We start from the raw sequence: 57,671 nt of genomic DNA on the forward strand, positions 1-57,671 counted from the left end.
CGTACGGTGACGTTCCAAGCAACGATTGAAATGAATCAATCAGGAAACACGATTGAAAACGTAGCAACAGTTGAGGCTGGTAATGTGGAGACACCAGGAACTCCAACTGAGTCGATCACGGTGGAAAAAGAACAAACACCTCCACCAAAGGAACCAGAGGATAAGCAACCAGAACCAAAGCCAGAACCAAAACCAGAGCAACAACCCGAACCTGAACCAGAACAAAATCCAGAAGAAAAACCACAAACTGAAAATACAGAAGTAACAGATGAATCAATACGAACTGAAGAGACATTACCAAGTACAGCAACGAACAACTTTAATCTCTTCTTATTAGGATTTGTATTGTTGATAGCTGGTGCTGGTATATGGTTTTGGAGAAGGAAAACGGTAAGAATAGAATAAAACAAAGGTGGCTTTTCCCTAACATGTAGGGGAAAGCCACTTGTTTTTTCTTGTATCAATTTAATATGTTTGATGAGTTTCATGTAAACGATTTTATTTAGTGGACTAATGAAATATAAAATTTACAATAATTAATAATTGCATAAAGGTATAGTTACTGTTACGATAAGGAAGCGAGATTTTAGTTAGGGAGGTAACTAATGAAAAAACGTGATATCAATAACAGTGTTGGTTACCATATTGGCATTGCAGCTCATCTAATTCAAAATCGTTATAATGAAAAATTAGCAAAAGTTGATTTAACGGTGGCTCAATCTAAAGTTTTATTTTTACTAGTAGAGCATGGTCCACAAATACAAGTAGAATTGCAAAACCGACTATATATTAAAGGATCAACAATGAACGGTTTAGTGGAAACGATGGAGAAAAAGGGATTTATAGAAAGACGTGCAAGCACAAGTGATAAGCGATCCAAAGTGATTCATTTAACAGATAAGGGGCGTAAGGCTGATCAAGTTTTTTGGGAGGAGCTAACGTCTCTCGAAAAAGAGTTCTTAGATGGTTTTGTTGAAGAAGAAAAAGCACTCCTTACAGTCTGGTTAAAACGTATAAAAGATAATTTAACAATAGAAGACAAAGTGGAAAGAGAGGATGAGAAGTATGGATCAGAAGATGCAAAGTGAACGACTTGGAACGGAGAGCATACCAACGTTGCTGCGGAATTTATCGATTCCAGCAATGATTGGGATGTTTGTTATGGCCTTTTACAATGTCGTTGATACGATATTTATTTCGTACGGTGTCGGAATTGACGCTGTCGCAGGGGTAACAATTGCTTTTCCGCTTATGATGATTATCATGGCAGTTGCTGGTGCTCTTGGGATTGGTGGAGCATCTGTCATTTCACGGAGATTGGGAGAGAGACGTGAAGGGGAAGCTAATCAAGTATTTGGAACAGTGATTAGTGTTGTATTAATTGTGAGTGTAATCGGAACAGTCGGTGCCTTTACCTTTCTAGAGCCACTTCTTTTATTATTTGGGGCAACACCCGATATTTTACCTTATGCTATGGACTATATGTTCCCGATATTATTAGGTACAATCTTTTTCTCATTCTCTTTTGCGACAAATAATATCGTTCGTTCTGAAGGAAATGCTCATTTTGCGATGATGACAATGATTATTCCAGCGGTATTAAATATTGTTTTAGACCCAATCTTCATTTTTGGATTAAACATGGGAGTAGCGGGTGCGGCGTGGGCAACAGTTATTTCACAAGCGGCTGTGTCATTCGTCTTGTTGCATTATTATTTAACAGGAAAAAGCTCGCTATCATTAACTTTGAATGATTTAATTGTACGTTGGAATATCCTAAAGGAAGTAACGGCTGTTGGAATGCCAGCATTTGTTCAGCAAGCGTCAGGTAGTATTATGATGATCGCGATTAATACGATGCTTATCCAGCACGGGGGAGACCTTTATCTAGGTATTTTTGGATTGGTTCAACGAATCATTATGTTTGCCGCAATGCCGTTAATAGGCGTTATGCAAGGAATGATGCCGATTGTTGGATATAATTATGGTGCTCGTAAGTTTGAGCGTATGCGTGAAACAATTTGGCTTACTTTAAAAGTCGTAACGATTGCTGCATTAGTTATTAGTGCTTTGCTTCTAATTATGCCAGCATTATTTTTGCGAATCTTTTCCAATGATCCAGTTGTTCTTGAAGAAGGTGCTTATGCGATGCGTATTATGTTTATCTTGTTCGCGATTGTTGGGGTTCAAATTGTTAGTGGTGGATTGTATCAAGCACTCGGTAAAGCAAGGCCAGCAATGGTGTTGTCATTATCACGGCAAATTATTTTTCTTATCCCACTCGTTCTCATTTTACCGCAATTCTTCGGTTTAACAGGCGTATGGATCGCCTTCCCTGTTTCTGATTTGTTATCAACGATTTTAGCAGTATATCTGCTGTATCGTGATCGAGATACGATTTTAGTAAAAGGGAAAAATGAGGATTCTGATCAAGGTGGGGAGCCAGACGTAGCTGTTTCCTCTAGTGTTTAATAAGAAATGATCTCTTACATGAGGTGTGTGAAAGGATTATCTCCCTTTTCACACCTTTTTTGATTGATCGAATAGTCTTAAATGATTTAGTATAATAGAAGCAAGATAGAACAGGCGGGGGGAACTAGATGAAACAACAATGGCTAGAAAGATATGAGCGGATTCTTGAATGGGTGAAAAAAGCGGGTGACGAGCAAGTAAAAAGAATGGATCAGCCATTAAAAATTGAGCAAAAATCAGCCAATATTGATTTAGTGACTGAAATGGACGTATGGACGGATGAGTTTTTTCAGGAGAACATTCAACAGCATTTTCCTGATGATGCTATTTTATCTGAGGAAACAGGAGTTTCCAAAGGGAATTCAGGATTTGAATGGGTTGTAGATCCAATTGATGGAACGACAAATTATGCTCATCGGTTTCCACTATTCTCAATTTCGGTTGCTGTGAAATACAAAGGGGAAACGGTAATTGGTGTTGTATATGCTCCAAAGCTAGGTGAATGCTATACGGCGATTAAAGGAGAAGGAGCTTATCTCAATCAAGAAAAAATCGTTGTTTCAAAGCGAACAGAGTTAACGGAATCGGTTATTGCAACAGGCTTTCCGTATGATCGAGCGACAGATTCACTTAATAATGTAGAGCAGTTTAATTCGGTCATCTTACATGTTGGCGGAATCCGGAGAACGGGCAGTGCGGCTTTGGATCTGTGCCAAGTTGCGGCAGGGCGCTTTGAAGGCTACTGGGAGTATAAAATTAATCCGTGGGACTTTGAAGCAGGAGTGCTTATTGTGGAAGAAGCGGGTGGAGCCATTTTGAAAAAACAACTAGAAAAAGGCTTCTTTGTTCTAGCAGGTAATGAAGAGGTACTCAATCAAATTAGAATGTTAATTAAGGAATAGGTTTGTTCCTTAAGTTGGAAGGTAGCAGTCCTTGCTACTTTGTCTAAGTTTGAAGTAAAATGGGAAATATATTCTTAACGAAGTGAAAAGAGGGTTTTAAAATGAGTAAACCGTCAATATATGGGTTAACAATTGAGCAATTAACTGATTGGTTAATTGAGCACGGGCATAAAAAATTCCGTGCACAGCAAGTGTGGGATTGGCTCTATCGAAAGCGAGTCAAGGACTTTTCAGAAATGACTAATGTCAATAACGACTGTTTACAGGTGCTAGAAGAGCACTTTCATATACAAACACTAGAGGAACATGTGAAGCAAGAGTCAAAAGATGGCACGGTTAAATTCCTTTTTCGTCTGCAGGACGGTAATTTAATTGAAACGGTCTTAATGACACATAAATATGGGTATTCCGTTTGTGTCACAACACAAGTTGGCTGTAATATCGGCTGTAGCTTTTGTGCGAGTGGATTGTTAAAGAAGAGCCGTGATTTATCGAGCGGCGAAATTGTTGAGCAGATTATGAATGTTCAGCATCATCTCGATGCAGTTGGTAAGGAAGAACGTGTTAGTCATATCGTTGTAATGGGGATTGGTGAGCCATTTGATAACTTTGACAACTTAATTGATTTCTTAGATGTCGTTAAGGATCATAAAGGTTTAGCCATTGGTGCTAGACATATTACGGTGTCAACGAGTGGGCTTGCTGATAAAATCAAGAAGTTTGCTGATGTCCATTCACAAGTTAATTTGGCAATCTCTTTGCATGCACCGAATAATGAGCTTCGTTCGCAAATCATGAAGCTTAATAAGGCAATCCCAATAGAGAAGCTAATGGATGCAATTGATTATTATTTAGAGAAGACGAATCGTCGTATTACGTTTGAGTACATTTTACTAAAGGATGTTAACGATAAGAAGGAGCATGCACTTGAGTTGGCTGAATTAATCGCTGATAAACGTAAGCTCTCTTATGTGAATTTGATTCCTTATAACCCAGTTGATGAGCATGGGCAGTATCAGCGTAGTACAAATGAAGCGATACGTACCTTCTTTGACACGTTAAAGAAAAAAGGGATTAACTGTGGTGTTCGGCTTGAGCACGGAACAGATATTGATGCAGCTTGTGGACAGCTTAGAAGTAAGCAAATAAAAAAAGCACAGTAAAATGATAGGCAGTGTATTAAAGGATATGCTTATCAAGACCTAAAATAAATGAAAGGACATAACATTATAGACTAATATGTTATGTCCTTTCTAATTCAGCTAACACTACCTTTACCTTAATAAGAAACGTTCCCCATTAAAGTATTTAATACAAGTTAGATACGTAAATTCCTTCTTGTTCATAGATAGAAAAGGGGAATAATTCTAATATTTCAGGATAATTATCTAGTAGTTTATGCTTGTTTGTATAAAAATGTATAAAATTCTTTTGATTTATAATATATACTTCATCTCTATCTGTTCATTTAACATCAATTTTCATCGGCCTCTCCTATAATAAACTAGTTTACAGTTTCCTCAATGGACGAGTAATTCCTTTAATACGCCCTGTCTAATAATACTTTAATCTCTTTAACATAAACTGCAACCCCAGTAATTTGAACATCAAATGATTCACTTTTTTTTGAAATCTGTACTACAACCCGACCGTCTTTTTCAATTTCTTGACCTTGCTCAACTATAAAGTTCAAAGGATCTTTAAAATTGTTATGTATATATTTTGCATAATAAGCACCCATGACCCCTGAAGCAGTACCAGTTACAGCATCTTCAATTGTTCCTGAATAGGGTGAAGAGAAGTGTCGAGCGTGCATATCAGCATTAGAATCATACGTTTCCAGGCAAAAAGGATGAACAGATGATTTTGGCATATCCTTAAAAATATCGGGAAACTGCTTATTATTCGGTACCATACTTTGAAAAGCAGCAAGTTGTTTTATCGGTATTAGCAGTGTCCAAGTGCCCGTACTTCCATAAAGTATCGGTAAATCTGCATGAAGGTCTGATTCTTTTAACCCTATGGAGTTTGCTAAAGCTTCTTTTGAACCAGCAAATTCTTTAAAATGGGGAGAAGCCTGTTTCATTGTTATATATATTTCACTATCTACAGATTCGTTAATTTTAATCGGTAGAATTCCAGCGTTTGTTTCAATTGTTAACTCTTTTTTATCTCCTAGAAGCCCTTTACTTTTTAAAGCATAAACAGTTGCCATTGTTGCATGACCGCATAAATCCATTTCATGACCAGGTGTAAAAAATCGTATTCTGAGGTCTGCTACATCGGATTTAATAGGAAAAGCAGTTTCATTAAAGCCAACTTCAAAAGCAATTTCTTGCATTTCTTCATCAGTTAATTCATCATCATTTAACACTACCCCCGCAGGATTTCCCTTATCAGGTTCTTTACTAAATGCATCATAATGATAAACTGTTATCGATTTCATATCCCATTCCCCCCCTAAGTCCAAATCTGGATTTTAAATTTACCATAAGGATAAATATTCCTATATTTTTATTATGAACAAAGTATACTTTTACAACAACATTGTTTTAATGTTTTTATTTGTAATAAAAAAAGGGATAAACAGTATTACAGTACACTATCATGAGAGTGAATGTTTTGACATTTTCTCATAGAATCACGCGACTTTAGTCGTGTAAAGAAGGGAAATTCGCGTTTTCTGCACAAAAGCTTTTGAATAGATGGTAAAATAGGTTTTATGTGGGTTTTGGTAATTATTTTTATTTTTGGAGGTTGATTCTTAATGAAAGCTGCTTTTTCGAAGCCTAAAAGATTTGGTGAAATATTGGATCTAATATTTACGATAACGAAAACAAAATTTAAAGATCTATTTATGATAATGCTAGTTTTACTAGGTCCATTATTTGCATTCCAAGCGGTGATTCAACTTATTTTCGGAGTAAACTTCTTCCGTGAAATTGAAACTCAAGGTTCGTGGTTAGATCAATTTATAGAAAGTATTGAAGCGGGAGTAGTGTACGATCCAACAGCTAACTACACCATGCTTAATGCTTGGTTAGTACTTATTAGCTTTGTAAGTTTAATTTTCTATGTTGTTGCACAAACAGCTGTCGTTATTCTCATTAAACGAATTCGTGAGCAAAAGGATTATACAGTTGGGGAAGTTATAAAAGAAGCATTTCGAAGATTTTGGCCAGTAGTAGGGGGAACAATTCTCTTTTTCCTTATTGTATTTGGTTTAATAATTGTACCTACTTTTGTTCTATCTATGATCTCTGCGTTTTTAATACTTGCTAACGAAACCATTGGACCTTTTATTGCTTTTATCGTTGTAATGGGGTATATCGTATTTGCTATCTATTTAATCATTCGCTGGAGTTTCTACTTTAGTGCAATTGTAATCGATAAAGAAACACCTGGTTTGACACGCAGTTGGCGATTAACGAAAAAAAGGGTTTGGTCATTATTTGGTTTATATATTGTTCTTTCTCTCATTATCGGAATTCTATCTACGTCAGTTGAATTAGGTGCTGTGTTGCTGTTAGGGAATAGTGTCCTACATTCCATGATTGTCAATTTGTCACTTTTAATATCGACTTTAATCTTTTCAGTAAGCTATGCAGTTATTTATTATGATCTAAAAATTCGAAATGATGCTGACGATTTGAAGGAATTACTTGATGACTATGTAACGAAGGACTAGTATGTATGGAAAGTGAGGTGAGGGTATGGCGCAAGCTAGAGAGCGTCTTGCTGAAATATTAGAGGGCCAAGAGTATACGGTCTATTATGAAGACAATCGCGGGTTTTTGGAGCGAACCATTGAACGTATTTGGATTGAATTTATTAATTTTATTGCAGATATGTTACCTAATCTTTCACCATCAAGTCAGTCAGCTAACTACGTCGTTATCGTGCTCGTCTTACTTGGTGCAGCGGCACTCATTGTAATATTCCTTCTATTGGTACGTTACTATAGTCAAAAGCGCCGTTATCGCAATTTATCACCATTTCAAACTGAAGATGCAATGAAATGGTCGTCAAATATGCACTTTGAGGAGATGAAGGTTCAAGAGAGAAAAGGTGACTACACTAGTGCATTACGTCATTTGTTTTTAGGGCTTCTGCTTTATTTCCATGATATTTCATGGCTTGAGGCGAGGATTTGGAAGACGAATTGGGAATATGTCGAAGAGTTAAAAAAAGTGAATCGAGAAACCGCGGCACTTTTCCATGATGTTGCTCTAATATTTGACCGTGTCACCTACGGAAAGTTGACCGTTGAACAGGAACAATTTGAGAAATATAAAGAAATGGTCATGTCGTGGTTACATTCGTATAACGAAAAACAGAGAGAGGAGGAATGAGGTAGCTTTGGATAAGCAGAAAACGAGTAAAAAAGCATGGGTTTGGCTCCCAATATTACTAATAATCTTTTTTGTGAGTAGTTTCATTGCGATTGGTCAGCCACCTCGTGAATATCCAGCTTTTCTTTCCCATTCTCCCTCTCCGACTGGAGTTAAGGCACTATATACATATTTAGATGAAGAACTTGAGGCAGTAAAACGGTGGACGCATTCTCCAGATATGCTGACAACGGTTGGAGGGGATCAGGTTCTAGTAATGATTGAACCATCCTTTATCCCATCGTCTGCTGAAATGAATGAGTATGAGGAGTTTATGGCAGCTGGTAATACGATTATGCTTTTTAGTGAAAACCCAGCAGGGATGTTCGGATTAAGATATGACCCACTCACGTATCTTCCTGAAGATGAGCCGATTCATAGCAAGAATGAGGAGTTTTATGCTGACTTTAGATCTCCAATCAGATTAGTGGCTTCAGAGGAAGATGAGATTTTACTTGAGGATGATCAAGGCGTGATTGCTTTTAAACGTCAAGTGGGTGATGGCTACTTAATGGTCATTAACGAAGCAGGTTGGCTAGTTAATCAATATATTTTAGATGAAGATCATATTCCTCTTATTTTATTTTTGCTAGATGAGGCAGAGTCTGCCTCAGTATTGTTTGATGATTATGTCCATGGTGCAGAAAATGCAACGAGTATGCTATCTACCTACTGAGTGGTTCCGGATATTGATGTTACAGTTATTGTTATTTACTTTATTGTGGCTCCTCTATAAAGGGAAAAGGTTTGGTCCAGTTCTCGCAGTGAGGGAGGAAACAGTACGCTTTAGTGATGAGGCTCTGTACTCATTAGCAGCTTGGTTTATGCGAACGAAGAGTTATCATCAGGCGTTACGGACACAGGCAGAGTATCTGCGTGTACGCTTGCAGGAAAAGTGGGCAATTTCTTTGTCCAAGGAATGGATTGATATTAAGGATGAGCTGGCTCATAAATTAAAGGGGTTCAGTGATGATGAAGTGCGTAAGTCTATAGATCAATTACACGCCGTATTAAAAAAGGAAAAAATAAGTCAGCAAGAATATTTATATTGGTCGAAAAAACTTAATCAAATTCAGGAAGGTGTGGAGAAACGGTGAGAGCAGAACTTAAAACGTTGTTAGATTCATATGAGCAAACGATACTTGGTCAAAGTCAAAATATTAAGCTATTACTTGCCTCTGTATTAACAGGTGGGCATGTGCTTTTAGAAGGTGTACCGGGAACGGGGAAAACGCAAATGGTTCGTACACTTGCAAAGTTAATCGGTGGTGATTTTCACCGAATTCAATTTACGCCTGACTTACTTCCAAGTGATATTACCGGCAGTACGATATACAATATGAAGGACGGTCAATTTCAAACGTTAAAGGGGCCGATCTTCACGAATATTTTGTTGGCTGATGAAATAAATCGTACACCAGCAAAAACGCAGGCAGCTTTACTAGAAGCGATGGAAGAGAAGCAAGTTACGATTCAAGGTGAAACATACAAATTATCAGACGTTTTCTTCGTTGTTGCCACGCAGAACCCTGTTGAATACGAAGGAACGTATCCATTACCTGAAGCACAGCAGGATCGTTTTCTGTTTAAACTATTAATAGATTTTCCTACAGCTGAAGAAGAAAAACGTGTGTTAAAGCAAGTAATTGAGAAAAAGATGAATGCCTCTGACGTTGATCAAGTATTGTCAATCGAAACCTTTCTAGCAATTCGCCAAGAGATTGAACAAGTCACAATAAGCGATGAGGTGTACGCTTATATGGTGGAGCTTGTTCGTAAAACACGTGAATCCGATGCGTTACGCTTTGGTGCAAGTACTCGTGCCGCTATTTCAATCGGAAAAGCCTCACAAGCTTGGGCATATTTATCTGGTCGCGATTACGTTTCACCAGATGATATTAAAATCGTAGTGAAGCCAGCATTGAGACATCGAATTCAACTATCTCCGCATATAGAATTGGAGGGAGCGACTGTTGATCAAATTATTAACGAGCTTGTTGGGTCGATTCCTGTTCCGCGATAGAGGGATTTTGCCGACAAAACGGCTGCTCTTACTATTTACAGTTATATCAACGGTTCTTTTGATTATGAGTATATTGGGCGTACCGTGGGAATGGTTAATCATTGCAAATGGTTGTCTATTAGGTGCAAGTCTTTTGGACTTATTATACTCACCAAGTCGAAAGGAATTAACGTTTAGTCGTGAGTTACCGAAGGAATTAGAAAGAGGAATTGAATATGAAGGGAAAGTAAAGATAGCCAATCATTCTAGCTATCCAATTTCTCTACAGATTATAGATGATTTACCGCAGTCGTTTGCACGTCCTTTTCCATTGTTCGCAAACGCGAATCCAACTGTAGAAACAACCGTGCATTATCAAACAAAAGCACCTGTTCGCGGTCGATATCATATGAAAAAGCTGTATATTCGCTACCGCAGTCGTCTCGGTTTATGGGATAAACAAACGTCTCAGGATATTGTCGAGGAAGTAAAGGTAATCCCAGATTTAACGGATACGAGACATTATCTTGAAAATGCACAACAGTTTCTCGTACATGAAGGGAAAGACATTCTTAAACGAAAAAGTGATGTCGGTGAGTTTGCACAAATACGTAAATATGTCATCGGTGATGACCCAAGAAAAATCAATTGGCGTCAGACCGCTAAGTTACAAGAATTAATGACAAATGAATTTGAACCTGAGCATGGGAAACATGTTACGATACTAATTGATTGTGGCCGTATGATGGGAGCAGAACTAAAAAAGGGGAACCGTCTGGAACGTTCTCTTGAGTCAGCAATAACGGTGGCAGCTGCTTCTTTGCAAAAAGGTGACCAAGTTTCCGTACTCGTTTTTTCAAATGGCGTAAAAGTATATGTCCCTCCAGCAAAAGGGATGGCACATTTACAAACAATTTTACAGGCAATTTACCATGTGCAGGTTGATCCTGTTGAATCAAATTATGGTGAAGTTTTACGCTATTTAGAAACAGTTCAAAAAAAGCGTAATTTGTTGATGCTATTCAGTGATGTACGGACTTTTCTTCATGAAGAAAGTGCACTTGTCTATTTGAAGCGATTGAGGCAACGGCATTTGTTCTTTATGATCGGTGTAGAAGACGAAACGTTGCAGGCGAGAGTGGCTGATGAGCCAGTGGAATTAAAGACGGCTGTTGTAAAGTCAATGGCAATGCAGCAACTTCTTGTGAAAAGCGTGAAAAAGCGAAGTGGGAAAAGCAGGGCTTACATATGATTGAAGCGAAGGAAGAGCGGTTAGCTGTTGCAGCAGTTTCAACCTACTTTGATGTAATGAATCGAGGTTTGCTATAAATAAGGTTGAAAAAGAAGTAGTCTTTAAACCGCGAAGGTATCGTACTACTTCTTTTCTTTTTAGTTAATGCTAATTAAGAAAGCTTTCGCTCCTTTTTTACTAGTAATGCTTTGCCAATTAAAACGTATAATACTAAGCCAATAACCGTTACAAAGGCAATCGCATATTTTGCTTCAAGTGAAATACTAGATGGCGTTATAAAGCTTCAATAATTCCAGCGATTACAAATAAAGGTATTGTACCTAGTAGAAGTTGAACAGAACGTTTCGCGTTCTCCTTTAACTGATAGCCGCGTGAATAGTCTCCGGGTACAAATAATCTATACCCCATTAAAAGACCAGCACCACCGGCGATAAAGATAGCTGTTAATTCGATCATCCCATGTGGCACGATAAATGCCCAAAATTCGTAGCTGTTGCCATAATGCCAAAAAAGAGCTGCGATTGCACCGATAATAATGCCGTTATAAATTAATATGTAGACCGTCAAAATACCAAATGTGATTCCACCTGCAAAAGCTAAAAAGGCGACTTGGATGTTGTTGACCATAATTTCCGCAGACATGATGGGGGCGTTTACTGCACCTTCTGCAGCCCCAACCTGTGTCGGGTCAAACGCCTTCGCAATTTGGGCAGGCAAAACAGTATATAAGTGAAGTTCATCTTGCAAAACAGCAAAAAAACCACCAATTCCTCCTAATGTAAATAGTATCATTGCAATGATGACACATTTCCATTGATCAAATAGCAATTGCACAAATTTAGTACTGAAAAAGTAGTGTATTTGCTTTAAACTTGAAGTCTGATCACGATATAGTAGGTTATGTGCTTTTGATACAAGTCCATTTAAGTAGGCTGTTACATCTTCATTAGGAAAATACGTTTGGCTATATGAAAGATGCTGAGTCACTTTTTGGTATGTACGATGAAAGTGATGAATCTTATCACCATCTGCTCTATTTTTCTTTCTTTGAATCGTAGAGATAAGCTGCTCCAACTCTTTCCAGTCAGAACGGTGTTGCTTAGCAAATTGTTTTCTATTCATTGGAAACATCACCTTCTTTATTTAAAACTAACATCTACTATATTATAGTAATAATGGTAAAATAGAAACCGCAGAAGCGAAATTTTTTTTAGGATTTATCCCTAAGATGAGGAGGTTATTGTATGAATCAGGAAAATGTCAATGTGAAAACACCTGAATTTGTATCGTTACAATTTCAATCAGCTGGACTTGGTAGTCGAGCTACCGCTTTTATTATTGATCAGATTATCGTAACAATTGTATACATATTATTTTTGGTTGCGACCGTCTTTACAATTGATGCATTTGCCGAAGTATTTGAAGAGGCACCGTGGGTGTTGTTTGCTATATTTATCGTCATGACGCTCGTAATTAATTGGGGCTATTTCTTCTTGTTTGAATACTTTGGAAATGGACGTACGATTGGAAAGAAGATGATTGGGATTCGTGTGATTCAAGAAAATGGCCATAGCATTACGTTGTTATCTAGCTTTATTCGAAATTTATTAAGAATCATCGACCAGCTACCAAGTGCTTATTTGTTAGGATCCTACTTATTTTCTTTCATTCGAAAAATAAACGTTTAGGTGATTTAGCAGCGGGAACCATTGTTGTACATGAACGTCAAGCCCGGAAAAAGAAGAAAAGGGCTGTAGGAATAGAAAGAGAGATTGAAGAAAGAGGGATTACAAAAGATGATTGGAAGTTAGATGAGTGGACGATAAAGAGCTATAGTGAAAAAGATTGGAAGCTCATTAAAGCATATACTGATCGTTATCTACAAATTCCAATACATGAACGTGAACTGTTCACAAGAAAAGTTGCAGGAGTATTAATTGAAAAGACTGGAATACGCGTAGATATAAATAGCTCAACCACCGAGCTTGAGAAAAAACTGTTTGCTCTTTATTTGCATTTAAAAGATGAATGGGAATTTGAGTAAAAAAAGGTTGACATTGATGATTGGATAATACTACAATACAATATACAAATTTTTCAAAGGGAGGGTTACAAAATGAATAACATGTCTCGTCAATACAACGAAAATCGATATCAAAGTAGCCCCCAACCGTTCAAATAAAAGTAATGTATTTAGTTGGTGTGGTTACGTCTATAGCTGCACCCTATCTATATTGTTATAGCTTTTAATAGATACCGTGCATTCGTGTGCGGTATTTTTTGTTTTTTCAATAAACTGACATAAGGAAATGAGGAGGGAAAATCTTATGTTTACGATTTTATATAAACTTGGCTGGTTTTTCAAAAAGTATTGGAAGCGTTATACCGTTGCTATTATGTTATTAATTATCGCTAGTATACTTGATGTTATCCCGCCTAAAATTATTGAATTAGCGATTGATGATATCCAATTTCGCCAGTTAACACCAGAGCGTTTGCGGGAGCTATTATTATTTTATGGTGGCTTGATCATTGCTAGTTATCTCATTACATACGTTTGGATGTATCAGCTATTTGGTGGGGCGTTTGTACTTGAGCGATTGCTGCGATTCCGTTTAATGCGTCATTTTTTAGCAATGACACCTCGTTTTTTTGAAAAAAATCGTACCGGTGATTTAATGGCTCGTGCGACAAATGATTTAAAAGCGGTTTCCGTAACAGCTGGGTTTGGTGTTTTAACCCTTATTGACTCTACTGTATTCATGCTCATTATTATTGGGGTGATGGGTTTTACAATTAGTTGGAAATTAACGCTTGTGGCACTCATTCCTTTACCACTTATGGCATTGGCTATCCGTTACTTTGGGAAAATGATCCATCAACGATTTATGGCTGCCCAAGGGGCTTTTGGAGAATTAAATGATCAAGTATTAGAATCAGTCTCAGGGGTGCGTGTCATTCGGGCTTATGTCCAGGAACGTGCTGATGAAAAGCGATTCCAACAGCAAACTGAAAAGGTGTATTTAAAAAATATCGAGGTTGCTCGTGTTGATTCGCTTTTTGAGCCAACGACGAAAATATTAGTTGGTTTTAGCTACGTTATCGGTATTGGCTATGGAGCATATCTCGTATTTCAGCAAGTCATTACACTTGGACAGCTTGTAAGCTTTAATATTTATTTAGGAATGCTCATCTGGCCGATGTTTGCAATCGGTGAGCTTATTAACATTTTACAGCGTGGAAATGCGTCGTTAGATCGTGTAAATGAAACGCTTAGCTATGAACCAGATGTAAAAGATGGCGAAAATCTTAAAGATGTAAAAGCACCTGATGTTATTCAATTTTCGCATGTTAGCTTTCGTTATCCTTCTGCTAAACGTAACCAATTGAACGATATTACGTTAACGGTTGAAAGAGGTCAGACGATAGGCGTTGTAGGTAAGACAGGGAGCGGGAAATCGACCTTCATTAAACAACTATTGCGTGAATATCCACTTGGTGAAGGGAAAATTGAAGTATCAGGAATTCCGCTCGAGCAGATTCCGTTAGACCGACTTCTTTCGTGGATTAGTTATGTACCACAAGAGCAAATCCTTTTTTCAAGGACGATCCGTGAGAACGTTATGGTTGGAAAAGAGGAAGTAAGTGAGGCAGAAATCAATGAGGCGTTACATTTGGCCGTGTTTGATCAAGTTCATCAGTTGCCAAATGGACTGGAGACGTTAGTAGGTGAAAATGGTGTCTCCCTTTCCGGTGGACAGAAGCAACGCCTGTCGATCGCAAGGGCCCTAATTCAAGATCCTGAAATCCTTCTGCTAGATGATGCGATGTCTGCTGTTGATGGAAAGACAGAAGCAAAAATGATTGAAAATATACGCTCCGTACGGCAGGGCAAGACGACATTTATAACGACGCATCGTTTATCTGCTGTCAGGCATGCTGATTGGATTATCGTTTTAGATGATGGTCAAATTATCGAAGAGGGTACACATGATCAATTATTGGGTCTTAACGGTTGGTATAAAGAGCAATATGATCGTCAACAAACAGATGATTCATATGGGGAGGTAGGATAATGAAGGGACAAAAAGCAGGAAGGCGACTTATCAAGTATGCATTAACCTTTAAAAGGACGATTATGATCGCATTAATCTTGCTAGCTGTAGCTGTAACAGCTGAGCTCATCGGTCCTTTTATTGCAAAAAAGGTCATTGATGATCACATTATGGGAATTGAGGATCAATGGTTTGAAGTGATGGAGGAAACAGGGCAGAGCATTCTCTATGAAGGGAGCTTTTACAAGCGTGGAGCTTATTTAAACAATGAAGACGAGATAGGTGATAATAAACTACAGCTCGTACAAGTGGGACGATCCTTCTATGCTATCAATGATCATCTAGCGTTTGATGGAGAACGAATCGTAGAGGGAAGTCTCGTGACAATACGTAGTGGCGATCAGCAAGTAAGCTACGAAGCAGAGCAGCTTCCTACGTCAACTTTAATTCAATTTTATCAGCCAGAGGTTAGACCAATTGTTGTATTGTTGGGCTTATATGTGGCTTTGCTCATTTTTGCAGCTTTCTTTCAATACGGACAATCACTATTATTGCAAAAGGCAGCAAACCGAATTATCCAAAAAATGCGGACGGATGTATTTGAACATATTGGGCGGTTGCCGATTACGTATTTTGATAATCAGCCTGCAGGTCGTATCGTTTCAAGGGTAACAAACGATACGGAAGCAATCCGTGAGTTATATGTGAAGGTATTAGCTTCATTTTTTACAAGTGGGATTTATATGATCGGAATCTTTATTGCATTGTTTATTTTAGATGTGCATTTAGCTTTAATTACATTAGTGGTTGTACCAATCATAGTGCTATGGGTTATCATCTATCGTCGATTTGCGGCAAAATATAATTATTTAATTCGGACAAAGATTAGTGAAATAAATGGGATGATTAATGAAACAATTCAAGGAATGCCGATTATTCGTGCGTTTCGACGCCAAAAGCAAACGACAGCAGAATTTGAAGAGTTGAACAATGAGCATTTCACATATGAAAAAAAGCTATTAAGCTTAAATTCTCTTACATCACACAACTTAGTGAATGTGCTGCGAAACGGGACGTTAGTTGCACTCATTTGGTATTTTGGCGGGCAGTCGATAACAGCAGAAGGAATCATTTCAATTGGCTTGTTGTATGCTTTTGTTGATTATTTAAATCGATTATTTCAGCCTGTTACCGATATTGTTAATCAGCTTGCCCAGCTTGAGCAAGCCCGTGTTGCATCAACTCGTGTATTTGAGCTATTAGATGAAACAGGAGAATGTGTGTCTGATGTTGAATGTCCTCGTTATCAAGGTCATGTCCGCTTTGAGGATGTTAGCTTTTCGTATGACGGTAAAAAGGATGTTCTAAAAAACATCAGCTTTGAAGCAAAACAGGGTGAAACGGTTGCGTTGGTCGGTCATACAGGCTCGGGGAAAAGCTCAATAATGAATTTACTGTTCCGCTATTATGATATAAAACGTGGGACGATCACAATTGACGGGCGTGATATTCAAACGATGGCGAAGCAGCAGCTACGACAGCATATGGGCATTGTTTTGCAAGATCCCTTTCTATTCTCGGGAACAATCGCATCCAATGTTAGTTTGGATAACCCTGCGATTTCTAGAGAAAGAGTTATACAGGCTTTAAAGGAAGTTGGTGCTGATCGATTTATAGAACAATTACCGGACGGCTATAATGAGCCAGTTTTAGAAAAGGGTAGTACGTTATCAGCTGGACAAAGGCAGCTTATTTCTTTTGCTCGTGCCCTTGCCTATGATCCTGCTATTCTCATTTTAGATGAAGCTACGGCAAATATTGATACAGAAACCGAGGCCCTTATTCAACAAGCATTACAGGTCGTCAAAGAAGGACGAACGACGTTTATAATCGCTCATCGTCTTTCAACGATTCGCCAAGCTGATCAAATCCTTGTTCTCGATCAAGGGGAAATTGTGGAACGAGGGCGTCATGATGAGTTGTTAGAGTTGAAGGGGAAATACTACCAAATGTATCAAATGCAGCATAATACGGAACAAAAGGTTGTTTTATAGTGAGGAGGAAAGAAGAGTGTCGCTGAAAGAGAAGCTACAAGCATATTTGTTAGATCGTCTTTCTTTCTCAACGATGACGTATCGACCGTTTACCGATGATATGCGTACTCATTTTGAGGGTGTATACAATCAGCTATGCAAAGGTGAATACAAGAGGTATAGTGGCCCGTATCCGTTACACCTCTTATTACACTATTTGATTACGGAAAAAGAGCTGCTCGTACACGGTTCGAACCTTTCGGATATTACAACCTTTGAACCAAGGAGGCAAACGTTATTTAACGGCAAACCTGTCACCGCCGTTTTTGCCTCATCTGATGGAATATGGTCCTTGTTCTTTGCCGTCGTCAACCGTTTGGAGTACGAAGGCTCTTTAAAAAATCTTTGTATACTCATTGGAGATAAGCGTTATTATTATTTTTCTCTTAATCGCGATTGGTCAGGTCCTTTATGGAGAGAGGGAACGATTTATTTGCTTCCGCGTTGTTCCTTCACTCAAGGAGGAGCAAAGGCAGAATGGGTATCAACTGTTGAAGTAGAGCCGATTGTAAAGCTGAACGTTTCACCTGAAGATTTTATTTTTCGTAATCAGGTAAAAAGGCACAATGAGCAGGAGCCTCATTGGCGAGCAGTAGTGAAAGGCTTGTTTCTAGCCAGGTCATAAGGTCGTATTATATAATAATTTTGATTGGGGGGTGATATCATATGGCGAAAATGTTTCAGCATCCGCCAGAGTTTGTAACATCTCACGCAAAGCCTATTATTAGTAAGGCGATACTTTGTGTGAGAAGAAGTAGCTTATCGCCAAATTCTCATTTCTGATAATTGGCTTTGCCCCTTATAAAATGAAAAAACTTTTACTTAGATAAGGAGCTGCCAGAAATGACAAATCAAACAGATAAAGATCTAGCTTTTTTAAGAAATGACCAATATAACTTTATTAAATTCCAAATAAAAAACGTTCTTCATGCATATGCGACAACGAAGGATAAAAACGTTCTAAACGCACTCAAGTCTCATTCATTAAATGAAATTATGAGTAAGGTGCCAGAGATTAATCTCGGCCAAAAGGAACGCATAAGTAAAATTCTTGATATTGAAGAAGAGAAACAAGCAGAACGTTTTTGACTGAGCTAAAAAAAGCTGTCATTCCATTTAAACACGTGACAGAAAAGACAATCACTAAATTATTCCCAAAAGCGAAGAAGCTAAAAGCACCATCACTTGAAACGATTGATTTTAAGAATTTATCTTATTTAGGATGGTACGATATTCGCTCTGAAAAGAAATTTCTTATTATAGATGACAATCGGAAGTTAATCGGAGTCGAGGGAACGTTTAATAAGGGCAAAAAGGGAATATGTTCATTATGTAATGGGCATGAAGAGATTGGTTTATTTATGACGACAGTGAAGTCAGGTAAAGAAACGTATACGAATAGAGGAAATTACATCTGTACGGATAGCCAAAGGTGTAATGAAAATATCATGACGCTTGATAAATTAACTCAGTTTGTTGCAAATTTGAAAAAATAATTTCTCAGCCTAAGGCAATATGAGATACATGGACCTGATTAATAACGCACCACATGAAAGAACCGACTTTCATGTGGTGCGAAAAATGCGTGCTGTTTTTCATATTTTAGTCTTCCATTGCCCCTAATGTTAACTTATAATTATATGAGGTTAACATTAGGGGGTTTTTAATATGTTCTGGCAACAGATTTCTGAAAAAATTATAAACGGTTATGTATTAACTAAAGAAGAAGCGTTATCAATTGTCAAAGCACCTGATAAGGAAGTCATATCACTCGTAAATGAGGCGTATCGCATACGTCATTATTATTACGGAAATAAAGTGAAACTGAACATGATTCTAAATGCGAAAAGTGGCCTCTGTCCAGAGGATTGTGGCTATTGTGCACAATCATTTAAAGCAGAAACGAATTGCGATACGTATGCACTTGTTGATGAAGGGACGATTATTGAAGGAGCAAAAACTGCTGCAGCTGGTCAAATTGGGACGTATTGTATCGTGATGAGTGGTAGGCGTCCAACTAATCGCGAAGTTGATCGAATTTCTGGAGCGGTTGAAGAGATTAAAAGAGATCATCCACAATTAAAAATATGTGCCTGTTTAGGTCTAGCTACAGAAGAGCAGACAGTCAAGCTTAAAGAAAGCGGCGTTGATCGTTATAATCATAATCTTAATACGAGTCAACGATACCATAGTGAGGTAGTGACAACACATACATACCAACAGCGAATTGAAACGTTAGATACGATGAAAAAACACGGTATTTCCCCATGCTCTGGAGTGATTTGCGGAATGGGAGAATCAGATGAGGATATTGTTGATATGGCTTTTGCGTTGAGAGAGATTGGTGCTGATAGCATTCCGGTTAACTTCCTTCATGCGATTGAAGGGACGAAATTTGCTAATAAAGATGAACTAACACCAATGAAGTGCTTGAAGATATTAGCACTCTTCCGTTTGGTCAATCCGACGAAGGAAATCCGCATATCAGGGGGACGTGAGGTGAATCTACGTTCTTTACAGTCAATGGGGCTAATGATTGCAAACTCAATCTTTGTTGGAGATTACTTAACAACGAAAGGGCAGCCGAACGAAGCTGATTATGATATGATTCGTGATCTCGGGTTTGAGATTGAGGAGAATGCGTTTGAGCGTGATACGAGTGTGGTGGAGGCAGATGTAACCTGTGGGACATAGAAAATCCTCTACTCCTATACCGCTAACAGAGTTGCTAGCAAACGTAAAGCCCTTGTAGGTCATCGACCTACAAGGGTTATTTGAATTTAAATCATTTTCTCAGGCCGTACATATTCCTCATACTGCTCTGCAGTTAAAAGTCCGCTTTTTACAGCAGCCTCCTTTAAGCTGAGACCTTCTGCATGGGCAAGCTTGGCGATTTCAGCAGCGTTATCGTAGCCGATATGTGTGTTAAGGGCCGTGACAAGCATTAATGATTGCTCTAGTAATTGTCTAATTTTATCTTTATTAGGTTCTAATCCGACTAGGCATTTGTCATGGAATGAGCGGAGACCGTCACTTAATAATTGTATCGACTGTAGCATATTATAAGCAATGACTGGCTTAAAGACATTTAGTTGAAAGTTACCTTGACTTTGTGCAAAGCCAATTGTCGCATCATTCCCCATTACTTGGCAGGCAATCATTGTTAATGCCTCACTTTGAGTTGGATTGACCTTTCCGGGCATGATTGAACTTCCCGGCTCATTTGCCGGAATCGTAAGCTCACCTATTCCAGAACGAGGCCCACTAGCTAACCACCTTATGTCATTGGCGATCTTCATAAGATCTGCTGCCAACGCCTTTAATGCTCCATGTGTAAAAGTAAGCTCATCGTGGCTAGTTAAGGCGTGGAATTTATTCGTTGCTGTTCGGAACGGATACCCTGTTATCGCAGAAATCTGTTCTGTAACTTTATCACCGAACGTTGAATGAGAATTGATTCCAGTTCCAACAGCGGTCCCGCCGATGGCAAGCTCTAACAAGCAATACGCACTAGTTTTAATCATATGCTCCCCTTTTTCAAGCATCCGATGCCAGCCACTAATTTCTTGTCCTAACGTTAATGGAGTGGCATCCTGTAGGTGTGTTCGGCCAATTTTTATAATTGATTCAAAGGATTTGGCTTTTTTGTACAATGTCTTCTTAAACATTTGAATGTGCGGCAATAATTCCTGCTGTATTTTAGTATAGATTGCGATATGCATCGCGGTCGGAAAGGTGTCGTTCGAGCTTTGCGAACAATTAACATCATCGTTCGCGTGGATTGTTTCTTCTATTCCTTGTCGTCTTAATAATTGATTTCCACAAAAAGTGATTACTTCGTTGACGTTCATATTCGTTTGTGTTCCACTGCCTGTTTGCCACACTTTTAATGGGAAATGTCGATCAAGTTTACCTGATCGGATGTTAGCCGTCACTTCACAAATCGCTTCCAGTTTGGCTTTGGATAATAAACCAAGCGAATGATTTGTTCGTGCTGCACTTTCTTTAATGATTGCATAAGCATAAATAAGCTCAATTGGCATCTTTTCAGTGCCAATATGAAAGTTTTGTAAACTTCTTTCTGTCTGGGCTTGCCAATAGTTATCTGCATGTACAGAGATTTCTCCAATGCTATCCTTTTCAATTCGATTATTCATAAGAAAACCTCCTTAAAAAATTGTTATTCGTATATAAGTAAAAGAATAAATAGAAGACCAATCTAAGAATTTTTTTAGTGCCTCTTTCTACGTAGTCATTATGGTATACTATGTATAAGTTGTACGTATAACAAGATGCGAAGTGAGGGATTATTATGATTTGGGAAAATACATTAGCGACTAATTTACAGTGGTCGGCTGAAATTTCTAATTTAGAAGCAAAACAAAAGGTTGCAGAAAAAGTGGCAGAGCGTGTTAAAGATGGAGACGTGATCGGTGTTGGATCTGGTTCGACTGCTTTTTTAGCGTTACAAGCAATTAGTAAAAAAGTGAAAGAAAAGAATTTAAACGTTGTAGGGATTCCGACATCTCAAGAGGTTTCAATGGCATGTTCAACATTAGGCTTGCCGACAACAACACTTTTAAATGCACGTCCCGATTGGTCATTTGATGGTGCTGATGAAGTAGATCCAAAAAGAGCTTAATCAAAGGTCGTGGGGGAGCAATGTTTGCTGAGAAACTTGTCATAAAGTCATGTTCGGAAAATTACATATTAGTTGATCAGTCTAAATTTGTATCAAGGCTCGGAGAAAAATTTCCTGTTCCAGTTGAAGTTGATCCACGCGCACTTCATTTAGTTGAAACAGAGCTAACTTTGTTAAATGCAGAAGATATCCAACTACGAATGGCTGTTGGTAAAGATGGTCCAATTATTACCGAAGCGGGAAATTTAATTCTAGATGTACGCTTTAACGAGATTCCTGAAACATTTGAGCGTGATATTAAAGCAATACCAGGTGTTGTCGAAACAGGTTTATTTATCGGATATCCGATTGAAGTATTAACGACGTAAGGATGAAAAGGTATGAGATCGAAAAAGCTCTCATACCTTTACGTTTATTGAGTCTTGACCTCTTGCAAAGCTGCGACTTCCTGAGCAAGGTCCTCCCTGAGTAGCTCGTAGGCAGCATCATTATCAACATTTGCTGCTTGTTGAACGGAATGCTCCGCTCGTTCTAGTGAGTTTTGAGCTTGTTCAATCAATTCTGGACTAGGGTGTGATTGTGCTTGTCTGATTGCATGATGGGCATGCTCAATCGACTGTTGGGCTTGAGCAATTGGATTTTGTGTTTGTGTACTTGAAATGTTATTTTTCATCAAGATCACTCCTTTTTGTAACAGGTCATTTGTTACTATACGTTATTTCTCAATATCTATACGAACAGAGTGAGAAGCAGGAGGAATGGACAGTGAAAACGTATCAAACATTTATCCTTGATATTGATGGCACGTTAATTAGAGGTGATGAAGTTTTGCCTGGTGCAAAAGAGCTTCTCATTCTTTTACGTCAACAACAGAAACAGATCATTTTAGCGACAAACAATCCAGCGGATTCACACTTACAAATTTTTGAGCGTCTTATGAAAATGGGACTTCTAATTAACAAGCACGAGATCGTAACACCAATTGATGCCATTAATGATTTTTAGAAGCAGAAGAAAAGGTTGAGACAGTATTTACATTAGCTAATCGTCAAATAAAAGATAAAATTGTTTCATTAGGTTGGCAGGCCAAAAGTTTAGATGAATTAAAAAAGGGCGAAGATATTTCTCATGTATTAGTGGCAATGAGTCAGGAAATAACATATGCACATTTTGCGAAAGCTTTACAATCGCTCGATGCTGGAGCCTCCTTAGTTGGCTTGAATGCAGACTTATATTGTCCAATAAAAGAGGGGAGAGCACCAGATACCGGCTCACTGTTAGCAGTACTTGAGCGTCCGACTGGAATGAAAGCGATGACGATGGGGAACCTACTAATTGGATGATTACGGCAATAAAACGTAAGAATCAGCATGCATTAGCCGAGACAGTCATCATTGGTGATTCACCATATACGGATATTCGAATGGGCAATAGAATGGGGATAGATACCATTTTATTACATTCAGGAGTAAGTTCATACGAGAATAACGAAAAGCCTGATGAAGCAACGTTTACATGTCAAAGTTTACTAGATGTACGTAATGTACTTAGATGGGCTTAAAGCCGCAATGTAGAAGGTGTGTCAATAAAGACACGCCTTTTTAACTGTTCTATAAAGTTCACGAGTATGTGCTTTCGGCTCGCAATTGGTTCTGTAATTTCTCTAGTCGGCTAGCTAGTATCCGGAACCTCGCTTTATCACGGTTATCGAGTGCTTCGTTAATTTGATTTTTTAATAATGTTAGTTCTATGAGTGCGTCAACTTCATTAATATCTTGTTTAAATTGTTTGTAGCGTTTAAAGGAATCTCGTCTAGGTGTTTCAACGAGTTGAACGTAACGTTGATTCGACTGTTTACCATAGAAGTGTAGAATTAGGTAAATTTTATGTGAAGGGTTAGCCAACAAATCACCAAGTGCCTTTGAGACATCTTCTGTCTTCTGGTTATGGTAATAATAAATAAAACCAACCTCATCAGAGCTAGTGCTTGAAATGACAATCGTACGTTCACGTGGTTGTATAGATTCAGTGAATGTAACATTTTCCAAAATGTGATGCTTATTAATGATATTCTCTAGTAACATTCGTGCATCCTTATGTTTAAGCTGGTGTTGAGTAAGAAACCATTTTAGGAAGTTTCTTTTTTCCGAAGCTGATATCCAATTCATAGAACCCCACCTTACTTAAAATCTTTAATACTATCATAACATGTTCTAATGGATGTTTGAAAAAGACGTTAACATCTCCTTCTTCGTTTGAATAATGTAAAGCAATGGAGGGAGGCGTTGATCTTGAAGATACGACAAGCAACTGAATATGAACAAGCTAGAATTAAAGAGTTAGCGGCAAAAGTTCAAGAAGAGGCGACAGTCGGTTATTTACCAGCAGATCATCATATGCTAACGAATGGGTTTGGACCGTGCGAGTATTGGGTAATTGATCATAATCAAATTTGTGGCTGGATTGTGTTCGGTGAGACGATTGCCCCTTTTAAGCACGTACGTAGTGGAATGATTTTTGAGCTATTTGTATTACCTACTAGTCGTAACAAAGGCTACGGGTCGTTGTTAATGAGCTTTGCAATAGAAGAGCTCCGCCAACGTGGATATGAAACCGTACATTTGAATGTGTTTGCAAACAATCAAGCAAAGAATTTATATAATAGAATGGGATTTAAAGAAGTATCGACCATTATGGAGATGGAATTATCGTAGTAAGGTCGTGTAGTCTAAGTTGTGACGTTAACAGTTATTGTAACATTTCCTTTCTTACGCCCTGTATCAACATATTCATGAGCTTTGGCCATTTGATCAAAAGAATAATTTCTGTCGATAATCGGTTTTATTTTTTTTGTCTCAATCAGGCTTTTAAGGAATGATAAATCGTCTTCTTTTATTTTGGGGAGACGATTATTGTTTAGAAATACACCATTTTTTAATAAAATACGTTTGCATTGCAAGTAGTTAGATTTCATAACGGCATCATAGACGATATCGTATGTATATTCACTTTTGGTAAAGTCCTCTTTCGTATAATCAATGACTCTGTCGGCACCAATTGATTTTACGAGTTCGAAGTTTTGTTTGCTACATACCGCTGTGACTTCAGCTCCGTAGTATTTCGCAAGTTGAATAGCAAACGTCCCTAGACTACCAGACGCACCATTAATTAATATTTTTTGTCCTTTATGGACCTTGGCTTTTTGGAGGTTTTTTAAAGCAGTAAGTCCACCAGAAGGGACTGCTGCAGCTTCTTCATAAGATAAGTTGTTAGGAATAATGGCGATAAGCCTTTGCTTTCTCGACTTCCATCCTTCACTCTTTCAGGTAGACATATATATTCGGCATATCCTCCGAATTTAAATCCAGTTAATGCAAATATACTGTCTCCTTTTTTAAATGATGTGACATTTTTTCCTACAGCTTCAACCATACCAGAGATTTCGATCCCTAGCATTAAATCTTTCTTAGGTTTGAATAAACCGAACATAATCCTTACTAAAAACGGATCGGCCTTTCTAATTCGAGTATCACCAACGTGGGCAGTGGTTGCAAATACTTTTATTAAAACCTCATTGTCTTTCGGTTTCGGTTTTTCTACTTCTTTTATTTGGAGCACTTCTGGTGAACCGTATTTTGTACAAATGACTGCTTTCATAATGAATCCTCCTATTTTCAGAAAAAGTTAAGCCGTGCTTTTGCTCGTTATTTTTATGAAAGCAGCATGTGTTATGTTCGAGCAAATTGTTTTTAAGGAAAGATGCTTACGTATGATTATTAATCTTATTCATTTTATTATACTTTTAGCTTTTTAGAGTGTCGATAATATTTACGATTTTTTTAGGATTGGCGGATTATTAGTAAACATGCTCTTTTAAGGTGATGTTAATTTTGTATGGGTGTAACAACAAACTTTATCAGGAGAAGTTAAATGACCGTTTTTTGAAGCTATAACAAAAACAGATGTTGATTTTATATTTGAGGAAAGCTTCTAGCAAGAGAATCTACCTCTATTAATCAACTTTATTAAGTTGTTTATATGTAATGAAGCTGTTCTATGGTTATAGGTGTGTATTCAATGAGGATTTCGGTTCTATACGAAACTTCACAATTTAATAAAAATAAAAAGGAAATGAAGCTAAACTGTCGTAATAAAGTACGATTGCGTTTATTAAGTAGTTATATTTCAAGAATAAAATATAAAAGTGAGGTAATAAATAATGAGCTTAAAAGTAGCGATTGTCGGGACTGGTGGTTTTAGCCGTATGCATGCGAAGATATTGGAAGCCATGAATGGGGTACTAGTTAGTGCGTTTTGTGGGACGAGTATAGAAAAGGCGGGACAAGTTGCGAATGAATTTAATGCAAACGGTTACGATAATGTTGATGTTATGCTTGATACGGAAGAAGTTGACGCTCTTTATATTTGTGTCCCTCCCTATGCTCATGGAAAGGTTGAGCAGGCGGCAATTGATCGGAATATTCCTTTTCTCGTTGAAAAGCCACTAGGTGTGAGCGATGAAGAGCCACGCCGTCTCGTCGAACAAATAAAACGAGACAACTTAATAACGTCAGTTGGCTATCATTTCCGTTATCAGAACTCGGTTCAACAAATGAAGCGGGTACTACAAGGTGAGAGAGTGGGGATGTTGATCGGCAAATGGATGGGGAGTATGCCGGAAGTAGCGTGGTGGCGTGATCAAAAGCGATCCGGAGGTCAGTTTATAGAACAAACAACTCATATAGTGGACTTAGTAAGGTATGTCATTGGTGAAGTAACGGATGTATATGCGTCCTATGCAACGACATCAATTCAAAAAAAATATGACGGTGTCTCCGTAGCGGATGTCGGTGCAGTTACACTAACCTTAGAGAATGGTGCTGTTGCCTCTATTAATAATACGTGCGTATTGCCTGGACATGTATCGGAAGTCGGACTTTCTGTTTATACGAGTAACGGTTTACTTGAGTGGAATCCTGAACGGGTGTCGGTCAAGCTTGGAAATGAAGAGACTGACTATGACAATGAGGTTAATCCATATGAACGTGAGAGTACAGCCTTTCTCCATGCTGTACAAACAGGAGATCGATCGAAAATTCTCTCTAGCTATGAAGATGCATATCAAACATTTAAAGTCACGGAAGCAGCACTACGATCAGCAAAGAGTGGTGAACGAGTTGGTATTAGAGAAACTTAAAGCCTAAAAGCGTACGATGCTAAGGAAGTTTGTTTCCGGCTTTTTTCTTATTGTACCATATATTATTTTACGGTAAGATGGTGCTTGCAAGTATTTCACGAGAAAGAGATGGATGAAATGAGTAAACGGTTATTTATGCCTGCTGAATGGGAAGCTCATGAGCGGACATTCATTTCATGGCCAGTAAAGGAATCAATGGTGTATCCTGAGGATTATGAGAAGGTTGTAGCTGGATACAGCGAAATTATTGAAGCGATAGCTGAATTTGAGCCAGTAACAATACTAGCTGTTCCAGATGAGCAAGAGCAAGTACGGGCACGTTTTCAACATGAGCAAGTTGATGTCGTTGCTATTGATCACAATGATGCCTGGTTACGTGATAATGGTCCGACATTTGTTCGTGATGAACATCGTAACGTATTGGCGGTAAATTGGAAATTTAATGCGTGGGGTGAGAAATACACTCCTTATGATTTAGATGAGCAAGTCGCAGCCCGTTTGATTGATCATTTTCAACTTGAGAAGATCGATGTTCCCCTTGTTATGGAAGGCGGATCATTCCATGTTGATGGTCAAGGGACTTTGTTAACAACGGAAGAATGCTTACTTAATGAAAATCGAAATCCGCATTTAAATAAAGAAGAGATTGAACGTTTCGTAAAGGACGTCTTAGGAATAGAGAAAGTGATTTGGTTGAAGAGGGCTTATGCGGTGATGAAACTGACGGCCATATTGATAATATCGCTTGCTTTGCATCTCCCGGGAAAGTAATTATCCAAGTATGCTCGGATAAAGCAGATGAAAATTACGAAATTACGCAAGAGAATTTAGCAATTTTAAAAAGCGAACGTGATGCAAAAGGAAGAAAGCTTGACATCATTGAAATTGAACAACCGCCGTCCGCATATATTGGAGATCAGCGTTTAACATTAAGCTATGTGAACTTTTATTTTGTAAATGGCGGGATTATATTACCTATATTTGGCGGCGATGCTAAAGAAACAGATCAAGCCGCAATTAAAGTATTACAAAGAACATTTCCAAATCGAACGATTCGTACCGTTAATGGATTAGCGATTATTAAAGAAGGCGGTAACGTTCACTGTATGACCCAACAAATGATTAAGGGGTGATTGACGTTGAGGAAAGTAGTTGTTGCAGCAACGCAAATGAGCTGTTCTGATCATATTCAAACGAATATTGAAAAAGCAGAACGACTTGTTAGAAAAGCGGCAGAGCAAGGTGCACAAATTATCCTCCTACAAGAGTTGTTTGAAACACCATACTTTTGCCAAAAGGAAAAAATCGAATATTATCAACTAGCGACAACCATTGAACAAAACAAAGCGATTCAGCATTTTAAACAAATTGCGAGTGAGCTTAAGGTTGTTTTACCAATAAGCTTTTATGAACGCAAAAACAATGCCCGCTACAATTCGTTAGTTGTTATTGATGCCGATGGACGTTTATTGGATACGTATAGAAAAAGTCATATTCCAGATGGACCAGGCTATGAGGAGAAATTTTATTTTAACCAAGGTGATACCGGCTTTAAAGTGTGGGATACGGCATATGCTAAAATTGGTGTTGGTATTTGCTGGGACCAATGGTTTCCTGAAGCGGCAAGAAGCATGGTGTTAATGGGTGCAGAACTATTATTATACCCTACAGCAATTGGATCAGAGCCATATGATTCATCAATCGACTCAAAGGATCATTGGCAAACGTGTATGCTTGGACATGCAGCTTGTAACATAGTTCCAGTCATTGCATCTAATCGAATTGGTGTCGAAACCGAAGAGGATTCATCGATTACGTTTTACGGATCTTCCTTTATCGCTAGTCCGCAAGGGAAGAAGTTGCAGGAAGCAAATCGTACAGATGAAGCTATCTTAATAGAAGAGTTTAATTTAGATGAATTGGATCTAATGCGAGCAGAGTGGGGGTTATTCCGTGATCGCCGTCCTGAACTTTACCGCGTTATTAGCAGTTCTGATGGAGAGTTACAAGTAAAATAAGGCTAAGCCTATTAGTGAGTGGCCGCAGTAAAGGGCTATCTTTTTACTAATAGGCTTTTTTATTTTGGTGACTATCGTCATAGAAATTTAAGCTAGCCCTATAATGCTCGGCTGAAAAATGAAGGAAATAGACCAATTGTTCGTTTTCATTACTATTTAAAATTTTTTAGGTTGATTGAATATTGACTAGGAATTAGGTACTATTGAATTATATTCATAAAGGGAATGGAGGTACATTCATGAATAGTAAACAATTATTTCCCTTTTCAATAGGACATTATGTTATTTTAGCACTATTAATTATATTGACTTTCTTATTAAAGTTATACAGTGCTCCCTTTATGTTAGGTGTCTCTATTAGCTTTTCAAGTGTTGGTTTTTTCTTAATTTTAAGATTATATGGTATACATAAAACGATTATTTCCGCGGTAATAATTCATTTTATTCTAGTTTTCTTTTTTCAAACGCCATTATTCGAGATTGTTTTTATTATAGAATTGATTTGTGTAAGTGCTCTAGCAATGATTATGAAGCGTGGAAATCTAGTTGTATGGGACCTCATCTTTTGGGTAGTAGTTGGAGCTCCGCTATCTCTATTATTAGATTATTTGTTATATACACCTCATATTGAAAACGCTTTCCATTTCCAAACGCTGATAGAGTTCACAAATGGTTTATTCAACGCGTTACTTGCTGACGTTCTATTAGCCTATATCCCTTTTCATAAATGGATTTCTAATCGACGTGATCAACGTAGAGGGGAAATATATATTCATCAAATTCTCTTTCACTTTATGATCACGATGGTTATTGTTCCGTTTATCTTAATTGTTGGGATTACCAATTTCCAATCCCATCAATTAGAAAAGGATCAAGTAAAACATGCGGCTATTAGTACGATCAATAGCTTTGATTTAGAGTTGCTAAATTGGCGACAAGATGATTTAAAAAAGTTACAGCTACATGGAGTCCTCCAAAGAGGTTATCTAGAAGATATGATCCATAAATATGCGGGAGAAGAGTGGTATCATGTTGCCATAGTTGATCGGCAAAACGAAGTCGTTATAGCAAGTGATATTACTTCTAGGAAAATGATCGCATTAGAACATATCGAAGGTAGGTATGTTGAAAATGAGCTATCAACTCGTTTTTATCGGTTTTTGCCTGATGATTATACAAATGAATTAGTCGGATGGGGAAATGGGTATTACATTTATGGGCGGGACCTAAGTGTCGGCCAATTGTCAGCACTTGTTATATTTCCTATTTCTTATTTTCAGCAAAGAATGTTTGACGCTTATATTGCCCAATTTCAAACGTTTATCGTTTTTGTCATGATTGCAATGGTAGTTGTATATATTTTAAATCGAATACTCATTGATCGTTTTAACAATCTAGCTGCTACGACAACAGGATTACCAAAAAAACTAAAACAAAAAAGCAACATCCAATGGCCGAATAGTAGAATATATGAAATTCATTCACTCGTGCGTAATTTTAAACATATGTCTAAGAAGCTAGTTTCTATGTTCAATGAAAAAGAAGAGATGAATGAACAGTTAAAGGAACAAGCGGAAAAGTTGAAAGCATCAGAAAAAACATTGCATCAATATGCTTACTATGACATGTTAACAGGTTTGCCAAATAGGCTTCAATTCCAACTCTCAATAAAGAAAATAATTGAAACGAATAAAAATGATCGTTTTGCCGTTATATTTGTTGATTTAAATCAATTTAAACAAATTAATGATACGTTAGGACATGCTGCCGGAGATGAACTATTATTTAGAGTTGCGAAACGATTAGAATATCTAGCATCAACTCATGTTCAAGTGTACCGATTAGGAGGAGATGAATTTACGATAGTAGTCCACCCTGTCAAAGGTGGTGAGCTAAAAGAACTATCTAATCAGCTTGAGAGAGTATTTATAGAACCGATAGAAGTAAAGGATATGCCTTTATATGTAAGTGCAAGTATCGGTGTCAGTATGTATCCTGATCATGGACAAGACATGGATACAATTGTCAAGTTTGCTGATATGGCGATGTATAGCTCAAAGGACCAAGGTGGTACAACGATGCGTTTCTTTGATGAAAGTATGAAAGCAACATTTGAAGAAAGAATGTTAATTGAAAATGGATTAAGGGATGCATTGCGTCACGAACAATTAGAGCTATATTATCAACCGAAAGTATCAACAAATACAGAGAAAATCACCAGCTTTGAAGTGTTGATGCGTTGGACGCACCCGACTCTTGGATCGGTACCACCGAATAAGTTCATAACGATAGCAGAAGAAGTTGGGATCATTTACGAAATTGATCAATGGGGATTACTTAATGCGTGTTTAAAGGCAAAGGAAATCGAAAGAAAAACAAATATACCGATTTCAGTATCAGTAAATATATCTGCAAAGCACTTTCATCAAGAGCGAATTCTAACAATATTAAAAGAGACTCTAGTAGAAACAGGGCTCGACCCATCAAGGTTGAAAATTGAGATTACAGAAAGTGTGTTTAACCAAAACACAACTGGTATTATTTCAATAATGGATCAAATTCAACAGCTTGGTGTTAAGGTTTCAATTGATGACTTTGGAATAGGTTATTCTTCTTTAAATCAACTACTGCATTTACCAATTAATGAGGTTAAGTTAGATCGTCAATTTATAACAGGAATTGAGAGGGATGAAAAGAAAGCAGCTGTCGTAAAAATGATTATTGAACTCGCACAAACATTACAATTAAATGTTGTTGCTGAAGGAGTAGAAACAGAGGAAGAGAGTTTGTTATTACGTAAAATAGGTTGTCATGAATTACAAGGCTATTATTATAGTAAGCCGATGTCGGAAAACCAGCTAATCGAATACCTTGTTGAACATAAGCATTCTTTAATAAGTGAGGGAACTTAATGAGGAAATTAATGATTAGATTAGTCGTTGTACTTTTCTGTTGTGGTTGCCACGATAGCGATGATAAACTTGCAACTAACGATGTAACGGGGGATCTAGATTTAGAAGAATGGAAAACCGAAGATGTTCAATTAACGATGTGGTCGTTTTACGACAGTGGATGGGAGTATTCAATCAACGATTTTCGAAAAGAGTATCCTAATGTTTCAATCGAAGTGAAAGAATTTCCATACGATCAATATGAAGATGTTTATTTTCAGGCACTATTTAACGGGTATGGTCCAGATATAATGGTCTTTAGTAGTGCACACTTTTCTAACTTTATTGACATAGGAGGTTTAGAAAATTTGTTAGAGCCTCCTTATAACTTGGCTAGTTATGAGCAGAGCATTCCTGAATCACTATGGCAATTAGGTCAATCGTTCGATCGAGAGAAAATGATCGGTATCCCGTTTTCGACCTCGCCAGTCGTAACATTTTACCGGCCAGACCTTCTTGAGCCATACGGATACCCTACGGAACCAGAAGAGCTTGCTGAATATATGTCAGATGCAACAAATTGGTTAGAGATGGCGAGGACGTTAAAGCAAGATGATAAATGGATGATACAATGGATAACAGAAATAGCCGAATTAACGGGGCGCCAATCTGGGTTATTTGATCATAATATGAATTTTCTAAGAAACAATGATGATGTAAAGGAGTCTTTGGAGTTAGCCAAAATAGTGAATCGAGAGGGGCTGAGCCCAGGCTTTAATCTATATGACGAAAATGGTCAACAAGCTTTGCGAGAGGATCGTTTTGCTATGTTTTACCAAGGTACATGGGGAGAAGAGCAGATTAAAGGAATTGCTCCAGAGCAAAATGGATTGTGGAGAGTAACAAGATTACCACTCGATTTACATGTTTGGGATAACGGTAACATTGTCGCGATTCCAGCAGCTAGCGAACATAAAGAAGCAGCATGGGCATACATTGAGCACCTAGTGTTTGAACATTCTATGTATGGATCATATGGTTCTGTCCCGGCTTATATTCCAGCTCGTACATCTCCTGAAACACTGGAGCAAAAAAGTGAGTTCTTTGGAGGTCAAGAAGTTCAGAAACTTTATCATTCAGTGATGGAAAAAACAGTTGAACCTCGCTTAACCCCAGTTGATCAACAAGTAGAAGAAATTTGGCACGAATATATGATTCAAGGTGTTGTTTGGGATATGGATAGTGATGACATCATAGATAAAATAATGTCGCGGATTGATGAGGAGCTAAACCAAGAAATTGCTATCTTAAAGGATTATATGAAAGAGGATTAAGAAAGCTACTCGTTCAAGGGGGAGAAGATGAGTAAGATAGCGAATGTGTACGGATTAAAGATAGATAAAGAAACAAGATGTATTCATTATCATTCGGAAAAAGATGTGATCGCGATTAAACATCGATGTTGTCTGATGTATTATGCTTGTATAGAATGCCATAATGAACTTGCCGGTCATAAGTCGACTTTATGGAAAAAAGAAGAGTTTCATGAGAAGGCGGTATTTTGTGGAGCTTGTCAAACGGAGTTAACGATTTTAGCCTATTTGCAAGCGGGTTTCCATTGTCCAAACTGTAATCACCCCTTTAATGAACGGTGTGAGCTTCATTATCGGTATTATTTTGAGCTAAAATAATGACAATGAAAAGGAAACCCAATAACATACTAAAAACATTTGGAGTTGTTTACATGAGTAAAACGGTAGTCTTAGCAGAAAAACCTTCTGTAGCAAGAGATATAGCAAGCGTACTGAAATGTCAGAAAAAAGGGAATGGGTATATCGAAGGGGATCGTTACATTGTCACATGGGCACTTGGGCATTTAGTGACATTAGCCGAGCCCGAAAAATATGGAGAGCAGTATAAGACGTGGAAACTTGATACGCTACCGATGCTGCCAAAGCTAAAGCTTGAAGTTATCAAGCAAACGAGTAAACAATTTCGTGCTGTACAAGCCCAATTAAATCGTCAGGACGTCAAGCAAATTATTATTGCGACAGATGCTGGGCGTGAAGGTGAGCTTGTAGCTCGTTGGATTTTAGAAAAGGCTCGTGTGAAAAAGCCACTTAAACGTTTATGGATTTCATCTGTAACTGATCGAGCGATTAAAGAAGGGTTTCAACGCCTAAAGGATGGTCGTGAATATAATGGCTTATATGACTCCGCTGTAGCTCGTGCAGAAGCCGATTGGTATGTTGGGATCAATGGAACACGTGCATTGACGACAAAATACCACGCACAATTGTCTTGTGGGCGTGTTCAAACTCCGACGTTAGAGATGGTTGCAAGGCGTGAGCGTGATATCCAACGTTTTAAGCCGAAGCCATACTATGAGCTATTTGCCGAATTGCAAAATGGGGTTTCGTTACAATGGCAGCACCATTCATCAAATGAAAAGCGGATGTTTGATGAACAAAGGGCACACGAGCTTAAAGATAAACTCAAGCAGATGCCACTAAAAGTGACTAATATCGATGTGAAAAAGAAGAAAACGTATGCTCCAGCACTGTACGATTTAACGGAGCTGCAAAGGGAAGCAAATCAGCGTTATGGCTATTCTGCTAAAGAAACGTTATCTAGCTTGCAACGCCTTTATGAGCAGCATAAGGTTATTACGTATCCAAGAACCGATTCACGTTATTTGTCAGCTGATCTAGTAGATTCTCTTTTTGATCGTTTGAAGGCTTGTGATATTCAGCCTTTCCGAAAAGCTGTATTACAAGTAAAGAAACAGCAGCTTTCAACAAAGCTAGCATGTATAAATGATAAGGAAGTAACTGACCACCATGCGATTATTCCAACTGAGCAAAGTCCAACAGCATCACTTTCTGATAAAGAAGCAAAACTTTATCGCTTAATCGTTAGACGGTTTTTAGCCAATTTACTTCCAGCATATGAATATGAGCAGACAACAATCATAGCAGAAGCAAATGGAGAGCTGTTTATAACGAAGGGTCAACGTCCATTAACGATAGGTTGGAAGATCGTCAACGAGCAGGAAGAACAAGAAGGGAAAACGATCATACCAAAGTTTAGTAAAGGTGACGATTTACAAGTCAAAAGGATCTTTGTCGATAAGGGGCAAACGAAGCCACCTGCTAGGTTAACGGAAGCGACATTACTGAGTGCAATGGAAAAGCCAGCAGCGTTCTTGGAGGAAGGTAATAACGATTTAGCGAAGACACTAGGAAATACGGGTGGGATTGGTACTGTCGCTACACGTGCCGATATTATTGAAAAGCTGTTGAATACACAGTTAATGGAGAAGCGAGGCAAAGATTTAGTTATAACGAAGAAGGGAAAACAATTACTTGAGCTCGTCCCGAGTGAACTGAAGTCGCCCGCTTTAACTGCACAATGGGAGCAGAAGCTTGACCAAATCGCAAAAGGGAAACTAGATAAAAATGTCTTTATTGCGGAAATGAAGCAGTATGCCACAACCATCGTAACGGAAATTAAGCAGAGCAAGGAAACCTTTAAGCATGATAATGTGACAGGAACACCTTGTCCACAATGTGGAAAACTATTGCTTGAATTAGAAAATAAACATGGGAAACGCCGCGTCTGTCAGGACCCTGGATGTGGATATAAGAAAAACATCTCAAAAACGACGAATGCCCGTTGTCCTAATTGTAAAAAGAAGATGGAGCTATGGGGTGAGGGAGAAGGACAAACCTTTGCTTGTGTATGTGGACACCGAGAAAAAATGTCGACCTTCCAGGAGAGAAGAAAGAAAAATCAACACGGTAAAGTGTCTAAGCGCGAAGTAAATCAATATATGAAAAAGCAGAACGACAAAGAGTTTACCAATTCGGCGTTAGCTGATGCGTTAGCCAAATTGAAAATGGATAAGTAAAGTATCAGGTAAGGGATTGATTTATATGATCAAAATTAAGCACTCCATCACGTTAGTATCGTATGTCGCAAGTTAGATCGCTCAATTGCATTTTACCGAGATGTAATCGGATTAAAGCAAATTGAGACCAGACTTTGATTTTCCAGGTGCATGGTTTGAAATTGGCGCGGGGCAGCTTCATCTGATCGTTGATGAAAATCGCCTACCTTCGCTTCCAAAAGAAACTCATTCACGTAATCCGCACTTTGCTATTCGAGTAGAGAGCTATCATGATACAATCGAATGGTTAAAGGAGAAAGACGTTAACATACTAGAGAAGCCGCAAAGTAAAAGTGGTTTTGCACAAATCTTTTGTCAAGATCCGGATGGCTATTTGCTTGAGCTCCATGTACCTAAAAAGGAATATGATCATTCTAAATAATAATTAGCACTTGGTTGTGAGCACGTTATCAGCCAAGTGCTTCTTTATTATTAGAATAAATTTTTTTACTCTTTTAGTATAAAAGACATTAGCATATGTAATGGAAAATAGGTCAAAGGTATGAGTAAGAATAGTAAACAAACTCTTGAGATTCTAAATCATTTATAGTATTGTTAATTCCAAAGTGAATATTTCATACATTTATTAATATTAATAGATGTGAATCTCATTAATGGAGGTGTAAATGGAAGCGTTAACTGTAAGCGGTTGCTTTCTTTGGAAGCGTTTTTAACAGCGAAGATACACTGAGATGATTCATGTTTTTTAAAAAAGAGAGGAGCTAAGAAATTGAGGGAAAAAATAAGGAAAAAATGGGTTTTTTATCGTTAATATTATTATTAATCATGCCGACTGCTGCCTTCGCAGCAAATTCAACCGAAGTGGAACAGGCTGTACCACAATTTAGAGAGGCATCAGCACACGATCCATCAATAATTAAGGTAGACGATAAGTATTATGCGTTTGGAACGCATATTGATGCAGCTAAATCATCTGATTTAATTAATTGGGAGAATTTTACGAATGGTTATACAACACCGAATAATACTCTGTTTGGTGATTTATCAGAGAATTTAGCTGGATCATTTGCCTGGGCAGGGGAAGATGATTCAGATAGTTTAGGTGGTTTTGCGGTGTGGGCACCTGAAGTGATCTGGAATGAGCATTATGTTCATGAAGATGGGACAACAGGTGCTTATATGATGTATTACAGTGCATCGTCTACGTATATTCGTTCGGCAATTGGATATGCGGTTGCAAAAGATATTGAAGGACCATATGAGTATGTTGATACGGTAATGTATTCGGGCTTCTTTGACCACGAGGCTTATGATCAAAATAGTTCTGTTAATAAAGAATGGACGAATACGAATATACCTGATCTAATTGAGGAAGGTGTATTTGCTGAAATAAATGAAAATTGGTTCACAGAAGACGGCCGTTACAATTACAATTTGTACACAAATGCTATTGACGCGAACCTCTTCTTTGATGAAGATGGCAAGCTATGGATGACATACGGTTCATGGGCTGGTGGGATTTTCATTTTAGAAGTAGACAAGGAAACTGGGCAGCTCATGTATCCTGGTGAAGACGGAGTAACAGAGGACGGTCGTATCATTGATCGTTACTTTGGAACGAAAATTTCAGGCGGATACGGTCGTTCTGGAGAGGGACCTTACGTCGTTTATGACAACGAGACAGGTTATTATTATTTATACGTAACCTATGGCTGGCTCGGTGCAGATGGTGGTTACCATATGCGTCAATTTAGAGCAGAAAGTCCTGAAGGGCCGTACGAAGATGCTGCTGGTGTCCCTGCTGTGTTGCCGGATGAGTTAGATGAAGGATTTCCGGCAAATCGTGGAGAAGCAACTGAACATGCAGGTCATGGAAATAAATTAACTGGAAATTTCTTATTTAAAAGAGATATTGGTGAGCCGGGATCGGGTATCGGTGTAGGGTATATGTCTCCAGGGCATAACTCATACTTGATTGAGGAAGATACAGGGAAGGAATTCAATGTGTTTCATGCTCGTTTCCCTGAAACAGGTGAAATGCATTATATTCGTGTTCATCAAATGGTGAAAATAGTAACGATTGGCCGGTTATTACACCTCATCGTTATGCAGGTGAAACAATAAGGGCAGTTACTACGGAAGAAGTAATTGGTGACTATAAATATATTAATCATGGAAAAGATGTCTCATCTGATTTAGTAGAATCGACATGGGTTCATTTAGCAGAGGACGGTACAATAACTGGTTCTGTTGAAGGTACGTGGGAAAAGTATGATGATTACCGTGTTTCAATCACTATTGAAGGAGAAGAATCGAGCTTTGATGGTGTTTTCCTTGAACAATGGGATGCAGTCACTAATAGCTGGGTGATGACATTTAGTGGGATGTCTTCCGAAGGGATTACAATTTGGGGAAGTCAATCGGAAAGCGGTACGGACGAAGAAATTGTAGCTTCTATTAAGGAAGAACTAGAACGGATGATTCCTGCATCGGTTATTGATCATTTGAATTTGCCAACTAGTGCTACTCGTGATGCACAAATTTCATGGACTTCAACAGATGAAGAAATCATTTCATCTGAAGGGCATGTAAATCAGCCACAAGCAAGTGAAGGAAACACGACGGTTCAATTAACGGCAACGATTTCTTTAAATGATGTTGTAGATGAGTTACAGTTAACCGTTACGGTATTAGCAGACTCAGAAGGTCAATTAGCGGCATATTATGATTTTGATGAACACCTAAGTGACCTTACCGGCAATCATGCAGATGGAACTGTAACAGGGGATCGAATTCATCATGAAGGTGGACAAATTTCCTATGCTGATGGAGTAGTAGGTAAAGCCGCTCACTTTGATGGCGAATCTGGTATACGTTTACCAAATGGATTAATTTCAGGTCATAAATATTCAGTTTCTTTATGGTTGAACCCTGAAGAATTAACAGATTTTACAACGACCTTTTTTGGTGCACGTACTGAGAATAATTGGTTAAGTCTAGTGCCGAGTGGGCCAGCCGACGGACAAACGATGATCTGGTCTGGAAGTACGACATTTTATGATGCCCCAACAGGAACGACGATAAAAACGGGAGAATGGACACACGTTGCATTTACAGTTGATAATGGTGAAATAAATCTATATTTGAATGGAGATGTAGCATTCACGGGTGACAATTTCCCGAATGTCTTTTCAACGACTGATTCTGTATTTTCTCTCGGTGTAAACCATTGGGATCATCCTTATCAAGGGTTAATGGATGAGCTAATTATTTTTGATGGTATTGCATTGTCTGCAGATGACATTGAAGAGTTATATAGCAACCCAGGTAGTATGCGACCTGAATTGGAAGAGCCTAATGAACCAGGAACAGACGGAGATGGTGAACCAGGAACAGACGGAGATGGTGAACCAGGAACAGACGGAGATGGTGAACCAGGAACAGATGGAGACGGTGAACCAGGAACAGATGGAGATGGTGAACCAGGAACAGATGGAGACGGTGAACTAGGAACAGACGACCGTGACGGAGAACGATTACCGGAAACTGCTACAAACGTCTATAGTTTGCTGTTGCTAGGAGCTATTCTTCTAACGATTGGTGTTTTTGCAATCATTCTCAAGCGTAAAACGATGGCAAAAGAGTAAGTAGAAAAGAGGTGTTCTCTCATTTGTGAGGGACACCTCTTTTAAGTAAAAGAGATAAGTGTTGGAGATTCGCTTAGTCTAGGTACTTTAAAGGCTTTTTCGCTGGTCCTTCTAGGACTTCGCCTTTAGGTGAAAAACGTGAACCGTGGCAAGGACAGTCCCAGCTATGTTCTCCCTCATTCCAATGAACTTCACAGCCCATATGGGTACAGGTTGTATCGACAACATGGAGCTGTCCTTGTTCATCACGATAAGCTCCAGCTCGTTTTCCATCGACAGATACAACTGCTGCTTCTCCCATTTGAACATCTTCAGGCTGTCTGTTTGCTTGGTCGAATTTTCCTTTTAGCAGTTGTTTAGCAACATCGGCATTTTGTGAAATGAATTGGCGTAAGCTAGGGTCTGCAGCGAAGCGAGATGGGCGGAAAACAGCTTCAAATCGATTTTCTCGTTTCATGATTAAATCTGTTAATAGGAGAGCGGCCATTGTTCCATTTGTCATTCCCCACTTTCGATATCCTGTTGCTACAAAGATGTTTCGGTGTCCACGTGAGATGGGACCGATATATGGGATTTTATCAAGGGTCGTTAAGTCTTGGGCTGACCATTTATACGTAAGCTCAAACGATGAGAACATTTCATTAGCGAATTGCTCTAATGCTTCATAATGAAAATCGGTATCGATTTCTTGCCCTGTTTTATGAGATTCCCCACTAATGATCGCCAGCTTACGGTCACCGACCGTTGTATATCGTAACGAACGACTCGGGGAATCAATACTATAATACATGCCTTCAGGACATTCTTCATTAGGGACAAATCCAGCAACTATATATGACCGATCAGCATACATTCTTGAAAAATAAAGTCCTTTTCCATCGACACATGGGAAATGCGAGGCAATAATGACATCGTCGGCTGATACTTGGTGGTCGGTTGTTGAGAATATCGTTTGCTTATCTCCGTTTTTAATATCGTTTACGACGGTATGTTCATATATTTGTACACCTAACGATTGACATAGCTTGATGAGTTGATCAATATACTCGATTGGATGAAACTGTGCTTGGTTTTTCATGATAAGAGCAGCTTTTACAGGTACGTTTCTTAAAGGGAGCGTATCACGCCATTCACTATCAATGCCAATTTTCTTATACGTTTCAAATTCACTTTCAAGCTTGCTAACTCCGCGATTCATTGTCGTGTATAAAATCGCATCTTGTTTTGTAAAGTGGCACTCTATCGATTCTTTTGCAACAAGATCTTCGATAAATTGAATGGCTGATGTTTCTGCCTCATAATATAAACGTGCTGTGTCAAGACCAAAATGAGAGAGAAATTCATAATAAATCAAACCGTGTTGTGCGGTAATTTTTGCTGTTGTATGCCCTGTTGTTCCATTTGCAAGTGTAGATGCCTCAAGTAAAGCGACCTTCTTGCCTTCCTTTGCTAATAGGTAAGCACTCGTTAGCCCTGTAATTCCACCACCGACGACTGCAACATCGACATCAATATCTTGATTTAATGCTGGATAAGATGTTAGCGAGGTTGATTCTCGCCAATAAGGTTCTGGTGAAAGTTGTCCAAGTGAGTATCCTTCATTCATAAATAAAGAGCCTCCTTCATATTTCATTGCTGCTTTTACTTTTCCCGCAAATAAGAAATCCATGTATAAAAAAGCATAAATGGTTCATAAATAAAATGAAGATTAATTAAGACTTTCAAAATGAGGACAAAAATAAATTGTTTCTTATTATTAGTAGTGTTATGATTAATGATGCTTTCAAAATAGCAGTTTTTCTATACTGCTGTAAATTTATGGTTAAAAGGAGATTATTTATTTGGCAACTTTTTATGAATTTGAGTTAGATCATAATGTCGTTCGTGCATTAACGGATATGGGATTTAGTGAGGCGACTCCCATTCAAACGGCGACAATTCCAACAGCTCTAAGAGGGAAAGATATTATTGGACAAGCCCAAACAGGAACAGGAAAGACAGGAGCTTTCGGTATTCCTTTAGTCCATCGTATTGATGTTGAAAAAGAGCATGTTCAAGCACTTATCCTTGCCCCTACACGAGAGCTTGCGAATCAGGTCGCAGAGTCCCTCGTTTCATTTGGTAAGCATAAAGGCGTTCGTACGGTTGTCGTGTATGGTGGCCAGGACATGCGGAAGCAAATTCGTGATTTAAAACGAAATCCACATATTGTCGTGGCAACACCTGGTCGTCTAATGGATCATATGAGAAGGAAGACAATCCGTTTACAGCAAGTGGAGACAGTCATTCTTGATGAAGCTGATGAGATGTTAAACATGGGCTTTATTGAAGACATTGAAACGATTTTAAAGGAAGTTCCAACGGAGAGACAAACGTTACTATTTTCTGCTACAATGCCTAAACGGATTGAAAAGCTAGCCCAGCAATTTATGAATAACCCTGAGACGATTGCTGTCAAAGCAAAAGAAGTGACGATGGAAAACATTGAACAAGGTTATGTAGAGGTCCACGAAAAAGAAAAGTTTGATGTGTTTACAAGAATGCTCACCATTCAAAATCCTGAGCTAGCGATTGTGTTTGGACGAACGAAAAGACGTGTTGATGAGTTATCAGAAGCTCTTGTAAAGCGTGGATATCGAGCAGAAGGGATTCATGGCGATTTAAACCAAGCAAAGCGTGATAGTGTATTACGAAAATTTAAGCAAGGTACTATTGATGTATTAGTTGCAACTGATGTTGCTGCACGTGGATTAGATATCAGTGGTGTAACACATGTATATAATTTCGATTTGCCGCAAGATCCAGAAAGCTATGTACACCGTATCGGAAGAACAGGACGAGCGGGTAAATCGGGAGTTGCTGTTACCTTTGCGACACCACGTGAAACGGATCATGTCAAAGCAATCGAGAAAATGTCAAATAAGAAAATGACGAAGCTTCATAAGCCAACTTTTGAAGAAGCGGTTCAAGGTCAACAAGAAATGGCCATTACACAAATTCGTCAAGCAATTAATGAAGATGATAGCGATGCATATCGTGCGGTGGCAAAAGGCTTGTTGCAAGAAACAGATGCGACAACTGCTTTAGCGGCAGCGTTAAAATTATTAACGAAAGAACCTGATACAACACCTGTCAACTTAACAGCAGAGGCACCACTTAGAGTCAAAAAACGTCGTGATGGTGGAAAGCCTTCTTCGCGTCGCCGAGATGATCGTCGTCGATCTTACTCACGCAAAGACGAACGTAGTGGGAGCAGAAGAATAGGTGGACGTTCGAGTAAAAAGCGTTCGTATAGTAAATAGTCTTAATAAAGTATAAACATACAGTTACAATGTTAAGGAATTGTTTAATGATTTTTAAGAAATGGTAGATATGCTTGCCAGTAATAGAGCTTCTTGCTACATTAAAGGTGCAAGTGTTATCCCCTTACCCTTTTATTGGAATGCTGCAACAACCAGCAGACCACACAGTAGTATCGAGCTATTGTGAGATAGCTATCGAATCCGTGTTGAGGCGGATCGGTAGCTCTTTTTTTTAGAAGCGGGATGAATGGAATGAGTGATAACCGTTCTTTCAGCAATAAGCTATCTTATTTGATTTATAGGTTGGAATCAAATATGATTATTTGCACATATCTTTTTAAGTTTATCTCAGGAAAAATCGGTATGTTCTTTACAAGTATACTAATTAAATGTACAAATTACTTTCTAGTTACGATTCTATCTTTTATAAAAATTCATCTTTCCTTATTTGTATTCATTTTCGAAGTAGTTTTTGAAGTCAAAAAGAAAAGATGAATTAACTTGTACTAGTTAAAAAATGTATCCAGCCATATCCTCTCTAGAGCATATAAGTGCTGCTATGACAGTATGAATCTGTCCCTTCCTGTAAAATATGTATTGTTTGTTCAAAAAAAATTCACAATATTCCAAACGATATGTAACCCCTTACATATGCTTTGCTGTCAAAAAACTTTCCTTTTCATTTTTTAGAAGTTTTTCATTGTACTGATAGTTGAATAATATTTGTATGTTAGATAATCTGACATACTCATTGCAGGGATATCGAGAAAATCATAAAGTAGACATAACAAATTGATGTCACAAAACATTACACGAAAAGGAAGTGTTAGAGGATGGCAGTATCTACACCGACAAGAGAAAGTTTAATTGAGTCGATAAAGGAAACGATTAAAGAAAAGCATGTTGAGCTATTACACGTACAATTCGTTGATATCGAAGGAACGTTAAAGCACGTAACCGTTACTTCTGACCAAATTAATCAAGTTGTTGAAGGAAAAGTTATGTTTGATGGTTCTTCTATTACTGGTTTCACACCTATTAACCAATCAGACTTATATTTAGATCCGGATTTAACAACATTTGCTGTATTACCTTGGACGGAGCAGGATGGATACTCTGAAGCTCGTTTCTTATGTAGTGTAAAGAAGCCTGATGGTTCTGACTTCGAAGGAGATCCACGTAACGTTCTAAAAAAAACAGTAGAGCGTGCTGAAGATAAAGGTTATTCAATTAGCGTCGGACCTGAGCTAGAGTTTTTCTTATTTGAAACAGATGATTACGGTCAACCAACAATGCGTACTCAAGATGTTGGTGGTTACTTCGAAACATCTCCAAAAGACTATGGTGAAAAGGTTCGTCTTGAAATCTATAAAGCTTTGAAAATGATGGGCTTTACAATCGAAGCATCTCACCACGAAGTTGCGATCGGTCAGCACGAAATTAACTTTAAGTATGCGGATGCGTTAAGTTCTGCTGATGCTGCAACAACTTATAAGTGGGTCGTTAAGACAGTTGCACAACAATTCGGTTATCACGCAACATTTATGCCTAAGCCGCTATCTGGTGAAAATGGAAGTGGAATGCACACAAACATTTCGCTATTTGATATCGAGAAGCAAGAGAATGCGTTTTATGATGAGTCTGATAAGCTAGGTTTATCTGAAGCAGCTTACCAATTCATTGCTGGTTTAATGACACATGTTAAAGATTTTGTTGCGGTTACAAACCCACTAGTTAACTCTTACAAGCGTTTAGTGCCTGGTTATGAAGCACCTTGTTACATTGCTTGGTCTGCATCAAACCGTTCAGCGTTAATTCGTATCCCAGCTACTCGCGGAGCAGGTACACGTGTTGAGATCCGTTGTCCAGACCCAGCTGCGAACCCATATTTCGCATTTGCAGTAGTAGCTTCAGCTGGCTTAGATGGAGTTGAGCGTAAGCTAGACGTAGCTCCTGCAACAGATGCAGATATCTTCAGCATGAGCCAAGAGGAAATCGAAGCTCGTGGAATCGAAAATCTTCCTACTAGCTTAGAAGCTGCTGTTGAGCGTTTTGCTAACGGAGAGATTGGTCCTAAGACACTAGGTGAGCATGCATTTGGTGAGTATGTCGACCTTAAGCGTAAAGAGTGTGCTGACTTCCGTCTTGCAGTAACAGATTGGGAAGTTGCAACATACCAAGCTAAGTTTAATGATCATAAAAAGAGAACGGCCTTATGGTCGTTCTCTTTTTATGTTTAGGCATTTTGCTGTTTTGTTTTACGGAACAGGCGTTCAAATAGCTTTGTTTTTGACGCTGTAAAAATAAATAATCCAATCCAAATAAAGATAAAAGATATAAATTGAACTTTACTAAACGGTTCGTTGTAGAGGAAAATACCGAGAAAAAGCATAATCGTTGGTCCGATATATTGTAGGAATCCAATTAACGATAACGAAATCCGTCGTGCTCCAATCGCAAAAAGCAATAATGGAACCGCTGTAACTGCTCCTGCTCCAATTAACAGACCACTTGTCGTTAGATCCCCCATTGAAAAAGCTTGTACATATCCAGGCTGACGATAAAGCCATATTACAAATAATAAAGCAAACGGCGTCATTAATAATGTTTCAATAGTTAAACCAACAATCGCCCCAACTTGGACAAGTTTCTTCATTAAGCCGTAAACACCGAATGAGAAAGCAAGCAAAAAGGCTACCCAAGGAACAACGCCATAATAACTCGTCATAATCGTTACTCCGATAAAAGCAAAGATAATAGCGTATACTTGGTAACGAGTAAACCGTTCCTTTAGAAATAGGAAGGATAGAATGACATTAAGTAATGGATTAATATAATAGCCAAGACTAGCTTCGATCACGCGGTCATTGCTTACAGCCCAAATAAAGACAAACCAGTTTAATGAAATAAAGAATGAAGCGAGAATCATCCCAGCTGCTGGTTTCCAGCTCGAAAATATCCGTTTTAAATCAGACAACCCTACTCGTAATTGGTGTTTCCATGTTAAAATAATAAGCATAAAAATAAGTGACCAAATAATACGATGGGCTAACACCTCAGCCGCGGAGACAGGCTCTAGCAGCTTCCAGTAAAGAGGGAGAACTCCCCATAATATATAGCAAAAATCGCGGCGATAATGCCTGTTTTGTAATCAGATTGTGTCATGTTGCATGTACCTTCTCTCTAGTAGATATACGAAAAAAAGCTGTCTCGCTATGAAGCTATTTTACACAATTAGTGAGAGATTGACGATAAGAACGACTTAAAAGGAGTAGAGCATGAGAAAAATTAAAGCAGTTATTTTTGATATGGATGGTGTCATCTCTAATACAATACCGCTTCATTATATTGTAAATAAACGAGTAGCAGAGCAGTTAGGAATAGAGTACAGTCACGAATGGAATATGAACATGCAAGGCTTAAGTCGTTCGGATACGGTAAAAGAAATCGTAAAGGCTTCAGGTAAAACACTAACGGAACTAGAGTTTGATGTCCTTTGTGAGCAGAAAAATAAACACTATCGTGCTTTATTAGAGGATCTGACAGAGGAAGATGCACAGCCAGGCATTCGTTCCTTTATTGAACAGTTAAATGACCTAGGTCTTCCGTTAGTTGTTGCTTCAGCTAGTCGGAATGCTCCTTTTGTGTTATCACAATTAAAGCTAAAACACTTTTTTAAAGCAATTGTTGATGTAACGACATTAGAGCGTGGGAAGCCTGATCCTGAGATTTTTTGAAAGCTGCTAAACTAGCAGGAGTAGAGCCAGTTCAATGTGTCGCGATAGAGGATGGAGCTCCAGGATTAAAAGCGATTCTCCAAACAGAGATGTATGCTGTTGGAGTTGGAGACTACGACTATTTAAAAGAAGCAGATGCTCATTTCCTCTCAACAGAGGCTATGACTGTTCATGCGTTAGAAGAACGTTTAAATCAAAAGGGATGGACGTTGTATGAATAATTGGTTTGATGTTGAGAATGACTGGCGTACAGTATTAGCTGATGAGCTGAAGAAGCCGTATATGGAAGAATTACAATTGTTCTTAGAAAAAGAGTATAAAAATAATCACGTTTATCCGAATGGTAAGGATCTTTTTCAAGCGTTAAAGCTAACAGCTTATCAACGGACAAAGGTTGTTATTTTAGGACAAGATCCCTATCATCAACCAAATCAAGCTCATGGCTTGAGTTTTTCTGTTCGAAAAGGTGTTAGGATACCACCATCGTTACGTAATATTTTCAAAGAATTAGAAGCGGACCTCGGATGTCCGCCACCTAATCATGGAATGTTAACTCATTGGGCGAAGCAAGGTGTTTTACTATTGAATACCGTTTTAACAGTTCGTGAGGGTGAACCGCAATCTCATCAAGGAATGGGATGGGAACATTTTACTGATGCCATCATTCAAGCGTTAAATGCTCGGAAAACACCTGTTATCTATCTTTTGTGGGGGAAATCAGCTATGGCGAAGCAGACACTTATTTCTTCTCAACATGATGTACTAGCTTCAGCTCATCCGAGCCCTTTGTCAGCTAGAAGAGGTTTTTTTGGAAGTAGGCCTTTCTCAAAAGTGAATCAACTATTAGCAGCACGTGGCGAAGAGGTGATTGAGTGGGGGATTCCTAATGATTAATTAAGAAAAGGCGGCATTTATTCAGCCGCCTAAACTATTTAAAAGACTATGCTAGCTCAATTGTCACGATTACTTTAAAGAGGTCTCCATCCAAATCAAGGTCCAATTGACCTCCGTGCAAGTCAACGATCGACTTAGCGATCGCTAATCCAAGTCCAGATCCTTCCGTATGGCGCGACGTATCTCCTCGTTTAAACCGTTCAAATAGCTCATCAACGCTGTCACCTAATTCATATTTTGTCACGTTTTTGAATGTCATAACCGCATGATTTTCTTTTTGCACAATCGAAATATAAACTCTCGTATGCTCAAGTGAATAATGTAGAATATTCGTAATTAAATTATCAAACACTCTCCATATTTTCTGACCATCAACATTTGCATAAAGTGGCGAATCGGGAGCGGAAGTACGAAACTGTAGGTAGAATGGTTGATTGCTTCACTGTGTTCAGCAAGAGCCTGCTGGAGCAGTTGGACAAGGTCTACTCTTTCCTTGATTAATTCCAAATTCCCACTTGCCATTTTGGATGCTTCAAATAAATCGTCGATTAAGACTTTTAACCGTTTGGACTTACGATCGATAATTTCAATATAAGCATGACGGTCTTCGTCATTAGCGTTAGTCGATTTTAGTAATTCAGTATACGTAATAATGGATGTTAGAGGTGTTCGTAAATCATGACTAACATTAGAGATTAATTCTGTTTTGAGGCGCTCACTTTTTGCTTGCTCCTTTTGTGATGTTCGAACACCTGATTTAAGGCTGTTAATGTGACGTGCATGCTTAGCGAGTGTTGAACGCCCTTTTTCTGGGAGATCAGGCCCAAGGTAGCCGTTTGCAAGCTGCTCTGTATGATCAACAATACGATTGAACAATGCAAGCTGTTTAACTAGAATCACTAGTACTGGCAGGCCAATAATGAAAAAGGCAAACGCATATGGAATAATAAGATAGGGTTCGAAGAATACGATCGAAAATGCTAGTCCAAACACGAAAACAATCAAAAGCAAAAGGGTGATTTTAGTCCCGAGTTTTCGGTTAGCAAAAGCGGTTTTTAACGTTAACCATGATCTGTATACAATTGCCTTTTTCCATGATTCACGACTCTTGAACGACTCTTTGAAAGAATCTTTTATAAATAAAGCCTGTATCCATGTACCTGCAATAAAAAACGTGCTGAACGCTAATGCTTTTATCTCTCCCTTAATAAAAGGATAAAGCTGATTTATAAAATCATAAGGTAAAAAGTTTAGTCGATTAATACTAAACAAAGCCGTCATGGCGAAAAAGACTAAGGTTACTATTTGAATGTCAATTGGTAGACGAAGATAGTAGCTTTTTACTTTTGCAAGATCAACTGAACGAAAAACATTTCTTCTTTTGTAAAGATAAAAAGCTGACAATAAGGCGAAAAATCCTAATATACCGCGTACGATATAATAAATTCTCCTTTTATTATGGCTTTCATAATTTGCATGAATGGCACTGCCGCTATGAAGTGACATCGGAACGGCGATCGTACCTTCCAATTCCCGACTTTGTAATTCGATAATATCATTCATCCCAATATCATAGTAAACGTATGGCATACCATAATGCTCAGTAGATAAGTAGTTATAATTTGTTGAAGGGTATTGCTTAATAAAATGCAAATCTTTTTTCTCAAAAGCAACGTTTACTTCATCAGGTACTAGTTCAATATTAGAAAACACCTCTCCTGAATCAATATCGTTTAAATAATAAAGGAAGCTTGATGAAAGTCTTAAAAATTCTGAACGATTTTTTTCAAGCTCCTCATAATATTCATCAATGATCTGTTCCTTTTCCTTTATGATTTTCTCTCGAACATAATCGTCGTCGGAAAAGTTTTGCGAGATATCCTCGATCTTCCCATCTCTTTCTTCTATTAAGCATCAGCCACTGTTTGATTATCATTGGCGAGAGCTTCTTCAATCCGGTGTATATATTGATCTTGAATGCTTTCTAGTTGCGAGGACAGCTCACCGTAGCGATACCGGTACTCCTCTAATTCATGATTGCTGACAGTAATAAGGTCCTTTACTTGTTCTTTCGGTAATTGATTTAACTCATAAATACTAAGCTGTTCAAGAAAGTCCTCGAATTGATGGTTAAACTCAGTCGTTTGAAAATAATTTTTCATATAATAAGGCCCTTCTGAGACTAGTGTTAGGACGCCATTTAAACCGAATGCAACTAACAGAAACCAGCCAACAACGAATAATCTACTTTTCCATTTTGTATCCAACTCCCCATACCACCTTTAAATATCTTGGATTTTTTGGATCGATCTCAATTTTCTCACGTATTTTTCTAATATGAACCGCTACTGTGTTCTCTGCATTATAGCTTGGTTCATTCCAGACCCGTTCGTAAATATCATTAATTGAAAAGACACGTCCAGCGTTTCGCATTAATAATTCTACAATCTTATATTCAATTCGAGTTAACTTAACAACCTCTCCGTGAACCTTCAGTTCTTTAGCCTCTGGGTCGAGTGTTAACCCAGATAAATCGATCACACTATTTCCTCCCTCATACGTGCCAAGCGTGACATATCTACGTAATTGTGACTTTACTCGAGCGATTAGTTCAAGTGGATTAAATGGCTTTGTTATGTAATCATCAGCACCGACTTGTAATCCCAATATTTTATCCGTATCTTCACTTTTCGCACTTAAGATAATTATAGGAATATTCTTTTTGTCTCTTATCTTAAAAGTGGTCGCAATCCCATCAAGCCGTGGCATCATCACATCTAAGATGATCAGGTGGATTGTTTGCTCATGTAGCTTTTCTAACGCGTCAATTCCATCCTTTGCTTGAATGACCGTTATTCCCTCGTTTTTTAAATAAATCTCAATCGCATCACGAATCTCTTTTTCATCATCAACAACTAAAATGGTAAATGTGTCCATATTCTCCCTCCTTTCAGAAATGTCTATTTCTATCGGTTGATTCTTATCTTAAACAACAAATCTTAACATTCACCTACGTAAAATCTTAAGGTTTTCTTAATTAATACAAGAAAAACGATAGCTTTTAAAGCTACCGATTTTCTATGTCAAATGTACTTTATCGCACGTATGTAGTCTGACTACGGTGAATGCCTTTATTATAGCACTGTTTTCAATACGCTCAAATGAGTGATTCATAAAGGTAACACGCGAGAATCGAGGACAGATCGAATTACTATGTCAGATAAACTGACAACTTTGTAGAAGCAATATGTCAGGTACGTATAATAAGAGTTAACAAATGATGTTAGCTATTGTAACGCTGACACGTTTCATATCGAGAGGAGAGAATATCATGCCAGAAATAGCACTTATGGATAATTTATGGATCATGATTTGTGCAGTTTTAGTTTTATTCATGCAAGCAGGATTTATTTTACTTGAAGCGGGTTCAACTCGAATGAAGAATGCGGGTCACATCGCTGGTAAGACGATCTTTACAGTCGGGATCGTATCATTAGTCTATTGGGCAGTCGGTTGGGGATTTGCCTACGGTGAAGGGAATATGTTCATCGGGCTGTCAGATTTCTTTTATGGAGATTACTCAACTGCTGAAGAAGGTTTAGTTGGATCGGTTGACTTCTTCTTCCAAATGATGTTTGCGGCGATTGCTTTAACGGTTGCATTTGGTGGATTTGCAGAACGTGCGAAATTATCAGTTTATCTTATCTTTGCCGTTTTATTCTCAGCATTTGTATATCCAATTGTTTCACACTGGATTTGGGGCGACGGTTGGTTAGCAGAGCTTGGAAAGCAAGACTTCGCTGGTTCAACGGTTGTTCACTTAACCGGTGCAATGGCAGCTTTAGCAGCTACGATTTTATTAAAGCCACGTCTTGGGAAATTTAACAAAGATGGTTCAGCAAATGATTTAGCAGGTCATAACCAAGTTTATACAGCATTAGGGGTTATGATTTTATGGGTAGGTTGGTTTGGATTTAACGCAGGTAGTACGTTAGAAGTAGCAGATGCCTTCTTCGGCTATGTTGCTCTTAACACACAATTAGCCGCAGGTGCCGGTGCAATTGCAGCTATGTTCATCGTCTGGGCAGTATCAGGAAAAGCAGATGTACCAACTATGTTAAATGGTGCGTTAGCGGGACTTGTAGCCATTACGGCATCATGTGCGTTCGTTGCTCCATGGGCAGCAGTTGTCATTGGGTTAATTGCAGGACTTATCGTTTATGCAAGTATGAAATTCTTTGATAAAGCCAAAATTGATGATCCAATCTTTGCTTTATCAGTACACGGTATCGCAGGTGTTTGGGGTACAATTTCAACTGGTTTCTTCGCTACAGAAGAATTAGCTAATTTAGTTGGAGGTCGTGCTGGCTTGTTCTATGGCGGTGGCTTCACACAACTAGGTGTTCAAATTGTCAGTGTGGTTGCTTGTGGTCTATTCGCCTTTGTTGCTTCTTATATTCTTCTTAAGATCACAGGTGCAATTACTGGTGGATTACGAGTATCTGAAGAAGAAGAAATTGTTGGTCTTGACTTAAGCGAGCATGGTAGCTATGGCTATCCTGAGAATATGCCTGGTCAAGATACGAAAACAGGCGCGTAAGATGAGTAAGACGTCTGAGGACTTACAGCGTGATTGGGATCAGCAGTTACAGGAGCTTTATGAAGAACGGATGAGAATCGTTCATGATCGCACACATACCTCAGCTTCTTTACAACGAAGTCATGATTTGATCATGAAAAAGCAGTCTGTTTCGCACTGAAAAGAACAGAAAGTGAGTGGGGAAAGACTCCCACTCACTTTACGTTCTTTCTTATGGGAAGTGGAGCAAGGCAAGAACAGGCTTTTTGGAGTGATCAAGATCATGGCATCATTTATGAAAAAGATAGCGAAAAGAATCAAGCATATTTTTTACAGCTAGGGAACAATATCGTCGATGTGCTGAGTAAAGTAGGGTATGAGCGATGTGATGGAAACGTGATGGCAGCAAACAAAAAGTGGTGTATGTCACTAGATGATTGGATCAAGCAGCTCGATTATTGGTTGCAAGAGAATAAGTGGGAAACACTTCGTTTTACGTTAACGTTCTTTGATTCACGTGTATTGATAGGTGAAGAAAAGCTGCTAAAAACATTGAAAAGTCACTTGTTTACCAGTGTAAATGAGCAGCCATTTCTTTTAAGACGATTTACTGAAAACACAGGGAGACTTCGTAAAGGGTTAGGTATGTTTAATCAGTTACTAGTTGAAACAAAGGGAGAGTATCAAGGCTTATTTGATTTTAAGCAAATTGTCTTGTTTCCGTATGTTAATGGGTTACGTCTGCTTGCTTTAAAACACGATATTTATGTACCATCGACATTGGAACGATTTGACCACTTACCGAAAGATTATCAATCTATTAAGGCAAAGAAGAATTCATTTGCGAAGCTATTAGAAAAAAGAGTTGAATGGACAGCTGATGTAAAGGAGTACGACCATGTTCACTACTTATCTTTAAAGCAGGTAAGTGATGCGGACCAGAGACAATTGAAAAGATGGATTAAGGAAGGTCACCAATTGTATCGAGAAATCGAAAGGGCATGTAAAGAGGGTGAACGGACATGATGAACAATATGGTGCAGCTTGTGAAGCAACTATCAGGGAAATTAAGTCCAAGCGTGTATACGTCCTTGCAGCAGCAATCCGCAGCTGCTAGACATTCACAGTTGCGTCAAATTCAACGCGATTTGAAAAAAGGCGATGTGTTGGGGCACCCTCTTTCAGAGCTACCATTTGTTGTTTTTGATTTGGAAACGAGCGGCTTTTATCCTGATAAAGGTGATTGTATATTATCAATCGGTGCTGTCAAGATGAAAGGTGACATCGTTCTTGAGGAGGAAACGTTCTATTCAACCGTTTATTGTGAGAACCCACCAGAAGACGTTCTGCAGTTGACAGGATTAACAAAGGGAGAGTTAGCTAATTCGAAACCGATCTCAGAAGTGCTCGGTGACTTTTATGAATATATCGGTACATCGACATTGGTTGCCCATCATGCTAGTCATGAAAAGCGGTTTATGTCGCACGTTACGTGGCAAATGTTACGTACGACCTTTGTACATCGGCTTTTGGATACATCTTTTTTAACGAAGGTCGTCCATCCTTCGTTAAAGTTGGTGACTTTAGATGAGTGTTGTCATCATTATCAAATACCGATTACTACTCGTCATCATGCGTTAGAGGATGCACTTGTGACAGCAAAGCTATGGCAAAAGAATGTCCGCTTTGCAAAGGAATTAGGCTATGAAACATTGCAGGATATTTATACGTATTTAGCTCGCCAGCAGCAAAGAACGTAACAGAGTAATGATGGGAGGAGGGGCAGGGATGAAGTCGGAAATTCCACGCAAGCAAGCATGTTTACCCATCCGAGTTGTGATGGAAATGACTAACCTAACTGCCCGACAAATTCGGTATTACGAAGAACAAGGGTTGGTTAAGCCAGTTCGCAACGATGGAAACCAACGGATGTTTTCATTAGAGGATATTGAAAAGCTTCTCGAAGTGAAAACATTAATTAAACAAGGTGTAAACGTAGCAGGTATTAAAGCCATCTTTGCATCAAGAGATCAGGAACATGCCTGATCTTTTTTTATTTTGAATCAAGTGTGGGTGCGAATGCTTCGTGTAGCAAATTCAAGGACCTAAGGCAAGGAGTGATGTCACATGGGACTGCCGTCTCATTTTATATATAAGACATGGTGTATACAGTATGGTATTCTAGTAGCTAAGAATACGTAAAAAAAGAGGTGCTATCAATGAATATACATGCTAAGGAAATTGTCCGTCAGCTAGAACAGGAGCTTGAACTGTTAAAGCGGGCAACTGATAACGGACAAACGGAAATCATAAAGGAGAAAGCGATCGCGATTGAAACATATTGTAAGCTTTTAAAAGGAACGAGTACACAAGCGATCGACTCAAAACAACCATCAGCCTCCGTTCAAGTACAACCTACAATACCACAATCTCATGTAACAACATCTGTTTCGGTTGAACCGCCTTCTCCTTCTGCTCCTAAATCAAATTTGCTTGATTTTTAAATCTGATCATTTTTCCATTCGACGAGCACACCATAATGAAGAGATTCCTCGTCAATAAGGTAGTTTGGCAAGGCTTGAATGGGAGTTAAGCCTTGCTTTAACATAAAGGTAAGGACCAAATCGCTAATTTCACCAGCTTCTACCGCTTTGATATAGGATTGTACATCGAATTCATTAGCATATTGATAGTAGTTAGGAATGCGGCAGCCAGCAAGGAACCGCTTATAACCATTAGTACGTACAAGCTCTTTCCTAGCTTCATACAATGCTTTAGCAATTCCTTTGCCGCGATAGCTCGGCCTAACACAAACGTCAATTCCATAAAGACTATCCCCGTTGGATTGAAAGCTGTTCACAATGTAACCGTTATCGGCTATTTCTTCCCATGTATGAGGTTCTCCATTAAAACGAATAAGAGTGGATGTCGCAGAACCAACAACGGTTCCGTCTATTTCTGCTAATATTGCACCTTCAGGAAATGTATCGATATGTGAGGCGATTTGGTCTTTTGACCACCAAAGCTCTTCGGGAAATGGTGGTGGAAAAGCTTCTTTTTGTACATCAAGTAATTGTTCGAAATCTTCTTGTGTATAGGGGCGAATCGTTAGCTTCTCCATGATCTCACTCCTTTTTGTAATAATGTACGTTCATGATATGATTAGTGTAGCGTATCAAAAGAGGAGTGTATAGAAAAATGGCGAAATTATTTATATGTTTAGGTAGCATCATTATGGGACTAGCTGTTGTGATTGGGGCATTCGGTGCTCACGGCTTAGAAGGAAAGCTGTCTGAAAGAATGATGAAAAATTATCAAACCGGTGTTCAATATCATATGATCCACGGTATTGGGATTATTGCAGTCGGGTTGCTAGCAATGAAAATGGCAACAAATGGCTTATTAACAGGGGCTGGTTTGAGTTTTTTGATTGGGATCTTCCTATTTTCAGGTAGTCTTTATGTAATGGCTTTAACGGGGATTACGAAGCTCGGGGCAATTACACCAATCGGTGGTTTAGCATTTATTATCGGCTGGGTATTATTAGCACTAGCAGCTATACGTTAAGGAATAGAAAAAGCGTCGACATAATCGACGCTTTTTCTATTCTACAATTATTCAGGCCGTGGCGAATATTGAGTTAATACAGGACCTGCTGAAAAAGGATACTCGTATTCAATTGGGTCATCAAACTCGACGAAATCAAGGTTAACCATAAGTAAAATGTAATAATTGCTTCCATCTACTTCACTAACAATGATATGGTCACGTCCAGCCTCTTCCACAATTCCTCTAAAGACACGTGCATTCCACTCATTGTTATTTTCATAAGTCATGTGAAAGCTTGCTACTTTTCCACGGTTAAGGCGAAGGATGTTTTCGATATACGACTGTTCGAGCGGAAGGCTTGTTGGTTGACCTTGTTGCGGGAACCCTGGGACAGCACCGCCTAACGGCTGAAGTTGCTGTGGTTGAGCAAAGCCTGGTGTTTGGTATTGCTGAGCTGAGAAATAAGGACCCCAGCTTGTTGCTGTTGCTGATTACCTCCTTGCATAGACTGTTGATTAGGTGATTGCATAGGTTGTTGGCCTTGCTGTGGAAACCATTGTTGACTCATATGTGTACCTCTCCTTTATAGTATAATCTTGTTGAATATGTTAATAAGTACGATATACATCAGGGCATTCTGAAGCTAATGGAGAATAAAAGCAATGCGATTTATAACGTCCTGAATTCCATTGTCCCCACCATTGGCTGGGCATGTTCCTTCGGGTCTGAAAAACCATAATGAATTTTCAGCAGGGCGATGCCGTTCGCCATTAACGATGCGTTGTGCTAATCGTTTATCTCGTTCACGAGCACGTTGATAAAAATAGCCTTTTTGGACAGCTTCAAACCCGCCTGGAGATTGAAAAGTCATCGCTTGCACATTGTTAATATCTTCAAAATCGAGGCAACGAGTTCTTACACGGTTTACCATTACGTTCCCTGCAGTAAGCATGCCCATCTCCCGTCACCTTCTGCCTCTGCTCTCATTAGGCGAGCGAGTATTTCAATATCATTTGAATTTGTTTTAATGACAGCCATTCGTTCACCCCCTATTCATAGTTGCCGTTCTACGATGTTAACGACGTAGGCTGTACAGTTACTTCACTATATGACTTTGTTTTGCATGTTATGAATAGAATTTTTATCGAAAAAAAACACCGACAACGGCAAAACCGTTTTTCGGTGTTTTGAAAAAAATTATATACTCATATACGAGTGGATTTGATCAATATCAAGGCGATTTCCGACGTAGAAAGCACCAAACTCGCCATAGCGAGCAGATACTTCATCAAAACGCATTTCATATACAAGCTTTTTAAATTGCAATACATCATCAGCGAACAATGTTACGCCCCACTCCCAATCGTCAAAGCCAACCGACCCCGTAATGACCTGCTTTACTTTACCAGCATAGCTGCGGCCGATCATACCGTGACTTCTCATTAAGGAACGACGCTCTTCCATTGGCAGCATGTACCAATTATCATTGCCTTGGCGACGCTTGTCCATTGGATAGAAGCAGACGTGATTCGCTTTTGGTAAAATTGGGTATAGTCTACTACGAACGTGTGGATTTTGGTAAGGGTCTTCATTGCTTTCCCAGCCATATAATTACTTAATTCTACAACAGAAACGTAAGAGTAGTTCGGGATTGTAAATTCTGCTAGCTTTGATTTGTTAAAGGCTGTTTCGATTACATTTAATTCTTCCATTGTTGGGCGTAAGATCATCATCATAAAATCAGCTTTCTGCCCAACGATCGTATACAAGGCATGGCTTCCTTTTTCTTGTTTTTCTGTTTCTTGCCAATCTGCAATCATTGAATGGAATTCATCTAAAATGTCATGGCGTTCTTCTTCAGTAAGAGTTTTCCATGCAGGCCAATTCATTGTTCGAAAATCATGTAAGCAATACCAACCATCTAATGTTACCGCTGCTTCACTCATGATTCACACTCCTCATCTTCTTATAAAGTACCTTTACTATATCACATTTTAAATGTTGGAAAAAATGAAGAGCACCACTGACACATAAGCGTCATAACTTTGGTGAACCTAAAAAAGGTAAAGGAGCGTAAAATGAAGGATTCAAGAGTATGAAAACGCAAACATAATGATTTTTTGGAAAATTGACACTTT

At 38.5% G+C, this 57,671-nt stretch carries 56 protein-coding genes and 8 pseudogenes; 47 read left to right on the plus strand and 17 right to left on the minus strand.

Annotation, left to right across the window (positions count from 1 at the left end; translation table 11 throughout):
* The 5 genes from JCM19034_RS16240 to rlmN all read left to right on the plus strand — a co-directional run.
* Positions 1–405, plus strand: a 405-nt coding sequence (locus tag JCM19034_RS16240) for an LPXTG cell wall anchor domain-containing protein (protein WP_156324021.1), incomplete at its 5' end; no start/stop codon positions are given.
* A 200-nt stretch (positions 406–605) separates the two neighbouring features.
* Positions 606–1,088 carry a MarR family winged helix-turn-helix transcriptional regulator gene (locus tag JCM19034_RS16245; protein ID WP_062051373.1) on the plus strand — a complete coding sequence of 161 codons (483 nt, stop codon included), beginning with the start codon at positions 606–608 and terminating at the stop codon, positions 1,086–1,088.
* The gene (locus JCM19034_RS16250) at positions 1,066–2,472 is read left to right on the plus strand and encodes an MATE family efflux transporter (RefSeq protein ID WP_062051375.1); all 1,407 of its coding nucleotides are present in this window, start codon (positions 1,066–1,068) and stop codon (positions 2,470–2,472) included. Before JCM19034_RS16245 ends, JCM19034_RS16250 begins: the two co-directional genes overlap by 23 nt.
* Before the next feature lie 128 nt (positions 2,473–2,600).
* Positions 2,601–3,374, plus strand: coding sequence for an inositol monophosphatase family protein (locus JCM19034_RS16255; RefSeq protein ID WP_062051377.1), 774 nt, complete (start codon positions 2,601–2,603; stop codon positions 3,372–3,374).
* A 101-nt stretch (positions 3,375–3,475) separates the two neighbouring features.
* Positions 3,476–4,537, plus strand: coding sequence for a 23S rRNA (adenine(2503)-C(2))-methyltransferase RlmN (gene rlmN, locus JCM19034_RS16260; RefSeq protein WP_062051379.1), 1,062 nt, complete (start codon positions 3,476–3,478; stop codon positions 4,535–4,537).
* Between the two features lie 377 nt (positions 4,538–4,914).
* On the opposite strand, the gene JCM19034_RS16265 is transcribed toward rlmN, so the two are convergent.
* Entirely contained in the window at positions 4,915–5,820 is a 906-nt protein-coding gene (locus JCM19034_RS16265; RefSeq protein WP_062051380.1) for a PhzF family phenazine biosynthesis protein, read from the minus strand.
* A 321-nt stretch (positions 5,821–6,141) separates the two neighbouring features.
* Here JCM19034_RS16265 and JCM19034_RS16270 point away from each other — a divergent pair, with 321 nt between their 5' ends.
* Genes JCM19034_RS16270 through JCM19034_RS16295 form a run of 6 tightly spaced genes read left to right on the plus strand, consistent with a single transcriptional unit; the run spans position 6,142 to position 11,019 of the window.
* Positions 6,142–7,062 (plus strand): glycerophosphoryl diester phosphodiesterase membrane domain-containing protein, encoded by a 921-nt coding sequence (locus tag JCM19034_RS16270; RefSeq protein WP_062051382.1) that lies wholly within the window; start codon positions 6,142–6,144, stop codon positions 7,060–7,062.
* A 25-nt stretch (positions 7,063–7,087) separates the two neighbouring features.
* Positions 7,088–7,726 carry a DUF4129 domain-containing protein gene (locus tag JCM19034_RS16275; protein ID WP_062051384.1) on the plus strand — a complete coding sequence of 213 codons (639 nt, stop codon included), beginning with the start codon at positions 7,088–7,090 and terminating at the stop codon, positions 7,724–7,726.
* Between the two features lie 7 nt (positions 7,727–7,733).
* Positions 7,734–8,441, plus strand: coding sequence for a DUF4350 domain-containing protein (locus JCM19034_RS16280; protein WP_062051386.1), 708 nt, complete (start codon positions 7,734–7,736; stop codon positions 8,439–8,441).
* Positions 8,442–8,457: 16 nt separating this feature from the next.
* Positions 8,458–8,862 carry a hypothetical protein gene (locus JCM19034_RS16285; RefSeq protein ID WP_156324022.1) on the plus strand — a complete coding sequence of 135 codons (405 nt, stop codon included), beginning with the start codon at positions 8,458–8,460 and terminating at the stop codon, positions 8,860–8,862.
* Positions 8,859–9,788 carry a MoxR family ATPase gene (locus JCM19034_RS16290; RefSeq protein ID WP_062051390.1) on the plus strand — a complete coding sequence of 310 codons (930 nt, stop codon included), beginning with the start codon at positions 8,859–8,861 and terminating at the stop codon, positions 9,786–9,788. Before JCM19034_RS16285 ends, JCM19034_RS16290 begins: the two co-directional genes overlap by 4 nt.
* Entirely contained in the window at positions 9,739–11,019 is a 1,281-nt protein-coding gene (locus JCM19034_RS16295) for a DUF58 domain-containing protein (protein ID WP_370622126.1), read from the plus strand. Before JCM19034_RS16290 ends, JCM19034_RS16295 begins: the two co-directional genes overlap by 50 nt.
* Positions 11,020–11,170: 151 nt before the next feature.
* Here the strand turns inward: JCM19034_RS16295 and JCM19034_RS16300 are convergent.
* A pseudogene (locus JCM19034_RS16300) lies at positions 11,171–12,141 on the minus strand (stage II sporulation protein M).
* Between the two features lie 122 nt (positions 12,142–12,263).
* Here JCM19034_RS16300 and JCM19034_RS25260 point away from each other — a divergent pair.
* From JCM19034_RS25260 to bioB, 7 genes are all read left to right on the plus strand, one after another.
* Positions 12,264–12,707 (plus strand): RDD family protein, encoded by a 444-nt coding sequence (locus tag JCM19034_RS25260; RefSeq protein WP_370622127.1) that lies wholly within the window; start codon positions 12,264–12,266, stop codon positions 12,705–12,707.
* 639 nt (positions 12,708–13,346) lie between these two features.
* Positions 13,347–15,095, plus strand: a complete 1,749-nt coding sequence (locus tag JCM19034_RS16310) for an ABC transporter ATP-binding protein (protein ID WP_062051392.1) — start codon at positions 13,347–13,349, stop codon at positions 15,093–15,095.
* Positions 15,095–17,128 (plus strand): ABC transporter ATP-binding protein, encoded by a 2,034-nt coding sequence (locus JCM19034_RS16315; RefSeq protein WP_062051394.1) that lies wholly within the window; start codon positions 15,095–15,097, stop codon positions 17,126–17,128. Before JCM19034_RS16310 ends, JCM19034_RS16315 begins: the two co-directional genes overlap by 1 nt.
* A 16-nt stretch (positions 17,129–17,144) precedes the next feature.
* Positions 17,145–17,792, plus strand: a complete 648-nt coding sequence (locus JCM19034_RS16320; protein WP_062051396.1) for a hypothetical protein — start codon at positions 17,145–17,147, stop codon at positions 17,790–17,792.
* Positions 17,793–18,010: 218 nt separating this feature from the next.
* Positions 18,011–18,256 (plus strand): hypothetical protein, encoded by a 246-nt coding sequence (locus JCM19034_RS23480; protein ID WP_231687002.1) that lies wholly within the window; start codon positions 18,011–18,013, stop codon positions 18,254–18,256.
* Positions 18,253–18,663, plus strand: a complete 411-nt coding sequence (locus JCM19034_RS23485; RefSeq protein ID WP_231687003.1) for a FusB/FusC family EF-G-binding protein — start codon at positions 18,253–18,255, stop codon at positions 18,661–18,663. The genes JCM19034_RS23480 and JCM19034_RS23485 overlap by 4 nt, the downstream gene beginning before the upstream one ends.
* A 172-nt stretch (positions 18,664–18,835) precedes the next feature.
* A complete protein-coding gene (gene bioB / locus JCM19034_RS16330) occupies positions 18,836–19,861 on the plus strand; it encodes a biotin synthase BioB (protein WP_062051398.1) in 1,026 nt (341 codons plus the stop codon).
* Between the two features lie 86 nt (positions 19,862–19,947).
* Here the strand turns inward: bioB and fumC are convergent, their stop codons facing one another.
* Positions 19,948–21,324 carry a class II fumarate hydratase gene (fumC, locus tag JCM19034_RS16335; RefSeq protein ID WP_062051400.1) on the minus strand — a complete coding sequence of 459 codons (1,377 nt, stop codon included), beginning with the start codon at positions 21,322–21,324 and terminating at the stop codon, positions 19,948–19,950.
* Positions 21,325–21,707: 383 nt separating this feature from the next.
* On the opposite strand from fumC, the pseudogene rpiA reads away from it, so the two are divergent.
* Positions 21,708–22,177: pseudogene (gene rpiA / locus JCM19034_RS16340) on the plus strand (ribose 5-phosphate isomerase A).
* 44 nt (positions 22,178–22,221) lie between these two features.
* Here rpiA and JCM19034_RS21925 read toward each other — a convergent pair.
* Entirely contained in the window at positions 22,222–22,482 is a 261-nt protein-coding gene (locus JCM19034_RS21925; RefSeq protein ID WP_062051403.1) for a hypothetical protein, read from the minus strand.
* 92 nt (positions 22,483–22,574) lie between these two features.
* On the opposite strand from JCM19034_RS21925, the gene JCM19034_RS22400 reads away from it, so the two are divergent.
* The 3 genes from JCM19034_RS22400 (at position 22,575) to JCM19034_RS16360 (ending at position 23,370) form a co-directional block, all read left to right on the plus strand.
* Complete coding sequence (locus JCM19034_RS22400; RefSeq protein ID WP_062051405.1) at positions 22,575–22,814, plus strand: HAD hydrolase family protein; 240 nt, start codon at positions 22,575–22,577, stop codon at positions 22,812–22,814.
* Between the two features lie 137 nt (positions 22,815–22,951).
* The gene (locus tag JCM19034_RS16355) at positions 22,952–23,152 is read left to right on the plus strand and encodes a hypothetical protein (protein WP_156324023.1); all 201 of its coding nucleotides are present in this window, start codon (positions 22,952–22,954) and stop codon (positions 23,150–23,152) included.
* Positions 23,149–23,370, plus strand: a complete 222-nt coding sequence (locus JCM19034_RS16360) for an HAD hydrolase-like protein (protein ID WP_062051409.1) — start codon at positions 23,149–23,151, stop codon at positions 23,368–23,370. The genes JCM19034_RS16355 and JCM19034_RS16360 overlap by 4 nt, the downstream gene beginning before the upstream one ends.
* Before the next feature lie 58 nt (positions 23,371–23,428).
* Here the strand turns inward: JCM19034_RS16360 and JCM19034_RS16365 are convergent, their stop codons facing one another.
* Complete coding sequence (locus JCM19034_RS16365; protein WP_062051411.1) at positions 23,429–23,977, minus strand: YpiB family protein; 549 nt, start codon at positions 23,975–23,977, stop codon at positions 23,429–23,431.
* 123 nt (positions 23,978–24,100) lie between these two features.
* On the opposite strand from JCM19034_RS16365, the gene JCM19034_RS16370 reads away from it, so the two are divergent.
* Positions 24,101–24,523: a GNAT family N-acetyltransferase gene (locus JCM19034_RS16370; protein ID WP_062051413.1), complete on the plus strand. Its 423-nt coding sequence runs from the start codon at positions 24,101–24,103 to the stop codon at positions 24,521–24,523.
* Positions 24,524–24,537: 14 nt separating this feature from the next.
* On the opposite strand, the pseudogene JCM19034_RS16375 reads toward JCM19034_RS16370, so the two are convergent.
* A pseudogene (locus JCM19034_RS16375) lies at positions 24,538–25,466 on the minus strand (NAD(P)-dependent alcohol dehydrogenase).
* A gap of 562 nt (positions 25,467–26,028) precedes the next feature.
* Between JCM19034_RS16375 and JCM19034_RS16380 the strand changes: the two are divergent.
* The 12 genes and pseudogenes from JCM19034_RS16380 (at position 26,029) to JCM19034_RS23500 (ending at position 39,472) form a co-directional block, all read left to right on the plus strand.
* Entirely contained in the window at positions 26,029–27,006 is a 978-nt protein-coding gene (locus JCM19034_RS16380) for a Gfo/Idh/MocA family protein (RefSeq protein ID WP_062051415.1), read from the plus strand.
* A gap of 108 nt (positions 27,007–27,114) precedes the next feature.
* Positions 27,115–28,139: pseudogene (locus tag JCM19034_RS16385) on the plus strand (agmatine deiminase family protein).
* Positions 28,140–28,145: 6 nt separating this feature from the next.
* Positions 28,146–29,024, plus strand: a complete 879-nt coding sequence (gene aguB, locus JCM19034_RS16390; RefSeq protein WP_062051417.1) for an N-carbamoylputrescine amidase — start codon at positions 28,146–28,148, stop codon at positions 29,022–29,024.
* A 239-nt stretch (positions 29,025–29,263) separates the two neighbouring features.
* Positions 29,264–31,936 carry a bifunctional diguanylate cyclase/phosphodiesterase gene (locus JCM19034_RS16395; protein WP_062051419.1) on the plus strand — a complete coding sequence of 891 codons (2,673 nt, stop codon included), beginning with the start codon at positions 29,264–29,266 and terminating at the stop codon, positions 31,934–31,936.
* Complete coding sequence (locus tag JCM19034_RS16400; RefSeq protein WP_062051422.1) at positions 31,936–33,249, plus strand: ABC transporter substrate-binding protein; 1,314 nt, start codon at positions 31,936–31,938, stop codon at positions 33,247–33,249. The genes JCM19034_RS16395 and JCM19034_RS16400 overlap by 1 nt, the downstream gene beginning before the upstream one ends.
* A 27-nt stretch (positions 33,250–33,276) precedes the next feature.
* Positions 33,277–33,606, plus strand: a complete 330-nt coding sequence (locus JCM19034_RS16405) for a CHY zinc finger protein (RefSeq protein WP_062051423.1) — start codon at positions 33,277–33,279, stop codon at positions 33,604–33,606.
* A 53-nt stretch (positions 33,607–33,659) separates the two neighbouring features.
* Complete coding sequence (locus tag JCM19034_RS16410; RefSeq protein WP_156324024.1) at positions 33,660–35,825, plus strand: DNA topoisomerase III; 2,166 nt, start codon at positions 33,660–33,662, stop codon at positions 35,823–35,825.
* A 57-nt stretch (positions 35,826–35,882) separates the two neighbouring features.
* Positions 35,883–35,963, plus strand: a complete 81-nt coding sequence (locus tag JCM19034_RS25265; protein WP_370622141.1) for a hypothetical protein — start codon at positions 35,883–35,885, stop codon at positions 35,961–35,963.
* Positions 35,947–36,246 (plus strand): VOC family protein, encoded by a 300-nt coding sequence (locus JCM19034_RS16415; protein ID WP_370622133.1) that lies wholly within the window; start codon positions 35,947–35,949, stop codon positions 36,244–36,246. The genes JCM19034_RS25265 and JCM19034_RS16415 overlap by 17 nt, the downstream gene beginning before the upstream one ends.
* Positions 36,247–36,617: 371 nt before the next feature.
* A complete protein-coding gene (locus JCM19034_RS23490; RefSeq protein ID WP_062051425.1) occupies positions 36,618–37,949 on the plus strand; it encodes a family 43 glycosylhydrolase in 1,332 nt (443 codons plus the stop codon).
* A 23-nt stretch (positions 37,950–37,972) separates the two neighbouring features.
* Positions 37,973–38,179 (plus strand): annotated as a pseudogene (locus tag JCM19034_RS23495) (lipocalin-like domain-containing protein); the annotation flags it as partial.
* 15 nt (positions 38,180–38,194) lie between these two features.
* Positions 38,195–39,472, plus strand: coding sequence for a LamG domain-containing protein (locus JCM19034_RS23500; protein ID WP_062051427.1), 1,278 nt, complete (start codon positions 38,195–38,197; stop codon positions 39,470–39,472).
* Between the two features lie 73 nt (positions 39,473–39,545).
* On the opposite strand, the gene JCM19034_RS16430 is transcribed toward JCM19034_RS23500, so the two are convergent.
* Positions 39,546–41,078, minus strand: a complete 1,533-nt coding sequence (locus JCM19034_RS16430; RefSeq protein ID WP_062051429.1) for an FAD-dependent oxidoreductase — start codon at positions 41,076–41,078, stop codon at positions 39,546–39,548.
* A 235-nt stretch (positions 41,079–41,313) separates the two neighbouring features.
* On the opposite strand from JCM19034_RS16430, the gene JCM19034_RS16435 reads away from it, so the two are divergent.
* Together JCM19034_RS16435 and glnA are read left to right on the plus strand one after the other, a co-directional pair.
* Positions 41,314–42,774 (plus strand): DEAD/DEAH box helicase, encoded by a 1,461-nt coding sequence (locus JCM19034_RS16435; RefSeq protein WP_062051431.1) that lies wholly within the window; start codon positions 41,314–41,316, stop codon positions 42,772–42,774.
* Positions 42,775–43,607: 833 nt separating this feature from the next.
* A complete protein-coding gene (gene glnA, locus JCM19034_RS16440) occupies positions 43,608–45,014 on the plus strand; it encodes a type I glutamate--ammonia ligase (RefSeq protein ID WP_062051433.1) in 1,407 nt (468 codons plus the stop codon).
* On the opposite strand, the gene rarD is transcribed toward glnA, so the two are convergent.
* Positions 45,011–45,889: an EamA family transporter RarD gene (rarD, locus tag JCM19034_RS16445; protein WP_197276430.1), complete on the minus strand. Its 879-nt coding sequence runs from the start codon at positions 45,887–45,889 to the stop codon at positions 45,011–45,013. The two genes, glnA and rarD, sit on opposite strands and share 4 nt — an antisense overlap.
* Before the next feature lie 163 nt (positions 45,890–46,052).
* On the opposite strand from rarD, the gene JCM19034_RS16450 reads away from it, so the two are divergent.
* From JCM19034_RS16450 to JCM19034_RS16460, 3 genes are read left to right on the plus strand one after another with little or no spacing between them, the layout of a single operon-like run.
* Entirely contained in the window at positions 46,053–46,511 is a 459-nt protein-coding gene (locus JCM19034_RS16450) for an HAD hydrolase-like protein (protein WP_062051435.1), read from the plus strand.
* Positions 46,508–46,732: an HAD family phosphatase gene (locus JCM19034_RS16455; RefSeq protein ID WP_062051437.1), complete on the plus strand. Its 225-nt coding sequence runs from the start codon at positions 46,508–46,510 to the stop codon at positions 46,730–46,732. The genes JCM19034_RS16450 and JCM19034_RS16455 overlap by 4 nt, the downstream gene beginning before the upstream one ends.
* Complete coding sequence (locus JCM19034_RS16460) at positions 46,725–47,405, plus strand: uracil-DNA glycosylase (protein ID WP_062051439.1); 681 nt, start codon at positions 46,725–46,727, stop codon at positions 47,403–47,405. Before JCM19034_RS16455 ends, JCM19034_RS16460 begins: the two co-directional genes overlap by 8 nt.
* Before the next feature lie 46 nt (positions 47,406–47,451).
* On the opposite strand, the gene JCM19034_RS22405 is transcribed toward JCM19034_RS16460, so the two are convergent.
* From JCM19034_RS22405 to JCM19034_RS16480, 4 genes are all read right to left on the minus strand, one after another.
* Positions 47,452–47,757, minus strand: a complete 306-nt coding sequence (locus JCM19034_RS22405) for an ATP-binding protein (RefSeq protein ID WP_062051441.1) — start codon at positions 47,755–47,757, stop codon at positions 47,452–47,454.
* Positions 47,742–49,118: a histidine kinase dimerization/phospho-acceptor domain-containing protein gene (locus JCM19034_RS22410; RefSeq protein ID WP_062051444.1), complete on the minus strand. Its 1,377-nt coding sequence runs from the start codon at positions 49,116–49,118 to the stop codon at positions 47,742–47,744. The genes JCM19034_RS22405 and JCM19034_RS22410 overlap by 16 nt, the downstream gene beginning before the upstream one ends.
* A gap of 194 nt (positions 49,119–49,312) precedes the next feature.
* Entirely contained in the window at positions 49,313–49,672 is a 360-nt protein-coding gene (locus JCM19034_RS22415) for a hypothetical protein (protein ID WP_062051446.1), read from the minus strand.
* Entirely contained in the window at positions 49,650–50,342 is a 693-nt protein-coding gene (locus JCM19034_RS16480) for a response regulator transcription factor (RefSeq protein ID WP_062051448.1), read from the minus strand. The genes JCM19034_RS22415 and JCM19034_RS16480 overlap by 23 nt, the downstream gene beginning before the upstream one ends.
* Positions 50,343–50,736: 394 nt before the next feature.
* On the opposite strand from JCM19034_RS16480, the gene JCM19034_RS16485 reads away from it, so the two are divergent.
* The 6 genes and pseudogenes from JCM19034_RS16485 to JCM19034_RS16505 all read left to right on the plus strand — a co-directional run bounded on the left by JCM19034_RS16485 (position 50,737) and on the right by JCM19034_RS16505 (position 54,488).
* Positions 50,737–52,005, plus strand: a complete 1,269-nt coding sequence (locus JCM19034_RS16485) for an ammonium transporter (RefSeq protein WP_062051450.1) — start codon at positions 50,737–50,739, stop codon at positions 52,003–52,005.
* Between the two features lies 1 nt (position 52,006).
* A complete protein-coding gene (locus tag JCM19034_RS21930; protein ID WP_156324025.1) occupies positions 52,007–52,165 on the plus strand; it encodes a hypothetical protein in 159 nt (52 codons plus the stop codon).
* Positions 52,166–52,218: 53 nt separating this feature from the next.
* Positions 52,219–53,010, plus strand: a complete 792-nt coding sequence (locus JCM19034_RS16490) for a DUF294 nucleotidyltransferase-like domain-containing protein (RefSeq protein WP_062051452.1) — start codon at positions 52,219–52,221, stop codon at positions 53,008–53,010.
* Positions 53,007–53,744 carry an exonuclease domain-containing protein gene (locus tag JCM19034_RS16495; RefSeq protein ID WP_082394145.1) on the plus strand — a complete coding sequence of 246 codons (738 nt, stop codon included), beginning with the start codon at positions 53,007–53,009 and terminating at the stop codon, positions 53,742–53,744. The genes JCM19034_RS16490 and JCM19034_RS16495 overlap by 4 nt, the downstream gene beginning before the upstream one ends.
* Before the next feature lie 28 nt (positions 53,745–53,772).
* Positions 53,773–54,021: pseudogene (locus JCM19034_RS16500) on the plus strand (MerR family transcriptional regulator); the annotation flags it as partial.
* A 182-nt stretch (positions 54,022–54,203) separates the two neighbouring features.
* The gene (locus tag JCM19034_RS16505) at positions 54,204–54,488 is read left to right on the plus strand and encodes a DUF5327 family protein (RefSeq protein ID WP_062051456.1); all 285 of its coding nucleotides are present in this window, start codon (positions 54,204–54,206) and stop codon (positions 54,486–54,488) included.
* Here the strand turns inward: JCM19034_RS16505 and JCM19034_RS16510 are convergent.
* The gene (locus JCM19034_RS16510; RefSeq protein WP_062051457.1) at positions 54,485–55,105 is read right to left on the minus strand and encodes a GNAT family N-acetyltransferase; all 621 of its coding nucleotides are present in this window, start codon (positions 55,103–55,105) and stop codon (positions 54,485–54,487) included. The genes JCM19034_RS16505 and JCM19034_RS16510 overlap by 4 nt on opposite strands.
* Before the next feature lie 77 nt (positions 55,106–55,182).
* On the opposite strand from JCM19034_RS16510, the gene JCM19034_RS16515 reads away from it, so the two are divergent.
* The gene (locus JCM19034_RS16515; protein ID WP_062051459.1) at positions 55,183–55,551 is read left to right on the plus strand and encodes a DUF423 domain-containing protein; all 369 of its coding nucleotides are present in this window, start codon (positions 55,183–55,185) and stop codon (positions 55,549–55,551) included.
* A gap of 47 nt (positions 55,552–55,598) precedes the next feature.
* Here JCM19034_RS16515 and gerQ read toward each other — a convergent pair whose 3' ends face one another.
* The 4 genes and pseudogenes from gerQ to hemQ all read right to left on the minus strand — a co-directional run bounded on the left by gerQ (position 55,599) and on the right by hemQ (position 57,479).
* Positions 55,599–55,868 carry a spore coat protein GerQ gene (gene gerQ / locus JCM19034_RS21935; RefSeq protein ID WP_156324026.1) on the minus strand — a complete coding sequence of 90 codons (270 nt, stop codon included), beginning with the start codon at positions 55,866–55,868 and terminating at the stop codon, positions 55,599–55,601.
* A gap of 65 nt (positions 55,869–55,933) precedes the next feature.
* Entirely contained in the window at positions 55,934–56,101 is a 168-nt protein-coding gene (locus JCM19034_RS21940) for a hypothetical protein (RefSeq protein WP_156324027.1), read from the minus strand.
* A 40-nt stretch (positions 56,102–56,141) separates the two neighbouring features.
* Positions 56,142–56,571: pseudogene (locus tag JCM19034_RS16525) on the minus strand (cell wall hydrolase).
* Between the two features lie 159 nt (positions 56,572–56,730).
* A pseudogene (gene hemQ, locus JCM19034_RS16530) lies at positions 56,731–57,479 on the minus strand (hydrogen peroxide-dependent heme synthase).
* Between the last annotated feature and the right edge of the window lie 192 nt (positions 57,480–57,671).

The organism is Bacillus sp. JCM 19034, assembly GCF_001310635.1.
Classification (GTDB): domain Bacteria; phylum Bacillota; class Bacilli; order Bacillales; family Bacillaceae_D; genus Halalkalibacter.

Coding starts and splice junctions, on each gene's coding strand:
- JCM19034_RS16245 (WP_062051373.1), top strand. CDS start 606: ATGAAAAAACGTGATATCAATAACAGTGTTGGTTACCATATTGGCATT.
- JCM19034_RS16250 (WP_062051375.1), top strand. CDS start 1,066: ATGGATCAGAAGATGCAAAGTGAACGACTTGGAACGGAGAGCATACCA.
- JCM19034_RS16255 (WP_062051377.1), top strand. CDS start 2,601: ATGAAACAACAATGGCTAGAAAGATATGAGCGGATTCTTGAATGGGTG.
- rlmN (WP_062051379.1), top strand. CDS start 3,476: ATGAGTAAACCGTCAATATATGGGTTAACAATTGAGCAATTAACTGAT.
- JCM19034_RS16265 (WP_062051380.1), bottom strand. CDS start 5,820: ATGAAATCGATAACAGTTTATCATTATGATGCATTTAGTAAAGAACCT.
- JCM19034_RS16270 (WP_062051382.1), top strand. CDS start 6,142: ATGAAAGCTGCTTTTTCGAAGCCTAAAAGATTTGGTGAAATATTGGAT.
- JCM19034_RS16275 (WP_062051384.1), top strand. CDS start 7,088: ATGGCGCAAGCTAGAGAGCGTCTTGCTGAAATATTAGAGGGCCAAGAG.
- JCM19034_RS16285 (WP_156324022.1), top strand. CDS start 8,458: ATGTTACAGTTATTGTTATTTACTTTATTGTGGCTCCTCTATAAAGGG.
- JCM19034_RS25260 (WP_370622127.1), top strand. CDS start 12,264: ATGAATCAGGAAAATGTCAATGTGAAAACACCTGAATTTGTATCGTTA.
- JCM19034_RS16310 (WP_062051392.1), top strand. CDS start 13,347: ATGTTTACGATTTTATATAAACTTGGCTGGTTTTTCAAAAAGTATTGG.
- JCM19034_RS16315 (WP_062051394.1), top strand. CDS start 15,095: ATGAAGGGACAAAAAGCAGGAAGGCGACTTATCAAGTATGCATTAACC.
- JCM19034_RS23480 (WP_231687002.1), top strand. CDS start 18,011: ATGACAAATCAAACAGATAAAGATCTAGCTTTTTTAAGAAATGACCAA.
- bioB (WP_062051398.1), top strand. CDS start 18,836: ATGTTCTGGCAACAGATTTCTGAAAAAATTATAAACGGTTATGTATTA.
- fumC (WP_062051400.1), bottom strand. CDS start 21,324: ATGAATAATCGAATTGAAAAGGATAGCATTGGAGAAATCTCTGTACAT.
- JCM19034_RS21925 (WP_062051403.1), bottom strand. CDS start 22,482: ATGAAAAATAACATTTCAAGTACACAAACACAAAATCCAATTGCTCAA.
- JCM19034_RS16355 (WP_156324023.1), top strand. CDS start 22,952: ATGAGTCAGGAAATAACATATGCACATTTTGCGAAAGCTTTACAATCG.
- JCM19034_RS16360 (WP_062051409.1), top strand. CDS start 23,149: ATGATTACGGCAATAAAACGTAAGAATCAGCATGCATTAGCCGAGACA.
- JCM19034_RS16365 (WP_062051411.1), bottom strand. CDS start 23,977: ATGAATTGGATATCAGCTTCGGAAAAAAGAAACTTCCTAAAATGGTTT.
- JCM19034_RS16380 (WP_062051415.1), top strand. CDS start 26,029: ATGAGCTTAAAAGTAGCGATTGTCGGGACTGGTGGTTTTAGCCGTATG.
- JCM19034_RS16395 (WP_062051419.1), top strand. CDS start 29,264: ATGAATAGTAAACAATTATTTCCCTTTTCAATAGGACATTATGTTATT.
- JCM19034_RS16400 (WP_062051422.1), top strand. CDS start 31,936: ATGAGGAAATTAATGATTAGATTAGTCGTTGTACTTTTCTGTTGTGGT.
- JCM19034_RS16405 (WP_062051423.1), top strand. CDS start 33,277: ATGAGTAAGATAGCGAATGTGTACGGATTAAAGATAGATAAAGAAACA.
- JCM19034_RS16410 (WP_156324024.1), top strand. CDS start 33,660: ATGAGTAAAACGGTAGTCTTAGCAGAAAAACCTTCTGTAGCAAGAGAT.
- JCM19034_RS23490 (WP_062051425.1), top strand. CDS start 36,618: ATGGGTTTTTTATCGTTAATATTATTATTAATCATGCCGACTGCTGCC.
- JCM19034_RS23500 (WP_062051427.1), top strand. CDS start 38,195: ATGACATTTAGTGGGATGTCTTCCGAAGGGATTACAATTTGGGGAAGT.
- JCM19034_RS16430 (WP_062051429.1), bottom strand. CDS start 41,078: ATGAATGAAGGATACTCACTTGGACAACTTTCACCAGAACCTTATTGG.
- glnA (WP_062051433.1), top strand. CDS start 43,608: ATGGCAGTATCTACACCGACAAGAGAAAGTTTAATTGAGTCGATAAAG.
- JCM19034_RS16450 (WP_062051435.1), top strand. CDS start 46,053: ATGAGAAAAATTAAAGCAGTTATTTTTGATATGGATGGTGTCATCTCT.
- JCM19034_RS16460 (WP_062051439.1), top strand. CDS start 46,725: ATGAATAATTGGTTTGATGTTGAGAATGACTGGCGTACAGTATTAGCT.
- JCM19034_RS16480 (WP_062051448.1), bottom strand. CDS start 50,342: ATGGACACATTTACCATTTTAGTTGTTGATGATGAAAAAGAGATTCGT.
- JCM19034_RS16485 (WP_062051450.1), top strand. CDS start 50,737: ATGCCAGAAATAGCACTTATGGATAATTTATGGATCATGATTTGTGCA.
- JCM19034_RS21930 (WP_156324025.1), top strand. CDS start 52,007: ATGAGTAAGACGTCTGAGGACTTACAGCGTGATTGGGATCAGCAGTTA.
- JCM19034_RS16490 (WP_062051452.1), top strand. CDS start 52,219: ATGGGAAGTGGAGCAAGGCAAGAACAGGCTTTTTGGAGTGATCAAGAT.
- JCM19034_RS16495 (WP_082394145.1), top strand. CDS start 53,007: ATGATGAACAATATGGTGCAGCTTGTGAAGCAACTATCAGGGAAATTA.
- JCM19034_RS16505 (WP_062051456.1), top strand. CDS start 54,204: ATGAATATACATGCTAAGGAAATTGTCCGTCAGCTAGAACAGGAGCTT.
- JCM19034_RS16510 (WP_062051457.1), bottom strand. CDS start 55,105: ATGGAGAAGCTAACGATTCGCCCCTATACACAAGAAGATTTCGAACAA.
- JCM19034_RS16515 (WP_062051459.1), top strand. CDS start 55,183: ATGGCGAAATTATTTATATGTTTAGGTAGCATCATTATGGGACTAGCT.
- JCM19034_RS21940 (WP_156324027.1), bottom strand. CDS start 56,101: ATGAGTCAACAATGGTTTCCACAGCAAGGCCAACAACCTATGCAATCA.